The organism is Cellulosimicrobium sp. EB106-03-01-XG111, from assembly GCF_058792115.1.
In genome coordinates this window covers 1-57,671 of record NZ_JBYTEQ010000020.1, presented here as the reverse complement: position 1 = coordinate 57,671, position 57,671 = coordinate 1, and the positions used below count along the sequence as shown (strand labels likewise).

Sequence of the window (57,671 nt, the reverse complement as noted above, 5' to 3'; positions counted from 1 at the left end):
CGTTGACCCTCGCCGCGCTCGCGACCGCCGCCGTGCCCGGCCTGGACGCCCGCAGCGCACGGCCCGTCGAGGACCCGGGCGACTACGACACCGCCGTCGTCACCGACGCCGACGGCACCCGCTGGACCGTGCGCGCACCCCGCAGCCTCCAGGCCGGCGCCGCGCTCGAGGCCGAGGCGGAGCTGCTGGGCTCGCTGCAGCACTACGCCGAGTCGGGGGTGCTGTCGTTCGCCGTGCCGCGCGTGAGCGGCACCGCGCTCCTCCCGGAGGGCGGGCGCGCCGTCGTGCACCCGGCGCTCGAGGGCGAGCCGCTCGACGTCGACGGCCTGCGGCCCGGACCGGGCCTCGCGGCCGACCTGGGCCGCGTGCTCGCGTCGGTCCACGAGCTGCCGCGCACGATCGTCGACGACGCCGGCCTGCCGGGCTACGAGGTCGAGGAGTACCGCGCGCGCCGCATGGCGGAGCTCGACGAGGCCGCGGCCACGGGCAAGGTGCCGCCGACGCTCCTGCGCCGCTGGGAGACCGCGCTCGAGGACGTCTCGCTGTGGCGGTTCCAGCCGGTCGTCGTGCACGGCGACCTCGGCCCGGAGCAGGTGCTCGTCGCCCGCGGGCGCGTCGTCGCCGTGACCGACTGGGCGGGCGCGCGCGTCGCGGACCCCGCGGACGACCTCGCGTGGCTGCTGGTCTCGGCGCCGCCCGAGGTCGTCGACTCGATCATGGAGGCGTACCAGCTGCGCCGCACCGAGCTCACGGACAAGCACCTGCTGGACCGCGCGCTCCTCGTCGGCGAGCTCGCGCTCGCGCGCTGGCTGCTGCACGGCGTGCGCAACGGCCTCGACGACGTGGTCGCCGACGCGCTCGACATGCTCGCCGACCTCGACGAGGCGACGCAGGACGCCGACGACTGACGTCCCGCCGGCTCAGTCGGCGACCAGCAGCGCCTCGATCTCGGCCTCGCCCAGCAGGCGGCGCGGACGCACGGTCTCGTCGGGCGCGACGTAGTAGAACGCGGCGTTCACCTTCTCGAGCGGCACCCCCGTCCAGCGCGACCACGCGAGCCGGTAGACGGCGAGCTGCACCTCGCGCACGCTGCGCGCCTCCGGGTCCGACGGCGCGCGCCCCGTCTTCCAGTCGACGACCACGACGGCGTCGCGCGCCCCGCCCGCGTGCTCGGGGAGCTCGGGGAACACGGCGTCGATGCGCGACCGCAGGACCGTCGACCCGACGGGCGTCTCGACGTCGACCTCGACCGCGACGGGCGTGCGCGTCGCCCACTCCGAGGCCAGGAACGTCCGCTGGAGCGTCTCGAGGTCGGCGTCGGGGTCGAGGTCGTCGTCGTCCGCCCCGGGGAGGTCCTCGACGTCGAGCAAGGACGACGTCGTGAAGTAGCGCTCGGCCCACAGGTGGAACCGGGTGCCCCGGCGCGCGTGGACCGTGGGCTCCACCGGGACCGGGCGGCGCAGGTGCAGCGCGTACTCGTCGCGGTCCGCCGCGAGCCGCACGAGGCTCGACGCCGAGACGTGCGCCGGCAGCTCGACCTCCCGGCCCGAGCGCTCCGCGCGCTCCGCGAGCAGCACGCGCGCGAGCGCGACGAGGTCACGCCCCTCGGCGTCGACCAGGACGCCCGAGGGCGCCGTGAGCCCGGCGGGGCCGCCCGTGTCGTCGGCGATCCCCCGACCTCGCGCGGCGTCGGGCACCTCTGCCCCGACCGACGCGGCGCGTTCCGCCGCGGCCCGCTCGACCGCCGCACGCTCGACCGCCGCGCGTCCGACGGCCGCCGCGGTGTCCCGCAGGACGGACCGCGCCGACCCGCCGGGAGCGTCGTCGGGTGCGGGCCACGTCCCGGTCACCTCGACGTCCTCGAGCGGGTTGGAGTCGTCGGGACCGGGCGGGGCCGACCACCCGTCGGCCGTCACGACCCCCGCCTCCACGAGCTCGACGAGGAACGGCGACAGCGCGCGCGGGCGCGACCCCGTCTGCCACCAGGACGCCGTGAGGTACAGCTCGCGGCGCGCCCGCGTGAAGGCCACGTAGGCGAGCCGACGCTCCTCGGCGAGCTGGTGCTCGCCGCTCGCCGCGCGGAACTCGTCGCGCCGCGCCACGAGCTCCTTCGTGTCCGCCGCGAGGTCGAAGCGGAACTCGGGCAGGTCGGCGGCGTCACCGCGCAGCGGGTACGGGAGCTGGCTCACGTCGGTGAGCCAGCCGCTGTCCGCGCGCACGCCCGACGACGACTGGGCCGTCGTGGGGAACACGCCGTCCACGAGACCGGGCACGACGACGACGTCCCACTCGAGGCCCTTCGCGGCGTGCGCGGTGATGACCTGCACCGCGTCCGGGTCAGGTTCCCGCACGGGCAGGTCGAGGCCGTTCTCCCGCGTCGAGGCGACCCCGAGCCACGCGAGGAACGCCCCGAGCGTCACGACGTCCGCCGTCTGCGTGAACGTCGCCGCGACGTCGCGGAACGCGTCGAGGTGCTCGCGGGCCCGGTCGCTCACGGCCTCCGGGTCGACGAGCCGCCGCGACGCGAGCAGCGCCTCGTTCGTCACGGCCTCGACGTCGAGGCCGAGGGCCCGCTCCGCCTCGACGACGAGCTCCGGGAGCGACAGGTACGTGAGACCGCGCAGCGCGCGCAGGGTCCGCGAGAGCGCCGAGAGCCGTGCGTGACCCTGGGCGGAGAGCGTGCGCCCGTCCGCGGCGGGCTCGCCCGGGTCCGGCAGGTCGTCGAGCGCGTCGACGATCGAGCGGTGGTCGGCGACGTCCCCCTCGACCACCACGAGCCCGGAGTCGGCGTCCTCCGCGGCGGGCGCGCGGCGGCGCGAGCCGAGCGCGCCCTCGAGCCGGGCGAGGTCGGCCGCACGGCTCCCGAGGGCGTGCAGGTCGGCGGCGCCGAGGTTGAGCCGCGGGCCGGTGAGGAGACGCACGAGCGCGTCGCCGCGCGAGGGGTCGTGCACGGCCTCGAGCAGAGCGACGACGTCGACGACCTCGGGCGTCGTGAGCAGCCCGCCGAGGCCGACGACCTCCACGGGCAGCCCGCGCCGCCGCAGCGCGACCTCGACCGCCGCGAACTGGCTACGCTTGCGGCACAGCACGGCCGCGGTGACGCGTCCCCCGGGCGCGCTCGCCGGGCGCCAGCGCGCGGCGACGCGCTCGGCGACGGCCGCGGCCTCCTCCTCGGCGGTCGCCGCCACGTGCGCAGCCACCGCGCCCGGGCCCGCGTCAGGGCGCAGCGCGAGCGGCGGCACCTCGACCCGGTCGCCCCGCCCACCCGCGACGGCACCGCGCAGCGGGCCGGCGGTGACGTTCGCCGCCGCGAGGACGGCGGCGTCGTTGCGCCACGACGTCGAGAGGAAGCGCACGGCCGAGCGGTCGCCCCCCGCGCGCGGGAAGCGGTCGGGGAACCGCGCGAGGCCGCCCGCGCTCGCGCCGCGCCACCCGTAGATCGACTGGTGCGGGTCGCCCACGGCCGTCACGGGGTGCCCGCCGCCGAACAGCCCCGCGAGGAGCTCGACCTGCGCGTGCGACGTGTCCTGATACTCGTCGAGGAGCACGACGCGGAACCGGGCCCGCTCGGTCTCCCCCACGACCGGCACCTCGCGCGCGAGCCGCGCCGCGAGCGCCACCTGGTCGCCGAAGTCGAGGGAGTCGGTCGCGCGCTTGCGGCGGCGGTACTCCGCGACGACGTCGAGCAGCCGGACCCGTTCCGCGACGTCGCCGACGAGCTTCTCGACCTCCTTCGTCCGGGCCTTCTGCCGCGGCCCGAGCGGGAGCGCGTCGAGCTGCTCGACGATCTCGGCCAGGCGGTCCCGCGCCTCGGCGGGGTCGAGGAGGTGCTCGCCGAGCGCACCGGAGAGCCCGAGCACCGCCGCGACGACCGTGCTCAGGGCGCGGTCGGTGCCCAGGTCGTCGTCCCAGGACTCCACGACCTCCGACGCGAGCTGCCACTGCTGCGCCTCGCCGAGCAGGCGGGCCCCCGGCTCGACGCCGACGCGCAGCCCGTGGTCGCCGACGAGCGACGCGGCGTACGCGTTGTACGTCGCGACGGTCGGCCGGTCGAGCAGCGAGAGCGCCGAGGCCGCGCCGCCCCGGGCGCGCGCGAGCTGGGCGAGCCGCACCTGGACGCGCTCCGCGAGCTCACCCGCGGCCTTGCGCGTGAACGTGAGGCCCAGCACCGCGTCCGGGGGGACGAGCTCGTTCGCGATGAGCCAGACGACGCGCGCCGCCATCGTCTCCGTCTTGCCCGAGCCGGCCCCGGCGACGACGAGCGTCGGCTCGAGCGGCGCCTCGATCACCTCGACCTGCTCCGGGGTCGGGCGGGGACGTCCGAGGAGGTCGGCGATCCGGGTCGCGGAGAGCGTCGGCCGTGGCGGCTCCGCCGCCCGGTGCTCGTCGCCCCGCGCGTCCCCGCTCTCGACCGGGAGCCCGTCGGCCGCGACCAGACGCACCGTCGGCGCGCTCGCGCCCGCCTCCGGGAGCTCGAACAGCTCGCTGCTCACGCCACCACCCTCCTGCCCTCGGGCTGCACCGGGCACGCCCGGCGCACAGGGCACATCTCGCACAGCCCGTTCTGGCGGGCGGTGAACGTCGCCGCCGACATGGTGCCGGCGGCCTCCTCGACGAGGTCGCGCGCCCAGCTCGACCCGTCGGGCTCCGGCTCGAGCGCGGGCTGCGCCACGACGGCCGGGCCCACGTGGGTGCTCCCGACGTACACGAGCTGCGCGCCCGCGCTGCGCGTGCCCTCCGGCACGTCGAGCGCGCCCGCCTCGACCGCGAGCTGGTAGGCCCCGAGCTGGGGGTGCTCCGTGCCCTCCGCCTTCGTCGCGGTGCGCCGACCGGTCTTGAGGTCGACGACGCGGACCTTGCCGTCCCCCGCCGCCTCGACGCGGTCGATCGTGCCGCGCAGCCGGGCGCGGCCGACGGTGACGTCGAACGACGGCTCGACGAGGAGCGGCTCGCCCGCCTGCGCGACGTAGGCCGCGAGCTTCTCGACCATGCGCTCGGCGCGGCGACGGAGCTGGCGCGCGGGCCAGCCGTCGGGCAGCGCGAGCTCCGCCCACCGGCGGTCGAGCTCCGCGCGCAGCTCGGCGAGCGACCCGGACGGGTGGCTCTCGGCGATGGAGTGGACGAGCGTGCCGAGGCTCTGGTGCGTCGCGTCGGGCGCCGTCCCGCCGGCCGCCTCGAGCGACCAGCGCAGCGGGCACGTCGAGACCGTCTCGACCTTCGACGGCGACACGGTGACCGTCTCCTCCGCGCCGCGCAGCGGTGCCGTGCTCGACACCCCCGCGACGCCGTACCACGTCTCCGGGCGGGCCTCCGCGACGCCGAGCGCCCCGAGGTCCGCCAGGAGCGTCGCCGCCGCGACCGCGCGCTCGTCCGGCCCGGGGTCCCCGGCCCCGCCTGCCTCGCGCGCCGCCGTCTCGACGAGGACGCCACGGGCCGCGGCGACCAGCCCGCGCAGGTCGAGCGGGGCACCGACGCGCACGTGCCGCCGCTCGGCGGGCTCGACCGGCCCGTCCTGCGGACCACCCCGCCCGCCGGGGCCGCCGGGACCGTCGGCGCCGTCCGGACCGTCCGTGCCCCCGGGACCCTCGGGTGCCGGCGGCGGCACGACGAGGTCGCAGAACACCGACGGCGCCTCCTCGGCGTCCTGCACGGCCGTCACGACGAGGCGACGCGTCGCGCGCGACGTCGCGACGACGAACGCCCGCAGCTCGTCCGCGAGCACCTGGGCGCGCGCCTGCGAGCCGACCCCGTGCGCGTCCTGCGCGCGGCCCGCGAGGAGCTCGACGAGCGCCTGCGAGCCGAGCAGCGAGTCGCGCAGGCGGAGGTCGGGCCACACGCCGTCCTGGACGCCCGCCACCACGACGACGTCCCACTCGCGCCCGGCAGCACCGGCGGGGGTGAGCGCCGCCACGGCGTCGGCCCCGCTCGCGCTCGCCGCGAGCGAGTCGGCGGGCAGGTCCTGCGAGGCGAGGTACTCGACGAACGCCCCGGCGGGCGCGCCCGGCATGCGGTCGACGAACGTCTCCGCGGCGCGGAACAGCGCGAGCACCGCGTCGAGGTCACGGTCCGCGCGCGCTCCGGCGGGACCGCCGTCGAGCGCCGCCGACCGCCACCGCTCCGCGAGACCGGTCGCGGCCCACACCGCCCACAGCACCGTCTGCGCGGTCGCGCCGGGCTCGGCGGCCGCCGCGCGTCCCGCGGCGAGAGCGCGCGCGACCGCGACCGGCCCGCGGCGCACCGTGGGCGGCAGCGTCGCGGCGCGCGCCGGGTCGAGGAGCAGCTCGACGAGCAGCGCGTCGGACGAGCGCCCGCCCCCGCCCTCGAGCTCCTCGGCCCGCAGCGCCCGGCGCAGGCGACGCAGCGCGACGACGTCGAGCGCCCCGACGGGCGACGTGAGCAGCGCCGCCGCCGTGAACGGGTCGAGGGCCTCGGGGTCCTCCGCGTCGGCGACGCACACCCGGACGGCCGCGAGGAGCGGCGCGACCGCCGGCTCGTCGCGCAGCGGGACGTCGGAGCCGAGCAGCGTCACGGGGACCGAGGCGGCGACGAGCTCGCGGCGCAGCGCCGCGAGCCGCGTCCCCGTGCGCGCGACGACGGCCATCCGGTGCCAGGGGGTGCCGTGCAGCAGGTGCTCCGCGCGCAGCTCCCGGGCGACGAACGCTGCCTCCTGCGCGACGGCCGAGAGCACCGCCACCTGCACGGGCGGGGCACCGGGACCGTCGTCGGCCTCCTCACCCGCCTGCTCGCCGACGTCCCGCGGTGCGGCACCACGGTGCACGGCCCCGGCGACGGTGCCGACCTGCGCGGTCACGCGCCGCGTCACCTCGCGCAGCGCAGCGCTCTGGCGCCACGCCGTGCCCAGGACGGCGACGCGCGCGCCCAGCTCGCCCCGGCGCGCGCCGTCCCGCCGGGCCGGGGCGGACGCGCGGCCCACGAGCCCCGGGCTCGCGCCGCGGAACGTCTGCACCGCCGCGTCGGGGTCCCCGAGCAGCACGAGGCGCGCGCCGTCGTCGTGCAGCACGTGCAGGAGGCGCGCGGTGGCGACCGTCGCCTCCTGGTAGTCGTCGACGACGACGAGGTCCCAGCGCGGCCGGGCGGCGTCGGGCACCTCGTCGTCCCACGCGAGCAGCGCCTCCGCCGCCTCGTCGACCACGATCGCCGGGTCGAACCGCGACCCGGAGTCGGGTGTCCCGGCGCGCAGCGCGGTGACGTCGAGGTACTCCGCGTAGAGCTGGGCACCGAGCGACCACTCCGGGCGCTCGTAGCGCTCGCCGAGCGCGGCGAGGTCGGCCGGGGTCAGGCCGCGCTCCGCCGCGCGCATGAGGAGGTCGCGGAGCTCCTGGCGCAGCCCGCGGAGGCCGAGCGCCTCCTCCGGCAGGCCCGCGGGCAGCGCGAGCGGGGTGCCGAGGTGCGCGAGCCCCCCGTCGAGGTGGCCCTCCAGGAGCTCGGCGAGCACGAGGTCCTGCTCCGGCCCGGAGATCAGCGTCGGGACGGGCTCGCCGAGCGCGGCCGCGCGCTCCCGCAGGACGGCGAAGGCCGCGGACGCGGCGGTGCGCACGAGGGGCGCGCCGACGGTGCGGCGCGCGCGGTCCGACAGGCGGTCGCGGAGCGCGGCCGCGGCACGGCGCGACGCGGCGAGGAGGAGCACGCGCTCGGGCGCGACGCCGTCGCGCAGGGCCGCGAGCACGACCTCCTGCGCGACGAGGGTCTTGCCCGTGCCCGGCGCGCCCACCACGAGGGTCGCCCCGGGCCCGGCCGCGGCGGTGATCGCCGCGCGCTGGGAGTCGTCGAGCACCGCGTCGGCCTCGAGCTCGCGAGGCCGCGCGACGAGGCGGGGGGCGGTCGTCGTCCGGGGCACGGACCCGATCCCATCACGCGCCACCCACACCGCCGGGCGGGCGCGCGACGCGCGGGACTACGGGACGGGCCAGCCGTTGGTCAGGCAGCCCTGGGCCGAGATGGACTGCTGGACCATCACCGGGGCCACGGCGCCCGGCGCGGGGCAGTCCTCGTGGCCGTGGCCGAGCACGTGCCCGACCTCGTGGTTGACGAGGTACTGCCGGTACGTGGCGAGGTCGTCGCCGAAGTCCGGCGCCCCGAGGACCCAGCGCTCGAAGTTCAGCACGGCAGCACCCGTGACCGAGTTCCCGCACGAGTAGCGGCCCTCGGTCGCGAGCGGGGCGCACAGGCGGTCGGTCGTGGCGGGGCTCGCGAGCACGACCCGGATGGACGCGTCGTCGGCGGCCGTCCGGGAGAACGTCACGCCGTCGGGGACCGACCAGCCGCGCGGGTCGTTGAGCGTGGCGAGCACCGCGGCGGCGAACACCTCGCCGTCGACGGGGAGCCCGGCCTCGACCTCCACCCGGACGGAGCGGACCGTGCCGCTCCCGGGCGCCGGGCTCTCCCCCGGCACGACGACGAGCGAGCCGCCGAGGTCCGGCGCGACGACGACCGTCCCGACCAGGCCGGAGCCGGGCTCCGCGACCGGAGCCTCGGGCGCCTCGACCGGTGCCGGTTCCACGACGGGCTCCGGCGGCGTCGTCGGGGCGGGCGCGGGCTCGGGCGCGGTGATCGCGTCCGGGCGCGGCGCGATCGGGCCGAGGAGGCCCGGGCCCTGCGCGACGGCGCCCGCGCGCTCCACGGACGACCGGCTCACCGCCGCCGTCTCGTCGCGCTCGGGGACCGGTGGATCCACCCGTGCGTCGGCGGCGGGAGCGGCCTCGGTGCTCGCCGCCCCGCCCAGGTCCCAGACCTCCGCCGTCGCCGCACCGCCGCCCAGGCCGACGACGAGGCACGCGGCCACCGCGGCGCCGTGCCGCAGACCCGTCGTGCGACGCCCCGCACGGGCGCTCGAGAGGCGGTTCGGGGGGGTATGTCTGTCGGGCACCCGCCCATCGTCCCACTCCTCGTGACGCACGGTCGACACGAAGCGCGGTTTCCGTATCCTCCCCCCATGGGAGCCACCGAGGGACGCACGCGCGGCGCGGCCGCGGCTCCCCCCGGGGTGCGCACCCGGATGCCGCGCGACGAGCGTCGCGCCCAGCTCCTCACGATCGCCGAGGAGCTCTTCGCCTCCCACGGCTACCACCACATCTCGATGGACGACATCGCCGACCGCGCCGGGGTCGGCAAGCCCGTGCTGTACCGGCACTTCCCGTCGAAGCTCGACCTCTACCTCGCGATCGTCGACGACCAGGGCGACCGCCTCGTGGGCGCCGTGCACGCGACCCTGGACCCCTTCCGCGAACCGGCGCCCGGGACGCCCGCGGGCGACCCCGACGCCCTGGCGGTCGACGGCCTCGCCGTGATCGAGGGCATCGTGCGGGCCTACGTCGCGTACGCGCGCGCGGCGGGCCGCTCGGCCGCGCTGCTCTTCGAGTCCGACGTCATGCGGGACCCGGTCGTCCGGGCGCGCGTGCTCGCGCCCGACACGACGATCGCCGGCGCGTTCGCCGACGTCCTCGTGCGCATCACGGACCTCGACGCCGACGAGGCGCTCGTCGTCGCCCGCACGTGCACCGCCGTCGGGCGGGCCGCCGCGACGGAGGTCGTGCGGCCGGACGGCGGCGCGACGGCCGACGACGTCACCCGGCTCGTGCCGCGCCTCGTGTGGCGCGGGGTGCGCGGCATGCTGCGGCGGCCGCCGTCGGGCTCCCTCAGCGCGCCCGACGGGTCGGCGACGGGAATCTGACTACTATCGATCGCGTTGTCGCCGGTGGGACGCCCACCGGCGGCCCGAGGCCCGTCGTCGCTGCGCCTGGCGCAGCCGCTGTGAGGAGAGCTGAGTGGAAGTCACGATCGGTGTGCAGAACCTGGCCCGTGAGATCGTCGTCGACACGGACCTGACCGCCGAGGCCGTGGCCACCGCGGTCGCCGACGCGCTCGGCGGCGCCCCCGCCCTCGAGCTCACCGACTCGCGCGGTCGCCGCGTGATCGTCCCGACGGCGTCGCTCGGCTACGTCGAGATCGGCACCGAGGAGCAGCGCCGGGTCGGTTTCGGCTCCCTCTGAGCCTGAAGGTCTGAACGTCGGGACCCGAGCCTCGGGACCCGACCGTCACGTGCCGCCGTCGCGCCCCCGGGCGCGGCGGCGGCTTCGTCATGCCGCGAGGCCCAGGCGGTCCATCCGCCGGGAGTGCTCCGCCGTGAGGCGCGCGAACACCCAGGACTGCGTCGCGGGCGCGGGCCCGCTGCCGCCGCCCGCGGCGACCGGCTCGGCCCCCGCCGCCACGAGCCGGGCGAGCGCGGGACGCCGCGACAGCACGTCGCCGACGACGCCGAGCGCCTCGCCGACGAGACGCCGCCCCCACAGCGCGAGACGCGACGCGAGCACCGGGTCCTCGGCGGCGACCTCGGCGATGACCGGGGCGTAGCGCTGCGAGGGGGTGTCGTGCGTGAGCGCCTCCACGACGACGTCGCGCGAGCGCTCGTCGAGACCCTGGGCCGCGAGGAGGCAGAAGTCGTCCGCGACGCCCTGGCCCACGTAGCCCTTGAGGATGCCCTCCCACCACGTGCTGGGCTTGGTGCGCGCGTCGAAGTCGTCGAACAGGCCGTCGAACGGGGTCATGCAGTCCGCCGGGTCACCGCCCAGCTCCTCGACGCGCACGAGCACGCGCTCCTGCCGGTCGAGCATCGCGGCCGCGAGGCGGGACAGGGCCTGGCGCTGGCGCAGCGTGGGGGCGTGCGCGGCGTCGCCCGCGAGGCGCCCGAAGCTCGCGAGCTCGGTGTACGCGACGAGGCCGAGCAGCTCCACCGCGTCGGTGTGGTCCGCCGGGGGCAGGGTCGTGGGGCTCGCGTGCTCGGCGTCGCTCATCGGGCCAGGATAGTTCTCCGATATCATGGCCGACGTACATCGGTTGCCCGGTCGTCCAGACCTCACGCTCGTCACGCGTACGACGACGGCACGGCACGGTCCGCAGCGCGGGCCTGGCCACGACATCCCACGATCGGCTGCCGGCCACGAGGTGCGCACGACCGCGACCGGGAACCTCCCCGGCTCCGGGCCCCGACGGGCCCGCCGACGGTCGCGCGTGCCCGAACGAGACAGAGGCACCAGTGACCACCACAGACGCCACCACCACCGACGCGACGCCGGACGTGAGCGCGGACGCGACGTCCGTCGCCGCCAGCGTCCACGCGGACAACACGACCTTCGCGGACTTCGGCGTCCGCCAGGAGATCGTCGACGCGCTCTCCGACGCGGGCATCGTCCAGCCCTTCCCCATCCAGGCGATGACGCTCCCGGTCGCCATGTCCGGCCACGACATCATCGGCCAGGCCAAGACCGGTACCGGCAAGACCCTCGGCTTCGGCGTGCCGCTGCTGCACCGCGTCGTCGCCCCGGGCGAGCCCGGCTTCGACGAGCTGCCCTCCCCCGGCAAGCCGCAGGCGCTCGTCGTCGTCCCGACGCGCGAGCTCGCCGTCCAGGTCGCGAACGACCTCACCACGGCCTCGAAGCGCCGCTCGGTGCGCATCGTCCAGCTCTACGGCGGTCGCGCCTACGAGCCGCAGGTCGAGGCGCTGACGCGCGGCGTCGAGGTCGTCGTCGGCACGCCCGGCCGCATGATCGACCTGATGAACCAGGGCCACCTCAACCTCACGCGCGCCGCGACCGTGGTCCTCGACGAGGCGGACGAGATGCTCGACCTCGGGTTCCTCCCGGACGTCGAGAAGATCCTGGCGCGCACGCCCGCGCAGCGCCACACGATGCTCTTCTCGGCGACCATGCCGGGCGCCGTCGTCTCGATGGCGCGCCGCTACATGAAGCAGCCGACGCACATCCGCGCGAACGACCCCGACGACGGCGGCCAGACGGTCAAGAACATCGAGCAGGTCGTCTACCGCGCGCACGCGCTGGACAAGGTCGAGATGCTCGCGCGCATCCTCCAGGCCGAGGGCCGCGGGCGCACCATCGTGTTCGCCCGGACCAAGCGGACCGCCGCGAAGGTCGCGGACGAGCTCGTCGACCGCGGGTTCGCCGCCGGCTCGATCCACGGCGACCTCGGGCAGGGCGCGCGCGAGCAGGCGCTGCGCGCGTTCCGCAACGGCAAGATCGACGTGCTCGTCGCGACCGACGTCGCGGCGCGAGGCATCGACGTCGAGGACGTCACGCACGTCGTGAACTACCAGTGCCCCGAGGACGAGAAGACGTACCTGCACCGCACCGGCCGCACCGGCCGCGCGGGCAACAAGGGCACCGCCGTGACGTTCGTCGACTGGGACGACATCCCCCGCTGGTCGCTCATCGACAAGGCCCTCGACCTCGGCATCCCCGAGCCGGTCGAGACGTACTCGAGCTCGCCGCACCTGTACACCGACCTGCACATCCCCGAGGGCACGAAGGGCCGCCTCCCCCAGGAGCGGCGCACGCTCGCCGGGCTCGAGGCGGAGGAGATCGAGGACCTCGGCGAGACCGGCAAGCGTCACACGCCCGCGGGCGGGTCGCGCGGGCGCCAGGGCGGCCGGTCCGACGGCGGCCGCGGCCGCTCCGAGGGCGAGCGGGGCCGGTCCGAGGGCGACCGGGGCCGGTCCGGCGTCCAGGGCCGCTCCGGCGGGCGTCGCGGCGAGACCGAGCGCACGGGCGCGCGTGCCGAGGGCGAGCGCACCGAGGCGACCGAGGGCGCTCCGGCGGCCGAGGGCGGCGAGCGCCGTCGTCGGTCCCGCAGCCGCCGCCGCACGCGCGGCGGCCGCCCCGTCGAGCAGCAGGGCGGCGCCGCCGAGGCGACCGCCCAGCCCGCGGAGTAGTCGCTCCCGGCAGCTCCCGGGCCCGACGACGAACCCCGGGTCGCGCCCCACGGTCACCAGGCCGTGGGGACGCGGCCCGGGGTTCGTCGCGTCGGGATCAGTGCACGTGCGCGTCGCGCCCGGCGAACCACACCGCGACGCCCTGGACGGCCGCCGCGGCGACGAGGAGCAGGAGCGGGAGCGTCCACGCGCCGGTGACGTCGTGCGCGAGCCCGAGGCCGAGCGGGCCGGTCGCGGCGAGCAGGTAGCCGGCGCTCTGCGCCATGCCGGAGAGCTCGGACGTGTGCGCGGCGTCGCGCGCCCGCAGCGCCATGAGGGTGAGCGCGAGGCTGATCCCGCCACCCTGCCCGAGGCCGACGAGCACGACCCAGAGCGCCGCGCCGCCGGGGGCGGCGGCGAGCCCGAGCAGCCCCGAGCCCACGAGGACCACGAGCACGAGGCCGATGCCGCGCTGGCGCGGCATGCGCCCGGCGAGGACCGGGGTGACGAACGAGCCGACGATCCCCGCGAGGTTGCACAGCGCCAGGAGCCAGCCGCCCACCTCCGGCGTCCGGCCGAGCGCGACCATGATCTCGGGCAGCCAGGCGTTGACCGCGTAGAACGACAGCGACTGCATGCCCATGACGACGGTGACCGCCCAGGCGAGCGGGCTGCGCCACACCGCCGACCGCGCGGCGGCCGGCCCCGCCCCCGGCCCGAACGCCACCGTGCCGGCGGGGTCGGGCCGCAGCGCGCGCGGCACCCACACGAGCGCCCCGAGCACGGCGAGGACTCCCCAGGTCGCGAGCGCGCCGCGCCAGTCGAGACCGGCCGCCGACGCGACCGGCAGGGTCAGGCCCGCCGCGAGCGCCGCCCCGCCGGAGAGCGCCATCGAGTAGAGGCCGGTCATGAGGCCGATGCGGTCGGCGAAGTCGCGCTTGATGAGCGCGGGCAGCAGCACGTTCCCGAGCCCGATCGCGCACCCGGCGACCACCGTCCCGGCGAACAGCCCCGCGGTCGACGGCACGAGGCGCAGCGCGAAGCCGACGCACAGCAGGACGAGGCTCACGAAGAGCGCGCGCTCGAGCCCCCAGCGCCGCGCGAGCACGGGCGCGAGCGGCGCGAGGAGCCCGAAGCACAGGACGGGGAGCGTCGTGAGCACGCCCGCCGCCGTCGCGCTGAGGCCCAGGTCCGTGCGGATCTCGCCGAGCACGGGCGAGATCGCGACGACGGCGGGGCGGAGGTTGAGCGCCGCGAGGACGATCGCGACGACGGCGGCCAGCCCCAGCGGCCTGCGCAGCCCGCTCACGCCTCGACCTCGCCGGCGTCGGCGCGACCGGGACGGTCCGCGGCGGCCTCGACGAGCTGCGCCCGCACGGCGTCGATCGTCGCGACGACGGCGGCCTCGGCCGCGTCGGCGTCGGCCGCCCGGATCGCCGCGACGACCTCCTCGTGACCGGGGACGTCGCGGTGGTGCCGACGCTGCCCGCCGGACGGGAGCGTGCGGACGAGCGCGTGGTCGAGGCCGTCGTAGAGGTCGGCGAGCAGGGGGTTGCCCCCGGCGCGCACGACCTCGCCGTGGAAGGCGACGTCGGCGGCCTGGAAGGCGTGCTCGTCCCCGTCGCGTGCCGCGACCTGGGCGGCGAGCGCCGCGTCGAGGCGGCGGAGGGCGCCGGCGTCGGCCCGCCCGGCGGCGGCGCGCGCTGCACCGCGCTCGAGGATCTCGCGCACCTCGAGCACGTGGAGCGCGTCCGTGGTCCGGGCCCGCCGGGTCAGGGCGGCGTCGAGCCCGTCGGCCGCGCGCACGTAGGTGCCGTCGCCGCGGCGCGGCTCGAGGATCCCGGCGTGCTCGAGCGCGCGCACGGCCTCGCGCACCGTGTTGCGCCCGACGCCGAGCTCGGCGACGAGCTCGGGCTCGGGCGGGATGCGGGTGCCGACGGGCCACTCCCCGCGCTCGACGCGTTCCATGAGCCGTTCGACGACGAGCTCCGACACCTTGCGGGGAGGCATGATCGGCTGGTTCACCGAATGAACCTAACATCCCCTGTTTGGCCCGGCGGCGCAGCGGGCGTACGGGGTCCCGCGTACGGGGGTTGACCAGCGCGCGGCACCGCGAGGACCTTGCGACAGGACCGCTCCTTCGACGACGAAAGCGAGACCACCATGGACCCCACCGCGTCACGACCCCGACGACGGCTGCGCAGCCTCCTCGCCCTGGTCGCCTCCGCCACGCTCGTCGGGACGCTCCTCACCGGCACCACGACCGCCGCGGCCGCGGACACCGAGCTCGCCGTCAACGGCGGTTTCGAGTCCGGGCTGTCCGGGTGGACCTGCTCCGGCTCCACGGGGCAGCCGGCCACGAGCCCGGTCCGCACCGGCAGCGGGGCGCTCCGGGCCACGCCCGCCGGGACGGACAACGCGCGCTGCTCGCAGACCGTCGCCGTCCGGCCCTCGTCGACCTACACGCTCAGCGCGTGGGTCCAGGGCTCCTACGCGTACCTCGGGGCGAGCGGCGCGACGGCGCAGGACGTCACCACCTGGACGCCCTCGGCCCCGACCTGGCAACGGATCAGCGTGACCTTCACGACGACCGCGACGGCGACGTCCGCGACGGTCTTCGTGCACGGCTGGTACGGCCAGCCCGCCTACCTCGTGGACGACGTCAGCCTCGTGGGTCCGGGCGGCGGCACGGCGCAGCCGCCCGCGACCCCCACCGGTCTGACCGCCGGGACGCCCACCGCCACCAGCGTGCCCCTCACCTGGGGTGCCGTGGCCGGCGCCACGGGTTACGCCGTCTACCGCGACGGCACCCGCGTCGCCACGACCACGGCCCCGTCCACCACCGTCTCCGGGCTCACCGCCGCCACCGCCTACTCCTTCCAGGTCACCGCGACCAACGCCGCGGGCGAGTCACCCCGCTCCGCCGCCGTCGCCGTCACCACGGCGACCGGCGGCACCGGTGGCGGGCCCGGCGCCGGGCTGCCTGCGCACGCGCTCGTCGGCTACCTGCACACGTCGTTCGCCAACGGGTCGGGCTACGTCCGCATGGCGGACGTCCCGGACTCGTGGGACGTCATCAACCTCGCGTTCGGCGAGCCGACGAGCGTCACGTCCGGCGACATCCGGTTCAGCCTCTGCCCGCGGACCGAGTGCCCGAACGTGGAGTCGGTCGCGGAGTTCAAGGCCGCCGTCGCCGCCAAGCGCGCGGCCGGGAAGAAGGTGCTCCTCTCGATCGGCGGGCAGAACGGCCAGGTCCAGCTCACGACGACCGCCGCGCGCGACGCGTTCGTCGCCTCCGTGAGCTCGATCATCGACACCTACGGGCTGGACGGGGTCGACATCGACTTCGAGGGGCACTCGCTGTACCTGAACGCGGGAGACACGGACTTCCGCTCCCCGACCACCCCCGTGATCGTCAACCTCATCTCCGCGCTCAAGACGCTCACGGCACGCTACGGCGACGACTTCGTGCTGACGATGGCGCCGGAGACCTTCTTCGTCCAGAACGGCTACCAGTTCTACGGCTCCGGCCCGTGGGGCGGCCAGGACCCGCGCTGCGGCGCCTACCTGCCGGTGATCCACGCGCTGCGCGACGACCTGACGCTGCTCCACGTCCAGCACTACAACTCGGGGCCGATCATGGGGCTCGACGACCAGTACCACTCGATGGGCGGGGCGGACTTCCACGTCGCGCTGACGGACATGCTGCTCACCGGCTTCCCGGTCGCGCGCGACACGACGAAGATGTTCCCCCCGCTCCGCCCCGACCAGGTCGCGATCGGCCTGCCGGCCAGCACGCAGGCGGGCAACGGCCACACCCCGCCCGCGCAGGTCACCCAGGCCCTGGACTGCCTCACGAAGGGCACGGGCTGCGGGTCGTACCGGACCCACGGGCGCTGGCCGGGGCTGCGCGGCCTCATGACGTGGTCGATCAACTGGGACCGCTTCAACGGCGGAGAGTTCTCCCGGACCTTCGACGCGTACTGGCCCTGACCCGACCACGGGCGCGCGACCGCGAACGGCGAACGGCGTCCGGGGCCACCGCCCCGGACGCCGGTCGTCCGCGACGACGGGACGCGGGTCAGGCGGTCTGGACGAACTCGATGACGGCGTCGGCGACGAGCTGGACGGCGATGGCCGCGAGGAGCAGACCGGCGATCCGCGTCACGAGGATCGTGCCCGAGTCGCCGAGGACGCGGTTGATGACGTTCGCGAAGCGCATCGAGAGCCACAGGCACACGTGCACCGCGACGACGCCCGCCGCGATGGCGACCCACTCGGCGATGCCCCCGCCGCGTTCCCCCGCGCGCTGCACGAAGACCATCGTCGCGACGATCGCGCCCGGGCCGGCGAGCAGCGGCGTCCCGAGCGGCACGAGCGCGACGTTGACGCCCTTGTTGCCCGACGGTTGCGGCTCCTCCATCTTCCCGGTGAGCAGCTCCATCGCCACGAGGAGCAGCAGCAGGCCGCCCGCCGTCTGGAGCGCGGGCAGCGAGATGTGCATGTAATTGAGGATCTGCTGGCCGAACACCGCGAACGCGACGATCACGCCGAACGCCACGAGGATCGCGGTGCGCGCCGCCTGGTTGCGCTGCTTGGCGCCCATCGCGCTCGTCAGGCCCAGGAACACCGGCACCGTGCCGGGCGGGTCCATGATGACGAACAGGGTGACGAAGACCTCCGTGAAGAGCCGGACGTCGAAGAACTCGCTCATCGTCCGATCATCGGATCACGTCCAACTGTCCCAGCTCCTCGATCTGCTCCAGCACGGTCGGTGCTGTCGTGTTCTCCCCGAGCCGGTTCGGTTTGCCGGCCCCGTGGTAGTCGCTCGACCCGGTGACGAACAGGCCCAGGGTCCGGGCCAGGTCCTCGAGCCGTGCACGCTGACGCTCGTCGTGGTCGCGGTGGAACACCTCGAGCCCGGCGAGCCCCGCCTCGGCCATCTCCTCGATCACGGCGTCGGCCACGACGCGGCCACGACCGTCCGCGCCCGGGTGGGCGAAGACGGGCACGCCGCCCGCGGCGCGGATCCCGCGCACGGCCACGACGGCGTCGGGCGCGTAGTGGGGCACGTAGTACGGGGTGTCCGTGGCGAGGATGGTCGCGAACGCGGCGGAGCGGTCGGGCGCGAGCCCGGCCGCGACGAGCGCGTCGGCGATGTGCGGTCGCCCGATCGTCGTCCCCGCGACGGTCTGGGCGAGCACATCCTCCCATGTGATCGGGTAGTCCTCGGCGATGAGGTCGACCATCCGCCGGGCCCGGCTCGTGCGCGCGTCGCGCGTGCGGTCGAGCTCGGCCAGGAGGGCGGCGTGCGCCGGGTCGTGCAGGTAGGACAGCACGTGCACGCTGATGCCGCCGGAGCGGGCCGAGATCTCCGCGCCGCGCACGAGCGCGACCCCGTGCGCGAGCGCCGCGTCCGTCGCCTGCGCCCAGCCCGCCGTCGTGTCGTGGTCGGTGAGCGCGACGACGTCGAGACCGGCCGCGGCGGCGGCCTCGACGACCCCTCCCGGTGTGTCCGTGCCGTCGGACACGGTCGAGTGGGTGTGGAGGTCGATGCGCACGGGTCCAGGATAGTGACGACGCCCGGGCAGGACGGCACCGGACCCCCACACGATGTCCACACGAGGCCCGGCGCCTCACCACGGCCGTCCCAGGCTCGGGTGCCATGGTCAGGAGCGATGACCCTCACGACGCCCCCCACGGCAGCCCCCGCGACGACCTCCCCCACGACCCCCTCGACGCCGACGTCCCCCGACCCCGCGCAGGCTCCGCCCGCGGTGGTCTTCGTCCACGGCATGCGCACCTCGGGCGCGATCTGGGACCACCAGGTCGAGCACGTGCGCGCACTCGGCCACGACGCCGTCGCGGTCGACCTGCCCGCGCACGGCGCCCGCGCGCACGAGCGCTTCACGCTCGACCGCTCCTTCGAGGTGCTCGACGAGGCGGCCGCGTCGTTCGGCCCCGACCGCCGCGTCGCGCTCGTCGGCCTCTCGCTCGGCGGCTACACGTCGCTCGCCTGGGCGGCCCGCCGCCCCGCCAAACTCGCGGGCGTCGTCGCCGCGGCCTGCACGTCCGACCCCAAGGGCAAGCCGGTCGCGCTGTACCGCGACGTCGCGCGCCTCGTCGTCGCCGGGGGCGGCGCCGTCGGCCGCGGCGCGCGCTGGGCCGCGCGCACGACCGCGACCGCGTGGGGCACGATCGCCCGCGGCGGGCGCGGCCTGCCGGGCGGTGCCGCGTCGTCGTACACGCTGGCCGGGCCGGCCGACGCCGGGCCCCCGACGCCGGTCGCGCCCGGCTGGCACGTCGTCACCGACGCGCTCTCCCAGCTCGCGGGCCGCTCGTGGCTCGCCCACGTGCGCGACGTCGACGTCCCGGTGTGGCTCGTCAACGGCGCGCGCGACCACATGCGCCTCGACGAGCAGCGCTACCTCGCGGCGGCCGCGGACGCGGCGCTCGTCGTCGTGCCGCGCGCCGGCCACGACGTCAACAGCGAGGCCCCCGAGGCCTTCAACCGCGTGCTCGGCCGCGCGCTCGCGGACTTCGGCCGTGTGCGCGGTGCGAGACTGGGGGCATGACCGACGCCACCCCCGTCACGCCCGCGCCCCCGTCCGAGACGCCCGACCAGGCCACCGAGCACGCCGGTCCCGGCGAGGCCCAGGACCTGGCCGCGCGCGGGAGCAACCGCTCCCAGCGCCCGGACTCCGACGCGTTCAAGGCCTTCATCACGAGCGGCTGGGCGCCGCGCGCCGCGCTCGACGTCGAGCCGCTGCCGGCCGCCCCGTTCACCGTCGCGCGCCGCGCCGCGCTGTCGGCCCGGTTCCCGGGCGCGCGCCTCGTCGTGCCCGCCGGCCCGCTGAAGACGCGGTCGAACGACACGGACTACCGCTTCCGCCCGCACTCGGCGTTCGCGCACCTCACCGGCTACGGCACGGACCAGGAGCCCGACGCGGTGCTCGTGCTGCACCCCGTGGAGCCGGGCACCGGGGACGCCGGGTCCGACCACCACGCGGTGCTCTACGTCCGCCCGCTCGCGGCGCGCGACACCGAGGAGTTCTACGCGGACGCGCGGTACGGCGAGTTCTGGGTCGGCGCGCGTCCGTCGCTCGACGACGTCACGACCGCGACCGGCGTGGAGGCGCGGCACGTCGACGAGCTGCGCGACGCGCTCGCGAAGGACGTCGGCGCCGGCGGGGTGACGCTCCTCGTCGTCGCGGGCGCGGACGAGGCCGTGGAGGCGCTCGTCGAGGCGATCCGCGCGGAGGCGGGCGTCGACGAGGCCGCCGGGTCCGCCGAGGACCAGCAGCTCAGCGAGGCCGAGTGGCTCGCGCGCGCCGAGGCCGCGTACCGCCGCACGGACGCCGCGCTCGTCGAGGCGGTCTCCGAGCTGCGCCTGGTCAAGGACGCGCACGAGGTCGAGCAGATGCGCGAGGCCGTCGCGGCGACGATCGCGGGCTTCGAGGAGGTCGTGCGGAGCCTGCCGCGCGCCGTCGGGCACCGTCGCGGCGAGCGCGTCATCGAGACGACGTTCGACGCCCACGCGCGCCTCGAGGGCAACACGGTCGGCTACGAGACGATCGCCGCGGCCGGCGAGCACGCGACGACGCTGCACTGGATCCGCAACGACGGCGTCGTGCGGACCGGCGAGCTCGTGCTGCTCGACGCGGGCGTCGAGGTCGACTCGCTCTACACGGCCGACGTGACGCGCACGCTGCCCGTCGACGGCGAGTTCACCGACGTCCAGCGCCGCGTGTACCAGGCCGTGCTCGACGCCGCGGACGCCGCGTTCGCCGTCGCGGTGCCGGGCGCGCGCTTCCGCGACGTGCACGCCGCCGCGATGGAGGTCATCGCCGCGCGCCTCGAGGAGTGGGGCCTGCTCCCGGTGAGCGCCGCCGAGTCGCTCTCGCCCGAGGGGCAGCAGCACCGCCGCTGGATGGTGCACGGCACGAGCCACCACCTCGGCCTCGACGTGCACGACTGCGCGCAGGCGCGGCGCGAGCTCTACCTCGACGGGGTGCTCGAGCCGGGCATGGTCTTCACGATCGAGCCGGGCCTGTACTTCAAGGCGGACGACCTGGCCGTCCCGGCGGAGTACCGCGGCATCGGCGTCCGCATCGAGGACGACGCCCTCGTCACGGCCGACGGCAACGAGAACCTGTCGGCCGCGCTGCCCCGTCGCCCGGAGGACGTCGAGGCCTGGATGGCGCGGCTGCGCGGCTGAGTCGCGCCCGGCTCACCGGCGGAGGAACTGGGCTATGGTGGCCCGTTCATCCACCGGTGAGGGGAGGTGAACTCACGTGGCGAAGAGCATCAAGAAGGAAGCGTCGATGTCCATCAAGGAGAAGCGCGCCCAGAAGCGCGAGAGGGCTGCCGAGACCGCAGTGAAGTCGCGGAAGCGCTAGCGGCGCTTCCGCCGAGGGCCGGCCGACGGACGACGACGTCCAACGGTCGGCCTTCGTCGTCCCCCAGGTCCGGGGACGCCTGAGCCCGACCGGAGCGCGGTCGGGCTCGGGCGCCCGGTCAGGCAGTGCGCTCGGTCAGGCAGGGCGCTCGGGCTGGTCCGGGTGCGGGCCGGGGGCGGTCGCCGGCCCGGGGTCTGCGCCGGGTGCCGGCGCGTCGGTCGGCTGGTCCGACGTCGGGCGCATGGCGCCGTAGCGCGGCTCGCCCGTCGGCGTCGTCCAGCGCGGGTCGGGCGTGCGGGCCGGAGGCGCGGCCGGAGGCGGCGGGGCAGGGACGCCCGCCGAGGGTTCCGGGGCCGGGGCGGCGGGGGGCGTGGTGCCGGGGGTGCCCCAGCCGGGGTTGGCCGGCGCGGCGGGTCCGCGGACGCCGCCCGCGCCCTCGGGCATGCGGCCCAGGAGCTGGCGCGCCTCACCCGCGCGCTCGGGCGCGCAGAGGATGCCGTAGGACGAGGCGACGATCTGGCTCTGCGACGTGAAGTCGCGCTTGCCCTGCGTCAGCGCGTACGACAGCACCGAGAAGAGCAGGCCGAACCCGGCGCCGATCCCGACGGCGGTGAGCACGAACCCGCCCTGGCCGGAGAACATGAAGAGCAGCAGGCCGACGAAGAGGCCGAACCACGCGCCGGACGCGGCACCCGCGATCGCGACACGACCGTAGGTGAGGCGGCCCGTCACGCGCTCGACCATCTTGAGGTCGGTGCCGACGATCGTCACGAGCTCGACCGCGAACTTGTTGTCCGAGAGGAAGTCGACCGCCTTCTGCGCCTCGAGGTAGGTCGCGTACGACGCCACCTCCTCGCCGCGCGGCGGGGTGGGGACACGGGGGACGGCACCCGGGCGTGACATGCTCATTCGCCCAGTCTGTCCTACCCGGGCGGAGCGCGCGAGGGCCGCTCCCCGGCCCGACCGGCCGACGACGGCGGGGAGGCGGCCGGGAGACGGCTCGGGACGCCCGCCATCTGCCGGGACGGAGCGCGGCGACCGGGGCGCGTGCGTAGGCTGGCGGCGTGAGTGCAGCCACCACCGTCTTCGTCGCGCGCCTGGCCGGGACCAGCGTGTTCGACCCCATCGGCGACCAGGTCGGGCGGGTGCGGGACGTCGTCGTGCTCATCAGGCCGAAGGGGGCGCCGCGCGCGGTGGGCCTCGTGGTCGAGGTGCCCGGCCGGCGCCGCGTCTTCCTGCCCCTGACGCGCGTGACGAGCATCGACGCGGGCCAGGTCATCTCCACCGGGCTCGTCAACATGCGGCGGTTCGAGCAGCGCGCCATGGAGACCCTGGCCGTGAGCGAGCTCCTGGAGCGCACGGTGCAGTTCGTCGACGGGTCGGGCTCGGCGACGGTCGAGGACCTCGCGATCGAGCGCCAGCGCACCGGCGACTGGCTCGTCACCAAGCTGTACGTGCGCCGGCAGGCGCAGCACAAGGGCACGCTCGGGCTGCGCCGGCGGGGCGACGCGCTCGTCGTCGACGTCGACGCCGTGACCGGGCTCGCCGGGAGCACGGAGGCGCAGGGCGCCGCGATGCTCCTCGCCGCCTACGACGACCTCAAGCCCGCCGACCTCGCCGACGTCATCCACGACCTCGGCGACACGCGCCGGCTCGAGGTCGCGGGCGCGCTCGACAACGAGCGGCTCGCCGACGTCCTGGAGGAGCTGCCCGAGGACGACCAGGTCGCGATCCTCTCCGGGCTCGACACCGACCGCGCCGCCGACGTCCTGGAGGCGATGCAGCCCGACGACGCGGCCGACCTCCTGCACGAGCTCCCCGAGGCCCAGGCCGCCCAGCTCCTCGAGCTCATGGAGCCCGACGAGGCGCGCGACGTGCGCCGCCTCCTCTCCTACGCGGAGGACACCGCGGGCGGGCTCATGACGTCCGACCCGGTCGTGCTCGGCCCGGAGACCACCATCGCGACCGCGCTCGCGCAGATCCGCCGCAAGGACCTCGCGCCCGCGCTCGCGTCGATGGTGTTCGTCGCGCGCCCACCGCTCGAGACGCCCACGGGCCGGTTCCTCGGCGTCGCGCACTTCCAGCGCCTGCTGCGCGAACCCCCGCACGCGGCCGTCGGCTCGGTGCTCGACTCCGACGTCGAGGGCGTCACGCCCGACGCGCCGCTCGGGCGCGTGACCCGCATCCTCGCGACCTACGACCTGCTGTGCGTGCCCGTGCTCGACGCGGAGAAACGCCTGCTCGGCGCGATCAGCGTGGACGACGTGCTCGACCACATGCTGCCCGACGACTGGCGCGAGACCGACGACGAGGACACCGAGGCCGCGCGCCGTGCCGTCGCGAGCGGGCGCGCGCGCACCGCCGTGCCCGGCCGGCCGGGCACCGCGGGGGTGGCCCGTGGCTGACCGCCTCGACACGCCGAAGACCGCGCGCCGCAGCTTCTTCCCGCGCGTCAAGGTCGACCAGGACGCCGTCGGCCGCTCGACCGAGGGCATCGCACGCTTCCTCGGCACGCCGCGGTTCCTCGTCTACCTCACCGTGTTCTGCGCGCTGTGGATCGCGTGGAACTCGTGGGGCCCGGAGGGGTTGCGGTTCGACTCCGCCGAGTTCGGGTTCACCGCGCTCACGCTCATGCTCTCGCTCCAGGCGTCGTACGCCGCGCCGCTCATCCTGCTCGCCCAGAACCGGCAGGACGACCGCGACCGCGTCACCGCGGAGCAGGACCGCCAGCGCGCGGAGCGCAACCTCGCGGACACCGAGTACCTCGCACGCGAGATGGCCGCGCTGCGCATCGCGCTGAGCGAGGTCGCCACGCGCGACTTCGTGCGGTCCGAGATCCGCAACCTGCTCGAGGAGCTGGAGGAGAAGGCGGCCCGTCAGCCCGACGACGAGGTCGCCGACCGCTGACCCCGAGGCGCTACTGCGTGCCCTCCGCCGCGACCCGGCGCAGCCGCTCGGCGAGGGCGGGGTCGCCCGCGACGGCGAGCCCGTCCGCCGGGCCACGGCCCCAGAGCCACAGGTCGAGCGCCCAGGCCGGGCCGGAGACCTGCGTCGTCGTCGAGCCGGGCAGGTCGACGAGCTGAGCGACGTCCAGGTCGTACGCCGTCCCCGACTCCGGACCGGTCCCCGTGAAGCGCCCGAACGCGAGCTCCCAGCTCCGCGGGCGCTCCCCCGGGCCGTCGACGACGACCGACACCGTCGCGCCGTCGGGCGTGAAGACGCCCCAGCCGGGCACCCCGTCGACCATGACGGACAGCACCTCGTCGACCCCGTCCGCCGCGACGTCCGGGTCGGCGGGCGTGACGTCGCGCCCGGCCGTGAGCTCGGCGTCGGCGCGGTGGACGAGCGCCTCGTGGGCCTGGCGCCGCAGGACCCAGCCGACGTGGCGGCCCTCCTCGTGCCACGACCAGCAGGGCTCGTCGGGGTCACGACCGGTGAGCGCCGCGACGAGCCGGCTCGTCGAGCGCTGGAGCAGCGCGGGCAGCTCGGCGTCGGAGGACGGCCGGGCCAGCGGCTCGACCTCGTCGCCGTCGGTCCCCTCCCCGGGGGCCGGGCCGACGACGCGCGCCCAGAAGTCCTGCACCTCGGCGAGGTGGTAGAGCAGGTCGGCGCCCGTCCACTCGGGGCACGCGGGGACGCGCGCGTCGGGCGGGGCGCTGCGCACGGCGTCGCCGAACAGCTCGCTGTCCCGCGCGAGGGAGGCCAGGGCGTCCATCCGTGCACGGTAGCCCCGATCCGCGGCGCTCGTCGTGCGACGGGGCTCACGTCCGGCCCGGGACCTACGGCCCGGCCGACCGGGTGTCGGCCCCGCCTACGATGGGGGCATGCCCGACCCCGCCGCAGACCTGCTCGAGCACGCCGTCCGGCAGGCCCTCACCACGGTCCTGGACCCGGAGATCCGCCGCCCCGTCACGGACCTCGGCATGATCCGCTCGGTCGACGTCGAGCCCGGTGCGCCGGGCGCCGTCGTGACGGTCGGCGTCGACCTCACGGTCGCCACGTGCCCGATGCGCGACACGCTCGTGCGCGACGTCGACATCGCGGTGCGCGCCGTCGACGGCGTGGCGGACGTCCGGGTCGACCTCGGCGTCATGAGCGCGGAGCAGCGGGCCGAGCTGCGCACGATGCTGCGCGGCGGCGTGGGCGAGCCCGAGATCCCCTTCGCCAAGCCGGGGTCGCTGACGAAGGTGTACGCGATCGCGTCGGGCAAGGGCGGGGTGGGCAAGTCGTCGGTCACGGCGAACCTCGCGGTCGCGCTCGCCGCGCAGGGCCTCGAGGTCGGCGTCGTCGACGCGGACATCTACGGGTTCTCGATCCCGCGCATGCTCGGCGTCGACCGGCAGCCCACGCGCGTCGACAACATGCTCCTGCCGCCGATCGCGCACGGCGTGAAGGTCGTCTCGATCGGCATGTTCGTGCCCCCGGGCCAGCCCGTCGTGTGGCGGGGACCGATGCTGCACCGCGCCCTCCAGCAGTTCCTCGCGGACGTGTTCTGGGGCGACCTCGACGTGCTGCTCCTCGACCTGCCGCCCGGCACGGGCGACATCGCCATCTCGGTCGCGCAGCTCCTGCCCGGCAGCGAGATCGTCGTCGTCACGACGCCGCAGGTCGCCGCCGCGGAGGTCGCGGAGCGGGCCGGGTCGGTCGCGACGCAGACCCAGCAGGGCGTCGTCGGCGTGGTCGAGAACATGTCGTGGCTCGAGCAGCCCGACGGGTCGCGCCTCGAGGTGTTCGGGGCGGGTGGCGGCGAGCGCGTCGCGGCGAACCTGTCGCGCGCGACGGGGACCACGGTCCCCCTCCTCGGCCAGGTGCCCCTCGACGTGTCGCTGCGCGAGGCGGGCGACGGCGGCACCCCGGTCGTGCTCTCCGACCCCGGCTCCCCCGCCGCGGCCGCGCTGCGCGACGTCGCGACCGGCCTCGCGCGCCGGCCGCGCGGGCTCGCGGGGCGGTCGCTCGGGGTCACGGTCGTCTGACGCGACGGCCTCCGGACGTCGGCCGGTCTTTCACCGTCCTTTCCCTATCTTTTCCGCGCGCCACGGTATAGTCTCGCCCGCATCTCGTCCGGGGGGACGGCCGTCGGGCCGGTGAGGGGGATCGTGTCGTGGCATCGCCGCCGCTCCGCCCTGCCCTCGTCTCGCTCGCGATCCCCCTGACCTGCGACGCCGCCCCCGCCACCCGCGCAGAGCGCTGCTGTCCGGCGGGTGCGCACGCCCGTCCCACGTGGTCACGTCGACGTGACCGGCCGGTGACCCACCGGTGACGAAGCCGCGACAGAACTCCTCCCCAGGGATGACGACGCCGTCCGTGTCCCCGCCCTAGCCTCGGGCCGGGCCGTCGTCGGCCCCGCCAGCAGCGTCCGCTCGTCGTCCCGCCACCGTCGTCCCGCCACCGTCGTCCCAGGAGCCCGCACGTGGGTATCACCCGCCGGATCATCTTCCCCGCCCTCCGCATCGTGATCTGGGCGGCGATCGCCGCCCTGCTCGCCGTGATCGCCTTCCGCTCGGCGCCCGAGCCACCGGTCGACCCGGCGTTCCCCACGGCGCAGATCGTCGAGCCGCGCGTCGCGGTGACCACCGGGGACGTCACGAACACCGTGGTGCTGACCGGCCAGGTCGTCGCCGACCCGGCAGCACCCCAGAAGGTCACGCAGCGCGGCGTCGTGACCGCGGTCCACGCCAAGCCCGGCGACGTCGTCGAGGCGGGCGCGCCCCTCCTCGAGGTCACCCTCGAAGAGCCTCGCGAGCCCCTGACCGAGACCGACCCCGAGACGGGCGAGGTCACGGTCACCGAGCGTCGGCCGAAGGTCACGCGAGAGACCGTCAAGGCCACCATCGGCGGGACGGTCGCCACGTTCACGGCGCTCAAGGACCAGGAGGTCGCCGTCGGCGAGGACTTCGCGACCGTCTCGCCCGGCACGCTCTCGGTCACGGGCAGCATGGTCGCCGAGCAGCAGTTCCGGCTCCTCCAGATCCCCGGCGAGGCGACCGTCACGGTCACCGGCGGCCCCGCGCCGTTCGTGTGCACGAACCTCCGCATGGGCGCCGCCGCCGCCCCCGCGGGCACGCCCGAGGAGGGCGCACCCGACCCGGCCGCCGGCGCGTCGTCCGCGAGCGTGACGTGCGCCGTCCCGGGCGACGTCACCGTCTTCGCCGGGCTCGCCGCCGAGCTGGAGATCACGGCGGGCTCCGTCGAGGGTGCCCTCGTGGTCCCCGTGACGGCGGTCCTCGGCCGCGTCGAGCAGGGCAAGGTGTGGGTCGTCGGCGCGGAGGGCGAGCCCGAGGAGCGCGCCGTGACGCTCGGTCTCACCGACGGGTCCGTCGTCCAGGTGACCGAGGGCCTCGCCGAGGGCGACGAGGTCCTCGAGTTCGTGCCGGGCCAGGACGTCATGCCGGTCATGGACGACATGATGGTCACGGACGACAGCGAGGCCTCGTACTGATGAGCCTCCTGGAGCTCAGCGGGGTCACCCGCTCGGTGCTGCTCCCCGACGACCGCGAGCTCGAGATCCTGCGCGGCATCGACCTCACGGTCGGCGCGGGCGAGCACGTCTCGATCGTCGGGCGCTCGGGGACGGGCAAGTCGACCCTGCTCAACATCCTCGGTCTCCTCGACAGCCCGACGAGCGGGGACTACCTGCTCGACGGCGTCCCGATCGGCCGGCTCTCCGGCCGCGCCCGGGCGCGACGCCGCGGCACGGACTTCGGGTTCGTGTTCCAGCAGTTCAACCTGCTGCAGGGTCGTACCGCGCTCGAGAACGTCGTCGCCCCGCTGCTGTACGCGCGCGGGCGCCAGTTCTGGCAGCGGCGCACGCTGGCCGCCCAGATGCTCGAGCGGGTGGGCCTCGGCGACCGCCTCGACACCCGCCCCGAGAAGCTCTCGGGCGGCGAGCAGCAGCGCGTCGCGATCGCCCGGGCCCTCGTGCGCGTCCCGCGTGTCATCCTCGCGGACGAGCCCACGGGGGCGCTCGACGTCGACACGGGCAGCGAGGTCATGGACCTGCTCGACACCATCGCCCGCGAGAACGGGTCCGCGCTCATCGCGATCACGCACGACCTCGCCGTCGCCTCCCGCGCGGGCCGACAGTTCCGGCTCGCCGACGGCGTGCTCACCCCGATCGCCATCAGCGCGCGCAGCGCCGGGTCGCTCGGGGCGCTCGGCGCGCCGTCGAGCACCGACGACGGGGCCGGGAGCGACCCCGGGACGAGCCACGACCACCAGGCCGAGCACGTGGCCCGGCCGCTCGTCGGTGCAGCTCCCGCGCTCTCCGCCCGCACGACCGCCGCCACCGCGGCCGGTACCACGGACACCGCGCGCGACGCGGGAGCCACGGCATGACCGGCGTCGTCGGCGCCCTCCTCGAGGCGTGGGACGAGCTGCGGGTCCACAAGGTGCGGGTGCTGCTCGCGCTCGTCGGCGTCGCCGTCGCGGTCTGCGCGATCACCACGATCTCGGCCGCCGGGGAGATGCTGCGCCAGGTCTCGGCCGAGCAGAACGAACGCTGGGGCGGTCGCCCCGCGACGCTCCAGGTCTCGGCATGGCCCACGGGCGACGGCGGGAGCGTCATGCCCACGTCGGAGGAGTACGAGCAGGTGTTCGACGAGATCGTCGACCGCTACGGCATCGGCTACTCCTCGATGCTGCGCGACGCGCCCGCACCGGTGCGGTTCCCCGGCGGCACGCGCGAGATCACCACCACGGGGGTGGAGCCCGACTGGGCCACGATGCACCGCTTCCAGGTGACGTCGGGTCGCTGGTTCACGGAGGCGGACGCGGACCGTCTCGCGCCCGCGCTCGTCGTCAACCAGGCGTTCCTCGACGCGCTCGGCGGAACGACCGTGGCCGAGCACCCGACGGTCACGATCGGCGGGGACAACCCGGTCGTCGCGACCGTGGTCGGGGCCTTCCCGGACGACTGGCCGGACATGGACCCGGTCGCGTACGCGCTGGTCGACGCCCAGTCGACGTGGGTCACGCCCGAGTCGATGGAGATGATGGGGCCGCCCCGGCTCGAGCTGTGGGTGCCCGACGACCTGTCGGACGCGCTCGTCGAGACGGTGCGCCGCGACGTGGCGGGCGCGCTCGAGGGCGTCCAGGCCGACGTCTACCGGTCCGACTCGCCGTCGGCGTCGGTCGTCGACGGCGCGATCCGGTGGGTCGTGCTCGGCGTGAGCGCGATCGCGCTGCTGCTCGGCGGGCTCGGCCTCGTGAACATCGCGCTCGTCACGGTGCGGTACCGGATCCGCGAGATCGGGATCCGCCGCAGCTTCGGCGCGAGCTCGGGGCGAGTCTTCTTCTCCGTGATGATGGAGAGCGTCGTCGCGACGACCGTCGCGGGCGTGCTGGGCGTGACGGTCGCGATCGTCGTGCTGCACAACGTCCCGCTCGACGTGCTCATGGGCTCGGCCGTCCAGGACGCACCCGGCTTCCCGTTCTCCGCCGCGGTGACCGGGATGCTCGCGGCCGTCGGGATCGGGGCGCTGGCGGGGCTCCTTCCCGCGCTCGTCGCCGTGCGCGTCAAGGTGATCGACGCGATCCGGTACTGACCCGCTCGGCCCGGCCTCGTCGCCGGGCCGAGCGATGTTGGTTCCTGTTCGGTCATGTTGGATTTCTCGGCGATGTGGACAATACTGTCGGCATGCTCGCCTCACAGCGCCAGGAGCGCATCCTCGCGGAGATCCGCGACCACGGCGCGGTCCGGATCGGCGACCTGACGCGGGAGCTCGGCGTCTCGGACATGACGATCCGGCGCGACCTCGTGGAGCTCGCCGACCAGGGCCTCGTCCGGAAGGTCCACGGGGGTGCCGTCGCCCCGCACACGACCGCGCACGAGCCCGGCTTCGCCGCGAAGAGCTCGCGGGAGGCCGCGGAGAAGGAGGCGATCGCCACCGCGGCGGCGCGCCTCATCACGCCGAACGCCTCCGTCGCGCTGAGCGCCGGCACGACGACCCACCTGCTCGCCGCCCGCATCGCCGCGGACCCCGCGCTGCGGCCGCTGACGGTCGTGACGAACTCCCTCCCGGTCGCCGAGATCCTGCACCGCGCCAACGACCCACGGCTCGAGACGATCCTCACCGGCGGCAGCCGCACGCCGTCCGACGCGCTCGTCGGCCCGCTCGCCGAGGCCGCGCTGTCCGGGCTGCGCGTCGACCTCGCGTTCGTCGGCGCGCACGGCGTCGACCCGGAGATCGGGCTCACGACGCCGAACCTCGACGAGGCCGCGACGAACCGCGCGCTCATCGAGTCCGCCGGGCGCACCGTCGTCCTCGCCGACCACACGAAGTGGCACACCACGGGCCTGCGCGTCTTCGCGACGTTCGCCGACGTGGACGTGCTCGTCACCGACGTCGGGCTCGCCGAGGACGAGCGCGCGCGCGTCCAGGACCTCGTCGAGCAGCTCGTCGTCGCCTGACCGGCGACCGCAGCCCCGGCTCCCCGCACTCCCCCACCGCACCGCGATCGGAACACCGCACGCATGAACCCGCACCTGCGCCGCACCTCGACCCGGCTCGCCGACGGCCGCGAGCTCGTCTACTTCGACGACTCCCCCGCGTACGTCTCGGGCGAGCGCACGCGACGGCTCGACGACCCGCGACCGCTGCCGGACCGCTTCGCCCCGGTGCCGGGTCCGGACGGCGTCCCGCACCCGTACGTCGGTCCGGAGATGCGCCGGGACCCGCTCACCGGCGACTGGGTCCCGCTCGCGGTGCACCGCATGAACCGGACCTTCCTGCCCGCCGCGGACTCGTGCCCGCTGTGCCCCGCGCGGCCCGGCAGCGCGTACTCGGACGGCGAGGTCCCCGACACGGACTACGACGTCGTGGTCTTCGAGAACCGCTTCCCGTCGCTCCAGCGCGTTCCTGGCGTGCCGGACGCGGTGGTGACGGACGCGCCGCTCCAGCAACACGCCCCGGCGGCGGGCCGGTGCGAGGTCGTGTGCTTCTCGAGCGACCACCGCGCGTCGTTCGGCGCGCTCCCGCCGCAGCGGGTCCGCACGATCATCGACGCGTGGGCGGACCGCACCGCCGCGCTGGGCGCCGAGCCGGGGGTGGAGCAGGTCTTCTGCTTCGAGAACCGCGGCCCGGAGATCGGCGTCACCCTGCACCACCCGCACGGCCAGATCTACGGCTACCCGTACGTGACGCCGCGCACGCGCGCGCTGCTCGACCAGGCCCGCGAGCACCACCGCCGCACCGGCCGCAGCCTGCTGCGCGACGTGCTCGAGTCCGAGCTCGCGGACGGCCGCCGCGTCGTCCTCGAGACCGAGCACTGGGTCGCGTACGTGCCCTACGCGGCGCGGTGGCCCGTCGAGGTCCACCTCGCGCCGCGACGCGACGTCCCCGACCTGCCGGCGCTCACGGACGCCGAGCGCGACGACCTCGCCGCCGCGTACCTCGAGCTGCTGCGCCGCCTGGACCGGTTCTTCGAGAAGGCCGACGGCGACCCCATCCCCCTGCCGTACATCGCCGCGTGGCACCAGGCCCCGGCCCGCGAGGGCCGCTCGGTCGCCGACGGTGGCACCGACGACGTCACGCTCGCGCGGCTGCACCTCCAGGTGTTCTCCGTGCTGCGCGCGCCCGGCAAGCTCAAGTACCTCGCGGGCTCGGAGTCGGGCATGGGCGCGTGGATCAGCGACACCACGCCCGAGCGCATCGCCGCACGGCTCCAGGAGCTCGCCCCGGCGAGCGCCGCCCGGGGCTGGGTGCCCGCGCTGTCGGACGACGACGGCGCCGCCCGCGCCCGCGCCCTCCTCGCCGAGGCGTTCGGCGCGGACGAGACCGGCGAGGGGGTCCACGTGTGGGCCGCGCCCGGGCGCGTCAACATCGTCGGGGAGCACACCGACTACAACGCGGGCCTGTGCCTGCCGGTCGCGCTGCCCCACCGCACCTGGGTGGCGCTGCGCCCGCGCACCGACTCGCTCGTCCGCCTCGCGTCCGCGCAGGCGCCCGGCGAGACGTGGACGGCACGCCTCGAGGACGTCCGCCCGGGCGAGGTCGCGGGCTGGGGGTCGTACGTCGCGGGCGTGGCCTGGGCGCTGCGCGAGCACCTCGTCGCCCAGGGCGCGGACCCCGCCGCCGTCCCCGGGTTCGACGCGGCCGTCGACTCGAGCGTCCCGTTCGGCGCCGGGCTCTCGTCGTCCGCAGCCCTCGAGTGCGCGGTCGCCGTCGCGCTCGACGACGTCGCCGGGCTCGGCCTCGCGGCGACCGACGCGGGCCGCGCCACCCTGGCCGCGGTGAGCATCCGCGCGGAGAACGAGATCGCGGGCGCGCCCACCGGCGGCATGGACCAGTCCGCGGCGCTGCGCGCGCAGGCCGGTCACGCGCTCCTCCTCGACTGCCGTCCCGGGCTCGACCCGGTCGAGTCCGCCACGCAGGTGCCGTTCGACCTCGACACCGCGGGCCTCGCGCTGCTCGTCGTGGACACTCGGGCGGAGCACCGGCTCGTCGACGGCCAGTACGCGCAGCGCCGGGCCACGTGCGAGGGCGCCGCCCGCACGCTCGGGATCGCCTCGCTGCGCGAGCTCGCCGACGCGGTGGACGCGAGCGACGACCCGGCGGCCGCGCTCGCCCGGGCGCTCGACGCGCTGCCCGACGACGTCGCGCGCCGCCGGGTGCGCCACGTCGTCACCGAGATCGGCCGGGTGCGCGAGCTCGTGGCGCTGCTGCGCGAGGGGCGGCCGGACGCCGTCGGCCCGCTGCTGAACGCGTCGCACGCGTCGTTGCGCGACGACTACGAGGTGTCGAGCGTCGAGCTCGACGTCGCGGTCGACGCGGCGCGCGTCGCGGGCGCCCTGGGCGCGCGGATGACGGGCGGCGGGTTCGGCGGCTCCGCGATCGCGCTCGTGCGTGCGGACCAGGTCGAGACCGTGGCGGACGCCGTGCGCGCCGCGTTCGAGCGCGAAGGGCTCGGCGCCCCGGGCTTCCTGCTCGCGACGCCGTCCGCGCCCGCCGGGCGGGTCGCCTGACCGGGTCGGCTCAGACGTCGTAGGTGACGACGAGGGGCGCGTGGTCGCTCCAGCGCTCCTCGTGCGACGGCGCGCGGTCGACCTCGACCTTGACCGCGCGCTCGGCGAGCGACGGCGTCGCGAGCTGGTAGTCGATGCGCCAGCCCGAGTCGTTGTCGAACGCGCGCCCGCGCCACGACCACCAGGTGAACGGGCCCGGGCCCTCGCCGCCGTGGACGCGACCCAGGTCGACGAGCCCGACCTGGTCCAGCCACACGTCGACGTACGCGCGCTCCTCCGGGAGGAACCCCGCGCTCTTGAGGTTGCCCTTCCAGTTCTTGATGTCGACGTTGCGGTGCGCGATGTTGAGGTCGCCCGCCAGGACGACCTTCTCGCCCGTGGCCGCGAGCTCGCGCAGCCGCGCCGTCACCTTCTCCAGGTAGGCGTACTTCGCGACCATCGTCTCCGGCTGGCTCACGGTGCCCGAGTGGATGTAGGCCGAGACCACGGTGAGACGACCGCCGTCGGGCAGCTCCAGGTCGGCCTCGACCCAGCGTCCGGTGTCGACGGGCGGCTCGGGCTCGCCCGCCCCGAGGCCGACGCGGACCGCGGACACGGGCAGGCGTGACGCGACCGCGACCCCGGCGCGGCCCTTGATGTCGCACGCCTGGTGGGCGACGTGCCAGCCCTCCAGCAGGTCGTTGACGACCGAGTCGGGGGCACGCACCTCCTGGAGCAGCAGGACGTCGGGTGTCCGGGACGCGATCCAGGCGTCCATCCCCCGGCGGTAGGCGGCGCGGATTCCGTTGACGTTGGCGGTGGCGAGGGTCAGCACGCGGGCCATCCCATCACACGCCACCGACAGCGAGGCGCTCCGGTGTCACGCCGGCGGCGTGGTCTCGCTCACGGGCGCCGCGACGACGCGGGCGGGGCGGAACGCGCTCGCGAGGATCGCCGAGACGGCCGCGAGCACCGCCAGCACGACGAACCCGACCCGGAGGTGGTGGGCGGTCGCGAAGACGCCGGTGAGCACGCCGCCGAGCACGGCGCCCGCATAGGTGAAGACGTTGAGCCGCGCGACCGCGCGGTCGGTGACCGTCGCCACGACCCCGGAGGACGCCTCCCCCGTCGCCCCGGCGCGGCCCGCCGCGACGGCCTCCCGCGCCCGGTCGCCGACCGCCGAGAACGCGAGCGGCGCGACGACGCCGAGCCCGAGGCCGGTCACCGCGAGGCCGAGCACGGCGACGGGCCAGGCCGGGGCGGCCGCCACCGCGACGAACCCGAGGGCGCCGAGCGTGCCGCCCAGCCGCACGACCCGGACCCGGCCGAGGCGCTCGACCAGGCCGTCCCCGACGAGCCGCGACACGATGAGCGCCGCCTGGTACGCCGCGTACCCCAGCGGGGCGGCGGCCGCGCTCGCCGCGAGGACGTCGCGCAGGAACGTCGCGCTCCAGCTCGACACGGCGGAGTCCGCGACGGGGAACGCGAGCATCCCCGCGCCGAGCAGCGCGATCGTGCCCGCCGCGACCCACGTCACCGTCCCGGGCGTGGCCACGGCGCCCGTGCCGGCCGGGCCGTCCCGCACGACGCCGTCCCGGACCACCGCATCGCTGACCACGGCATCCCGCACCACCGCATCCCGCACCACGGCATCCCGCACCACAGCGTCCGGGGCGACGGCACCCGGGACGGCACGGCCGCCGTCGGGCAGGTGCAGCGCGAGCCAGACCGCGCCCGCGGCGACGAGCAGCGCCGCGAGCGGGAGCGCGAGCGGCTGGCCGAGACCGGCCAGCGCGCCGCCCGAGACCGCGAGCGCGCCGAGCACTCCCCCGGCCGCGTTCGCGGCGTAGAACGACGCGAGCAGGCTGCGGCCGTGCGTGCGCTCGACGTCGATCCCGAGCATGTTCATCGCGGCGTCGACGGCGCCGAGCGCGAGCCCGTAGAGGCCGATCGCCCCGAAGAAGACGGGCCACGACGGCGCGAGGCCGATCCCCGCGACCGCCGCTGCGGCGAGCAGCAGGCCACCGACCACCACGGTCCGTGCTCCGCGCAGCGCCGCCACGACGCCCGACAGCGCGCTGCCCAGACCGGCGAGGACGCACACGCCCAGCACGACGAGCGTCACGACGTCGTCGCCCATGCCGAGCCGGTCCTTGTAGCCGGGGATGCTCGTGAGCACCACCGCGAACCCGAAGCCCTGCACGGCGTACGCCGCCGTCGTCGCGATGCGCTCCGTCACTCGCGCAGGGTAGCGCCTCGCCAGGGCCGGACCGCCGCCGACGCGGTGGAGCGCACGCCGCTCGCGCCGTACCGTCGGCTGTATGAGGGCGATGATCGTCAAGGAGTTCCGGGAGCTCGCGCGCGACCGGCGCACCCTGGGCCTGCTCATCGCGCTGCCCCTGCTCCTGCTCGTGATCTTCGGCTACGCCGCGAACTTCTACGTCTCGACCGTCGAGACCGCCGTGGTCGGCCCGCAGGCCGAGCAGGTGGCCGCCGCGCTCCCGGACTTCTTCGAGGTCACGACCACGTCGCCGGACGACGACGAGGCGGACGCTCGGGACCTGCTCCGGGACAACGCCGTGGACGTCGCGATCGTCACCGGCGCCGGCACGCCCGAGGCGCTGGTGGACGGCTCCAACCTCTTCGCCGCGCAGTCCGCGCTCGCGGAGCTCGCGCGCGTGGGCGCCGGCTCCGGGACGCCCGTCACGACCGAGGTCCTCTACAACGCCGACCTGGAGACGTCGTGGGTCATGGTGCCCGCGATCATCGGACTGATCCTCACCTTCATCGGCACGATCATCACGAGCATCGGCCTGGTGCGCGAGCGCGAGGCGGGCACGCTGGAGCAGCTCGCCGTGATGCCCCTGCGGCCGAGCACGGTCATCCTCGGCAAGATCGCCCCGTACTTCCTGCTCGCCGCGGCGGACATGATCGTCGTGACCGTGCTCGGGGTGCTGCTGTTCGACGTCCCGTTCAACGGCAGCGTCCTGACCTTCGCGCTGGGCGCCGCGATCTTCCTGTTCGTCGTCCTCGGTGTCGGCGTCTTCATCTCGACGATCTCGCAGACGGCGGGCCAGGCGATCCAGAGCGCGTTCTTCGTCCTGATGCCGCAGATCCTGCTGTCGGGGATGATCTTCCCGCTCGACGCCATGGCCGCCGGCGTCCGCTGGATCGGGTACCTGCTGCCCCTCACCTACTTCACGATCATCTCGCAGGGCGTCATGCTGCGCGGTGCGACGTTCGGCTCGCTGTGGTGGGCGTTCGCCGTGCTCGCCGTCATGACGGTGGTCGTCTTCACGGCCGCGACGCTGCGGTTCCGGAGGGACCTCGCGCCCGAGCGGCGCGCGAGGGCGGCCCCCGGCGACGCGCCCGCGCCCACGCCCACGCCCACGCCCGAGGACCGTGCGGCATGAGCGACGGGGTCACGTCGGTCAGCGTGTCCTTCGGCGCGCGGCGCGCGCTCCAGGACGTCACGGTGGAGGTGCCCGCGGGTCAGGTCGTCGCGGTCGTCGGCGGCGACGGAGCCGGCAAGACGACGCTGCTCCGGACGCTCGTGGGCGAGATCGTCCCCGGCTCCGGGCGCGTCTCCGCTCCCGGGAAGAGCGAGATCGGCTTCCTCCCAGCCTCCTCGGGCAGCTGGGCGGCGCTCACCGTGGCGCAGAACATCGACTTCGTGGCCGGGGTCTACGGGCTCACGGGGGCAGCGCTCGAGGCCCGGCGCGCAGCGCTCCTGGCGGGCGCCGGTCTGACCGAGGCGTCCGACCGGCTCGCGTCGCAGCTCTCCGGTGGGATGCGCCGCAAGCTCGGGTTCTGCATGGCCGTCGTGCACGAGCCACGGCTCGTCGTGCTCGACGAGCCCAGCACGGGCGTGGACCCCGTCAGCCGCATCGACCTGTGGCGGCTCGTCTCGCAGGCCGCGGCGTCGGGTGCCGCGGTCGTCCTGTCGACCACGTACCTCGACGAGGCCGAGCGCGCGGGCCACCTCGTCGTCCTCGACGAGGGCCGGGTGCTCGTCCAGGGCTCGTACGACGACGTCCGCGCCGGGTTCCGCGGGACCGTCACCCGGGGCGACGTCGCCCGGCGCCCGCCCTGGTCGTGGCGCCGCGGGCGCGAGCGGCACGAGTACTGGCCGGACGCCGACGCCCCGCCGGGCCTGCCGGTCGTGGAGCCCGACCTGGAGGACGTCGTCATCGCGCTCTCCCTCGCGCGGCGCGCGTCGCGGGAGCTCCCCGCATGAGCGACCCCGTCCTCGTCGCGCGGCACGTGACGTGCCGCTTCGGGTCGTTCACCGCCGTCGACGACGTCTCGATGCGCGTCGGGCCGGGTGAGGTCGTCGGCCTGCTCGGGGCGAACGGCGCCGGGAAGACCACGCTCATGCGGATGCTGCTCGGGCTCCAGCCGGTCACCGAGGGTGTCGTGCAGATGCTCGGCGGGGCGCCGAACCGCAGCCGTCGGCGCCGCGTCGGCTACCTGCCGCAGAACCTCGGCCTGTACGCGGACCTGACGCTGCGCGAGAACCTCGCGTTCGTCGGCGCCGCGTACGGCACCGGCGCCCCGCGCCTGCCGGACGACCTCGCGGACGACGCCGACGTCCTCGTCAGGGCTCTGCCCCTCGGCACGCAGCGCCGGGCCGCCTTCGTGGCAGCCCTGTCGCACCGGCCCGAGGCCGTCCTGCTCGACGAGCCCACCTCCGGCGTCGACGCGCTCGCCCGCGCACGGCTGTGGGACACGATCCGCGAGCAGTCCGACCAGGGCGTGGGCGTGCTCGTCACGACGCACTACCTGCAGGAGGCGCAGCAGTGCGACCGTCTGCTGCTCCTGTCGCAGGGTCGGCTCGTCGCGCAGGGCAGCGAGCGGGACGTCGTGGGCGACACCCGCGCCCTGGCCGTGCGCACCCGCGACTGGGCGTCCACGTTCTCCGAGCTCGACCGCGCGGGGCTCCCGGTGACCCTGGACGGCCGGTCCGTCCGCGTCGCAGGCGCGAGCGTGGAGGCGGTCCGTGCCGCGCTCGCCGGCACCTCGCCCGACGCCCGGATCGAGCCCGTGCCGGCGACGATCGAGGAGCGCATGCTCGTCCTGGCGCGCGGGGCCTCCTGAGGCACCCGGGCCGTCGTCTTCCGGGCACGGGGTGGCGGTGCCGACGGTCGGCCCGGCGCACGGGCGCCGGGCCGACCTCGCTCGGTGCCGTCAGGCGGAGGCGCGCTCCGCGGCGTCGACGACGTTCGCGAGGAGCATCGCGCGCGTCATCGGGCCGACCCCGCCGGGGTTCGGCGAGATCCAGCCCGCGACCTCGGCGACGTCGGGCGCGGCATCTCCGACGACGCGGCTCTTGCCGGTCTCCGGGTCGACCTCGCGCGAGACGCCGACGTCGATCACGACGGCGCCCGGCTTCACCATGTCGCGCGTGACGATCCCGCGGACCCCCGCGGCCGCGACGACGACGTCGGCGCGGCGCACGAGCGCGGGGAGGTCCGTCGTGCCGGTGTGCGTCAGCGTCACGGTCGCGTTGACCGCGCGCCGCGTGAGCAGCAGGCCGATCGAGCGGCCGACGGTGACGCCGCGGCCCACGACCACGACCTCCTTGCCCGCGAGGGAGATCCCGTGCCGCTCGACGAGCTCGATGATCCCGCGCGGCGTGCACGGGAGCGGCGACGTGACCTCCTCGTTGACGCGCAGCACGAGCCGGCCGAGGTTGGTCGGGTGCAGCCCGTCCGCGTCCTTGGCCGGGTCGATGAGCTCGAGCACCCGGTTGGTGTCGATGCCCCGCGGCAGCGGGAGCTGCACGATGTACCCCGTGCAGGCCGGGTCGTCGTTGAGGCGCCGGACGGCGGCCTCGATCTCCTCCTGCGTCGCGTCGCCCGGGAGGTCCTCCCGGATCGACGCGAGCCCGACCTCCGCGCAGTCGCGGTGCTTGCCCGCGACGTACCACTGCGAGCCCGGGTCGTCGCCGACGAGGAGCGTGCCCAGACCCGGCACGACACCCTTCTCCGCGAGGACCGCGAGGCGGTCCTTCAGCTCGGCCTTGATCGTGGCGGCGGTGGCCTTGCCGTCGAGGATCCGGGCCGTCACTGCTGGAGGCCCGGGTACAGCGGGAAGTCGGCCGTGAGCTTCTGCACGCGGGCCCGCAGCGCCTCGGCGTCGGCCGCGGCGCCCTCGCGCAGCGCGGTCGCGATGATCTCGGCGACCTCCGTGAACTCGGCGTCGCCGAAGCCGCGGGTCGCGAGCGCCGGCGTGCCGATGCGCAGGCCGGACGTGACGCGCGGCGGGCGCGGGTCGAACGGCACGGCGTTGCGGTTCACGGTGATGCCGACCTCGTGCAGGAGGTCCTCGGCCTGCTGGCCGTCGAGCGCCGAGTGGCGCAGGTCGACGAGGACGAGGTGGACGTCGGTGCCGCCCGTGAGGACGGAGACGCCGGCCTCGGCGACGTCGGCCTGGGTCAGCCGGTCCGCGATGATGCTCGCGCCGCGCAGCGTGCGCTCCTGGCGGTCACGGAAGCCGTCCGTCGCAGCGACCTTGAACGACACGGCCTTGGCCGCGACGACGTGCATGAGCGGGCCGCCCTGCTGGCCCGGGAACACGGCGGAGTCGATCTTCTTGGCGTACTCCTCCTTGCTGAGGATGAAGCCGGAGCGGGGGCCGCCGATCGTCTTGTGGACCGTGGAGGACACGACGTCCGCGTACGGCACCGGGGACGGGTGCAGGCCTGCGGCCACGAGGCCCGCGAAGTGCGCCATGTCCACCCACAGCTTCGCGCCGGCCTCGTCCGCGATCTCGCGGAACGCCGCGAAGTCGAGGTGGCGCGGGTACGCGGACCAGCCGGCGATGATGACGTCGGGGCGGGTCTCGAGGGCCTGCTTGCGGACCTCGTCCATCTCCACGCGGTACGACTGCGGGTCCACGCCGTACGCGGAGACGTCGTAGAGCTTGCCCGAGAAGTTGATCTTCATGCCGTGCGTGAGGTGGCCGCCGTGCGCGAGCTCGAGGCCGAGGATCCGGTCGCCCTTGTTGATGAGCGCGTGCAGGACGGCGGCGTTCGCCTGGGCGCCCGAGTGCGGCTGCACGTTGACGTGCTCCGCGCCGAACAGCGACTTGGCGCGGGCGATCGCGAGGTTCTCCGCGATGTCGACCTGCTCGCAGCCGCCGTAGTACCGGCGGCCCGGGTAGCCCTCGGCGTACTTGTTGGTGAGCACGGAGCCCTGCGCCTGCAGGACGGCGCGCGGGACGAAGTTCTCGGACGCGATCATCTCGAGGGTGTCGCGCTGGCGCGCGAGCTCCCCGTCGAGGACGGCCGCGATCTCGGGGTCGAGCTCGGCGAGCGGGGTGTCGAGGACGTTGTCGGCTGGCTGGGCGCTCATGGCGTCTCCTCCGCGGGTGTCTGGCAGTTCGTCGTCGGTGGTCACGTTCCCGGCTCGCCGGGTACGCCCCACCAGGGGGTGACCCGGGGCCCAGGCGAACGACCCGTCGTCTGCACAGCGTGCCGCTCCCCGGTGGTGATCCACCCTGCCCGGGCGGAGTTCCACCGGGCGGCGCCAGTCGCGACGCGTCGATCCTAGCGCACGGCCCGCGGGCGGTGCCGGGCTACTCCTGCCCGACGGCGCCCGACTCGTTGCGCGCCTCGGCCTCGCCGAGGATGCGGCGCAGGTAGGTGTACGTGAGGTCGCCCGCCGCCTTGTCGTACTGCTCCTCGTAGCCGTGCTTGGTGTACATGGCGAGGTTCTGCTTCGAGTCCTTGCCCGTGAACACCCAGATCTCCGTCGTCTGCTCCGGCAGGTACGGCAGCACCTCGAAGAGCATCTGGGTCCCGATGCCGCGGCCCTGCATGTCCGGCGCGACGGCGAGCCGGCCGAGCGTCGCCTTGCTGTCCTCGATCTCCACCCGCACGGACCCGACGAGCCGGGGGCCGAGCCACGCACCGATCGTCACGACGTCCTCGCGCGCGAGGTCCTCGCGCAGCTCGTGGAGCGTCTGCGTCAGCGGCGGGATGTTCGGGTCCTGGTAGAGCTGCGCCTCGGTGACGAACGCCGCCCGGCGCAGGGTCAGGAGCTCACCGGCCTCGGCGTCGGTGACGAGGCGGGTCGTGATCTGCGCGTCGTTCATGGGGACATCGTGTCAGACATCGCGCACCGGGACCGGGCACGTCCACCGGTCGTGTCCGCGGGCAGGACGCGGCCCCTGCCGGGCGCGGGGCGCGGCTACCCTCTGAGGGGTGTCCACGACAGATCCCCGCGGCGCCGACGTCACCGACGTCCCGGCGACCCGCACCGCGCAGCCCCCCACCGGCGAACCCACGCACTGGGTCCTCACGCTCTCGTGCCCGGACGGGCCGGGGATCGTGCACGCCGTGGCCGGGGCCCTCGCGCGGCTGGGGGGCAACATCACCGAGTCGCAGCAGTTCGGCGACCCGCTCTCCGGGCTGTTCTTCATGCGCGTCCAGGTCGAGGCCGCCGCCGAGCGCGCCGAGCTCGAGCGGGCCGTCGAGGAGGTCGCGGCGCGGTTCGCCATGACGTGGCGGCTCGACGTCGTCGGGCGGCGCGTGCGCACCCTGCTCATGGTCTCGAAGGCACCGCACTGCCTCGTCGACCTCCTGTACCGCGAGCGCTCGCAGGGCATGCCCATCGAGGTCGTCGGCGTCGTCGGCAACCACCGCGACCTCGAGGACATCGCGTCGTTCTACGGGAAGCCCTTCCACCACGTGCCCGTCACGCGGGACACGAAGGCCGCCGCCGAGGCGCGCCTGCGCGAGCTCGTCGGGGAGCTCGACGTCGAGCTCGTCGTGCTCGCCCGGTACATGCAGATCCTCTCGGACGAGCTGTGCCGCGAGATGCCCGGGCGCATCATCAACATCCACCACTCGTTCCTGCCGAGCTTCAAGGGCGCGCGCCCGTACGCCCAGGCGCACGACCGCGGCGTCAAGCTCATCGGCGCGACCTCCCACTACGTGACGGGCGACCTCGACGAGGGCCCGATCATCGAGCAGGACGTCGAGCGCGTCGACCACTCGCGCCGCGTCGAGGACCTCGTCGCGATCGGCGAGGACGTCGAGCGCCAGACGCTCGCGCGCGCCGTCCGCTGGCACGCGGAGCACCGCGTGCTCCTCGACGGGCACCGCACCGTCGTCTTCCGCTGAGCAGCCGCCGCGCGCGCCCGGCACCCCCGTCGCGCGCCCGCCGCTCTCTCCCGCACGACGGCGGCCCCCGCCACGTCTCGGACGTGACGGGGGCCGTCGTGCGGCGGCGTGCCGGTTCGCCGCCGCCTCCCGGTCGCTCAGCGCGAACGGGTCACTGGGTGAGCTCCTCCAGGGTGGGGTCGCCCGCGTAGACCTCGGCGGCGTTCTCCTGCGTGACGATGACGGGCTCGAGCAGGAAGGCCGGGACGACCTTCACGCCGTTGTCGTACGACTCGGTGTCGTTGATCTCCGGCTCGTCGCCCGCCTGGAGCGCCGTGACCGCGTTGATCGACTCCTCGACGAGCTTGCGCGTGTCCTTGTAGATCGTCGAGTACTGCTCGCCCGCGACGATCGACTTCACGGACTCGACCTCGGAGTCCTGGCCGGTGATGACCGGGGTCTCCTTGCCGGCCTGCTTCGCCGACGTGAGGGCGGCGCGCGCCAGGGTGTCGTTCGGCGACAGGACGCCGTCGATCTCCTTGTCGGAGTAGCTGCCCGAGAGCACCGTGTCCATGCGCTTCTGGGCGTTCTCGGCCTTCCAGCCCTGCGTCGCGACCTGCTCGAACGACGTCTGACCGGACGGGATGACGAGCGTGCCGTCGTCGATCTTCGGCTGGAGGACGCTCATCGCGCCCTCGAAGAACGGCGTCGAGTTCGCGTCGTCGGGCGAGCCGGCGATGAGCTCGACGTTGTACGGCGCCTCGCCCTTGCGCTCCTCGAGGCCCTGGAGCAGGGCCTGGCCCTGGAGCTCGCCGACCTTGAAGTTGTCGAACGCGATGTACTCGTCCACGGCGTCCGTGTTCTTCACGAGACGGTCGTAGGCGATGACGGTCGCGCCGTTGTCCTTGGCGTTCTTGAGCTGGGTGCCGAGCTGCGACCCGTCGATCGCACCGACGATGATCACCTTCGCGCCCTGCTCGACCATCGCGTCGATCTGGCTCTGCTGCTCGGAGACGCCGCCGTTGGCGAACTGGACGATCGGCTTGAAGCCGGCCTCCTCGAGACCGTCGTTGAACAGGCTCTCGGCGAGGACCCAGTTCTCCGACGTCTTCTGCGGGAGCGCGACACCGATCGTCGCGCCCTCCTCGAAGCCGGCCGCCGCGGACTCGCCGCCGCCGGACGTCTCGCCGCCACCGCTGTCGCCCCCGCGCTCGGAGGAGCAGCCGCTGAGCACGAGCGCGCTCGCGGCGGTGAGCGCCAGGAGCGTCGTGGTGAGCTTCTTCATGGGTACCACTTTCTGTCGGGCATCCGTCGTCGGATGCGGTCCGGGGGTCGTGCGGGAAGGTTCGGGAGGGCTCAGCCCTTGGCGGCCGTGGCGCCGGCCTCGACCGGGACCTCGGGCTGCGGGTCGTCGGCGCCGGTGACGGCACCGGTGCCCTTGTCGCGTCGCGAGGGGAAGATCAGCCCGAGGATCGACGGGCGGCCCTGCACCTTGTTGTAGACGTCGAACGCGACGGCGATGAGGAGCACGAGGCCCTTGATGATCTGGGTGCGGTCCGAGCCGATGCCCATGAGCTGCAGGCCGTTGTTGAGCACGGCCATGACGAGCCCGCCGATGACGGAGCCGACGACCGTGCCGACACCGCCCGAGACGGCGGCGCCGCCGATGAAGACGGCCGCGATCGCGTCGAGCTCCCACATGTTGCCGTCGAAGGGGCCGGACGCGGTCGAGCGGCCGATGAAGATCATGCCCGCGAGCGCCGCGAGGACCGACATGTTCATCATGACGAAGAAGTTCGTGCGCTTGATGTCGACGCCGGACAGCGCCGCGGCGGCCCGGTTGCCGCCGACCGCGTACACGTGGCGTCCGCCGACGGTCCGCTGCGCGACGAACTGGTAGACGATGACGAGCAGGATGAGGATGACCGCGGGCACGGGGATCGAGGTCCCGACGCGGCCCGAGCCGTAGAGGTACGTGAGGTAGGCGATGACGGCGCTGAAGAGGACGACGCGCGTCACGGCGACCGACGTCGGGACCGGGTCGGCGCCGAGCTTGCGGGCGCTGGCCCGGCGGCGGAGCTCCGACCACACGACCGCCGCGATCGCGAGGACGCCGAGCAGGAGCGTCGAGTTGTTGAGGCCGGTGCCCGGACCGAACTCGGGGAGATAGCCGCCGCCGATCCACTGGATCTCGGTCGGGACGGGGACGGTGTTGGACTTGCCGATGTACTGGTTGAGGCCGCGGAAGATCATCATCCCGGCGAGGGTCGTGATGAAGCCCGGGATGCCGACGTACGCGACCCAGAAGCCCTGCCACGCGCCGATGACCGCGCCGACGCACAGCCCCAGGAGGATGCCGAGCCACCACGGGATCCCCCAGTCCCGGATCGCGAGGGCGACGATGATGCCGGTCACCGCCGCGACCGACCCGACGGACAGGTCGATGTGGCCCGCGATGATCACGAGCACCATGCCGATCGCGAGGATGAGGATGTAGGAGTTGCCGTTGAGCAGGTTCTGCGCGTTGCTCGGGGTGAGGACGCGTCCCCCGGTCGCGATCTGGAAGAAGATGATCAGGGCGAGGAGCGCGAAGAGCATGCCGAACTGGCGCGCTCCGCCGCTCAGCAGCTGCTTGATGGACGACATCGTCGGTGGTTCCTTCTCGGTCGAGACGGGGTGGCTGGGGGTGGGGCGGCCGGGTCAGGCCGCGTCGGCGGGCGCGTCGCTCTGCGTCCCGGTCATGAGCCGCATGAGCCCCTCCTGGGTCGCGTCGGCCCGGGAGACCTCACCGGTGATGCGCCCCTCGAAGACGGTGTAGATGCGGTCGCACAGGCCGAGGAGCTCGGGCAGCTCCGACGAGATGACGACGACCCCGCGGCCCGCGTCCGCGAGCTTCTGGACGAGCCCGTAGATCTCGTACTTGGCGCCGACGTCGATCCCGCGCGTCGGCTCGTCGAGGATGAGGAGCTCCGGCTCGGTGTACATCCACTTGGCGAGCAGCACCTTCTGCTGGTTGCCGCCGGAGAGCTTCGCGACGCCCTCGTGCACGCTCGGCGCCTTGATGGAGAACGCCTTGCGGTAGCCCTCGGCCGCGACGAACGCCGCGTCACGGTCGATGACGCCGGCCTTCGCGATGCGCGGCAGGTTCGCCGACTGGATCGTGCCCAGGATCGTGTCGAGCAGGTTGAGGCCGAGGGACTTGCGGTCCTCGGGGACGTACGCGATGCGGTTCTCGATCGCCGAGAGCACCGTGGGCATGGAGACCTCGCGCCCGTCGATGCGGACGACGCCGGAGAGGTAGCGCCCGTAGGTGCGCCCGAAGATCGAGCGCGCGAGCTCGGTGCGCCCCGCGCCCATGATCCCGGCGAAGCCGACGATCTCGCCGCGCCGCACGTGGAACGTGGACCCCTTGCACACGAGGCGGCCGGGCACCTCGGGGTGCTCGACGGTCCACCCCTCGACCTCGAAGAAGGTCTCGCCGATCGACGGGGTGTGGTCGGGGAAGCGCGACTCGAGCGAGCGGCCGACCATGCCGCGGATGATGCGGTCCTCGTCGACGGCGTCGTCCTTCACGTCGAGCGTCTCGATCGAGCGGCCGTCGCGGATGATCGTGATCGAGTCCGCGATGGCCTCGATCTCGTTGAGCTTGTGGGAGATGATGATGCTCGTCATGCCGCGGGAGCGCAGGCCGCGCAGCAGGTCGAGCAGGTGCTCCGAGTCCTCCTCGTTGAGCGCGGACGTCGGCTCGTCGAGGATCAGCAGCCGCACGTCCTTCGCCAGCGCGCGGGCGATCTCCACGAGCTGCTGCTTGCCGACACCGATGTTCTTGATCTGGGCGTCGGGCGACTCCTGGAGCCCGACGCGGGCCATGAGCTCCTCCGCCCGGCGCCGCGCCACGCCCCAGTCGATCCCGAACGACCCCTTGACCTCGTTGCCGAGGAAGATGTTCTCGGTGATCGAGAGCTCCGGGATGAGCGCGAGCTCCTGGTGGATGATGACGATGCCCGCCTGCTCGCTCGAGCGGATGTCCTTGAACCGGATCTCGGCACCCTCGTAGTAGATGTCGCCCGTGTACGTGCCGTGCGGGTACACGCCCGAGAGCACCTTCATGAGCGTCGACTTGCCGGCGCCGTTCTCCCCGCAGATCGCGTGGATCTCCCCCGCGCGGACGCGCAGGTTGACGTCGTCGAGGGCGCGCACGCCCGGGAACTCCTTGGTGATGCCCCGCATCTCGAGGATCACGCGCTCGTCCGTCATCGGACCTCCTCCTGCCGAGGACAGCGCGCGGGGCACCTGTGCCCCGCGGACCCGGACACCCTCAGCGCCGTCCGAGCGGGCCCGACGCTATGCCCGTCGCGATCTTGGCGTCAACTCCTGAACGCAAGGCCAGGGCGAACTGTGATCGAATAGCGACCTTGGTCCTATGACAGCGCAGACATATGCCCCGGATGTGAGCGCGAACACGTGCCGTCGGGACCAAGCGATCAGGACGTGAATGCTTGAGAGCGCTTTCAGGCGCGGGAACACTCAGCGCTGCCGACAGGCGGGGTGCACCGAGGCGGCCGCGGCGGTGCCTGCGGTGCGGTCCGGGCCTAGCGCGGTGAGAGCGGGCGCTTGAAGCCCTCGTGCGACTGCTCGTAGCCGAGCGACCGGTAGAACCGGTGGGCGTCCGTGCGTCGCTTGTCGGACGTGAGCTGGGCGAGCGCGCAGCCTCGCGCGGCACCCCAGGCGTGCGCCCACGCCATCATGGCGCGGCCGACGCCCTGGCCCCGCAGCCGCCGGTCGACCCGGACGGCCTCGACCAGGAGCCGCGACGCGCCGCCGCGCGAGATCCCCGGGACGACCGTCAGCTGCATGGTGCCCACGACCTCGCCGTCGCGCTCCACGACCACCAGGGCGTTGTTCGGGTCCGCGTCGATCGCGGCGAACGCCGCCTCGTGCTCGGGGCCGACCTCGCCGGTGCGGGCGCGCGCGATCGCGTCGTCGGCGATGAGCTCGACCACCCGGGGCAGGTCGGCGGCGACGGCCGGACGGAAGACGAGACCCGCCGTCGGGCGGACGGCGGGCGAGGGCGAGGTGGTCACGGCTCGCGACGCTAGCACCGGCCCTCCGGGAGAACGACACCGACCGAGGTGCGCCGAGGGAGAGCCCAGGTGAGCCGAGGGAGAACCGGGGTAGGCCGAGGTAGAGCCCTGGTGATGACCAGGGCTCTACCTCGGCGGGTCGTCCTACCTCGGCGGTCGGCTCAGGAGCAGGTGGCCCCCTCGTGCTCGACGGTGAAGGTCGAGGTGACCTCCTCGCCGTCGACCACCGCGGTGGCGGTCACCGTGGCCTCGCCGGCCGCGACCGCCTTCTGGCGCGTCGCGAACGACTGGTAGGCGTTCTTGCCGGGCGCGACGTCCGCGACCGCCTTCTCGCCGAACGGCGTGGCGAGCCGGACGTCCACCGGCACGGCGCCGTCGTTCGTCGCCCGGACCGCGACGTACGCCTTGCCCGCGAGGCAGCGCGTCTGCACCTCGACCGAGACGGGCAGCTCCGCCCCGGCCTGCGGCTGTACGAGGACGGCGACGGATCGCCCGGGGACGGTCACCGTGCCGGTGGCCGCGTCCCACGCGGTGCCCCGCACGACGTCGTCGCTCCCCTCCTGCTGCACGGGCGAGAGCACGTACTCGCGGCCCGCGAGCGCGGACAGCGGGACGGTGACCTCGTCCGGGGAGGCGTTGAAGACGGCGAGCAGCCCGTCGAGCGCCGGGTCCACGTCGGTGCCGACGGTGTCGTCCACCGCCATCGCGACGACGCCCGGGACCTGGTCCGTCCCGGCGCCCGGGAAGGTGACCTTCTCCCGGATCAGCTCCGGGTCACCGAGCCGGAAGAGCTCGGTCGAGTGCCGCAGCCGCAGGAGGTCCTGGGCCTGCGCCGACGCGGTGGCGATGTCGTCGGGCGACGGCTTGAGCGCCGGGTCCGCGAGGAGCGGGGCCATGAGCGGCCACTTGTCCTCGTTGTCGGCCGCCATCGGCAGGCCCTTGCCGAACCCGTTGTCCTGACCGGTCCAGTCGATCGCGTTGAACCAGTCGCCCGAGTCGTAGCTGTTGCGGTCGAGCGACTTCGACCGCAGCAGGTCCGTGCCCGCGTGCCAGAACGACGGCGTCTGGGAGAGCGCCGCGGTCGCGAGCGAGACCGTGTTCATGCGCACGCGCTCGTCCATCGGCGTGTCGGCCGGGAGCTTGAGCGTGAGCAGGTCGAACAGCGTCTCGTTGTCGTGCGCGTCGACGTAGGTCACGACCTCCTCGGGCGAGTCGGCGTAGCCGGCCGGCGCCCCGCGGTAGTCGATCTCGTCGCCGCGCTTCTCCTCGCCCGTCGACGTGACGAGAGAGTAGTCGCGCAGGTTGCCCGCGAGGCCGAGGCGCACGAGGTCGGTCTGGTGACCGAGGTCGGCGAGCTCGTCCGCGGACCCGTCGTTCACCGTCCCCGGCTCCCCCGCCCGGGCGGGCTGCCCGTTCGGGTCGGTCGCCAGGCCCGTGCCGAAGCCCTGCGTGAACGTCGTGGCGCCGTCGACGGGCGAGCCGCCGTGCACCGCGTCGCGCAGCCGGTCGGAGAAGGTCCCGATGCCCGTGCCGCCGAGCTGGCCCTGCGTGGCCTGCTCGAACAGCGCGTTGCCCGCGACCTCGCCGAAGTCCCAGCCCTCGCCGTACAGGTAGACGGACTTCCCGTCGACGCCGTCCTCGGCGAGCGTGAGCTCGTCGAGCGCGGCCCGGACGTCGAGCATGTTCTGCTTCGAGTGGTGGCCCATGAGGTCGAAGCGGAACCCGTCGACGCGGTAGTCCTTCGCCCACGTGACGACCGAGTCGACCATGAGCTTTCCTGCCATCGCGTGCTCGGTCGCGACGTTCTGGCAGCACGTGCTCGTCTCGACGGAGCCGGTGGTCGGGTTCTGCCGGTGGTAGTAGCCCGGCACGACCTTGTCGAGGACGGACTTCGCGTCCTGCCCGCTCGCGGCGGTGTGGTTGAACACCTGGTCGAGCACGACCTGCAGCCCGGCGCCGTGCAGCGACCCGACCATGGTGCGGAACTCGGCCACGCGCGCGCCGCCGTCCGCGTCGACCGCGTACGACCCCTCGGGCGTGCTGAAGTGCCACGGGTCGTAGCCCCAGTTGAAGCCGTCCTGCGCCTGCACGGCCGCGACCGCGGCCTGCTGCTCGGGCGAGTCGGGCGCGAACCCGGTGAGGTCGCCGGTCGTGGCCTGGGCCGCGCGGTCCTCGGGGATCGACGCGATGTCGAACGTCGGGAGCAGGTGCACCGTGGTGACGCCCGCGTCCGCGAGCTCGCGCAGGTGCGTCATGCCGGCCGAGTCCTTCTCCGCGAACGCGAGGTACGTGCCGCGCCGCTCCGCCGGGACGGTCTCGTCGGAGATCGAGAAGTCCCGGACGTGGAGCTCGTAGATCGTCTGGTCCACCGACCGCTCGACGACCGGGGCAGGCGTGCCCTCCCAGGCGCTCGGGCGGAACGCGGGGTCGTCGAGGTCGACGGCCACCGAGTGCGTGGAGTCGAGCGTCAAGCCCACCGAGTACGGGTCGGTGACGACGTTCGTCTCGACCTCCCCCGTGCTCGGGACGTAGACCTGCACCTCGTAGAGGTAGCGCGCGCCCTTCCAGCCGACGGCCGCGCCGCCGAGCTTCTTGTCGGCCGCCTTCCCGTCGAGCGTCCACGTGCCGTCGGACTGACGCGCGGCCTCGAACCGGCGCGGGTCGTCGTCGAGCGACGCCCCCGCGGGCCAGGCGAGCACCGAGACGGCCTTCGCCGTCGGCGCCCACAGCGCGAACGACGCCCACTTGCCGTTGGCGTGCCACGAGACGCCGAGCTCGCGCCCGGCGGCGTCCTCGGCGAACAGGTCGTCGACGACGCCCGGCACCTGGACGCCGGTCGCGGCCGTGAGCGCGCCGCCGTCGGCCCGGGTGACGAGGAGCTGGCCCGTGAGCGCCGCCTCGACCTCCGCGCGGTCGAGCGGCTCGCCGTCGTCGAGCACGCGCAGCGCGGTGTGCCCGGCGAGCGCCGGGAACTCGGCCGCGACGTCGTCGGGCAGGCCCGACGGGTCGACCTGGAGCGTGTACGACGCCGTGCCCTCCGGGGCCTGGACCTCGCCGTCGGCGCCGCCCGGGGTGACCGCGAGCCCGCCCTCGGGGGCGGCCCACAGGGTCCACTCGTCGCCCGTGCCGAGGTCCCCCGGCCAGGCGACGACGCCCTCGCGCACCCAGTGCGCGGCCTGCTGGCCGGTGCCGGGGAGCGGCGGGTTCGCGACGTCGATCGTCAGGACGTGGGACGCGAGGTCGTAGGAGAAGGTGACCAGCTCGCCGTCACCGACGGAGAACTGGTAGTTCGCCCCGTCGCGCGCGCCGCCGACGCCGTAGTTCTCGGCCCAGCTCAGGCCGTGCGCGACCTTGCCCTCGTACGCGCCGGCCGCGAGGCGGTCGGTCGACCAGGTGTAGACGCCGTCGCCGTCCGGGTCCTTGAGCCAGGACGCGAGGCAGTCGGGCGCCCAGGAGCCGGGGCAGCCGACCTGGTCCTGGAACGAGCCCGCGAGCGTGACGATCGGCCCCTGCGCGGTGCTCGAGAAGTCCTTACTCACCGGGTCCCAGTAGAACGTCACCGGGCCGCCGGACGTCGTGTACGTCGCGTTGCTGCCGTCCTGTACGCCGCCGACCCCGTAGTTGACCGTCCACGACCCGTTGATCGCGACCTTGTACTCGTACGTCCCGGCGGGGACGTCGAACGTGCCCGCGTAGACGCCGTCGGCGCGCTGCGTGAGCTTCGCCGCCTCGCAGCCGGGCGCCCAGTCGCCCGCGCAGCCCATGGCCGCGTTGTGGCTGCCGGGCACGGTCACGAGGTCGATCTCGGGCTCCGGCTCGGTGCTCGCGTCGCCGCTCACGTCGACCCCGACGCTCGCGAAGGTGGACGCGGCGGCGCGGTCGCCGTCGGCGTCGGTCGTCACGGCGCGGTACTCGACGAGCGTGCCGTCCGCGAGGCCCGCGACGTCGTGGAAGACGCGCGGCGCGGTGTCCTCGGCGGTGCCGAGGGGGTGCCACTCGGCGCTCCCGACCTCGCGCCACGCGAACGACGTCTCGGCCCACGCGTCCGCGTCGACCGCGGCCGTCACGGGCGCGACGCCGGTGACCGCTGCGCCGGCGCGCGGCACGGTGAGGGCGATCTCGCCCGACGACTCCGCGCCGACCTCGCGGTCGGCCCGCAGCACGACGGTGCCCGTGGCCGGGACGGTCAGCGTGACGACGCCGTCGGCGTCGGCCGTGACGGGCGCGGCCGACTCGCCGTAGAGCACCTCGTACGAGGCGCCGGGCGTGAGGGTCGTGAAGGTCGCCGTCCGCTCCTGCGCCGCGTTGTTCAGCGCGACGAGGTGCTCGACCTTCTCCGTGCGGTCCACGCGGCTGAAGGCGTACACACCCGCGCCGTTCTCGACGTAGCGCTCGACCTGGGCGCCGTCGGCCAGCGCCGGGTGCGCCTCGCGCAGCGCGGCGAGCCCGGCGATGTGCGCGTAGAGCGGCGCGTCGGTGCCGAAGCGGTCGACGCTGCCCGCCTGCTCGCCGGTGACGAGAGGCTGGTCGGCGTACTCGTCGACCTGGGTCGCGAACAGGGTCTGGCGGGCGTCCTTGTCGCCGCCCGTCCCCGCGAAGCCCTGCTCGTCGCCGTAGTACACGACCGGCTGCCCGCGGGTCAGGTACATGAGGTCGTGCGCGAGCTCGTCGCGCGCGAGCGGGTCGTCGGTGCTCGCGAGCATGTACCCGACGCGGCCCATGTCGTGGTTGCCGAGGAACGTCGGCAGCGCCTGCGCGTTCGTCGTGGGCGTCGTGTACATGTCGTCGCTCGCGAAGAGCGACGCGAGACCCTTGGCGCTGTTGCCGCTCGCGAAGCTCGTCGCGGCGGACTGGAACGCGAAGTCGAGCGTCGAGCTCATGTCGGTCTTGCGGACGTAGGGCGAGAGCTTCGCCGCGTCGGCGTCGTACACCTCGCCGAACATGAAGAAGTCGTCCTTGCCCTGCGCGTGCGCGTAGTCCAGGACCTCCGTGGTCCACGTCTCCCAGAACTCGAAGTTCACGTGCTTGACGGTGTCGATGCGGAAGCCGTCGATCCCGAGGTCGATCCAGTCCTGGTAGACGTCGACGAACCCGTCGACCACCGTCGGGTGCTCCGTCATGAGGTCGTCGAGGCCGTCGAAGTCCCCGTAGGTCACGGACTCCCCGGTCCACGTCGAGTTGCCGCGGTTGTGGTAGAGCGTCGGGTCGTTGAGCCAGGCGGGAACCTTGAGGTTCTCCTTGCCCGCGGGGACGACCGGCGTGTAGGGGAACGACGTCGCGGCGTCGAGCGCCGGGAAGTCGCCGGTGCCCGCGTGGTCCGCCGGGTCGAACACGGCGCCCTCGGCGTCGCGGTACGGCGACGTGGCCTGGTCGACGTACGAGTACTGCTTCTCCTCGTAGTCGATCACGTCGGCCGTGTGGTTCGTGATGATGTCGAAGTAGACCTTGATGCCGCGGTCGTGCGCCTCGTCGATGAGCGCCTCGAGCTCGGCGTTGGTGCCGAGGTGCGGGTCGATCTGCGTGAAGTCGGTGATCCAGTAGCCGTGGTAGCCCGCCGACGCGTCGGCGCCCGTGCCCTGGACCGGCTGGTTCTTGAACGACGGCGTGAGCCAGATCGCCGTCGTGCCGAGGCCCTCGACGTAGTCGAGGTTCTGCCGCAGGCCCGCGATGTCGCCGCCCTGGTAGAAGCCCTTGTTCGTCGGGTCGAACCCGGAGACGAGCGGGTCGTCGCCGAGCCCCGCCGTGTCGTTCGACGGGTCGCCGTTCGCGAACCGGTCGGTCATGACGAAGTAGAAGCGCTCGTCCGACCCGGGCTGGCGCACGGGAGGCACCACGAGGTCGGCGTCCTGCGCCTCGTCGTAGCCGCCCGCGAGCCCGAGCGGCGTGAGCGCGATGCGGTGGGTCGACTCGTCGAACGTGACGCGCACGGTCGCGTCGCCGCCGAGCACGAGGGGCGCGTTGTCCTGGCTGCCCTCGCGCCCGTACGCCTCGTCCCAGGCGTCGTCGTACGCGACCTTGTACTCGTAGGCGCCCGCGGGCACCTCGAAGTCGGCGGACCAGACGCCGGCGGTGTCGGTGGGCGCGAGCTCGGTCGCCGCGCACGCGGGGTCCCAGTCGGCGGGGCAGCCGAGCTCGGACTGGAGGTCGCCCACGAGGGCGAGGGTGCGCTCGTCGGCCCCCGCGGCGGGGGCGGCGAACGCGGCGAGCGTGACGCCCGCCAGGCCCGAGGTGGCGAGCGCGACGGCGGTGACCGACGCCGTCGTGCGAGCCCCGCGCGCGCGGCGGGGCGTGGTGGCGGATGGGTGGGGCGACGGTGTACGCGGGACGCGGCGACGTCGCGGCGTGGAGGTCATGAGGACTCCCTCGTCCGGTGGTTGGTGCGGGACCGCAGGCGTGAGCAGGCAGGTGCCGGCAGAGACGCGGACGACGGGGACCAGCAGCGGGCGACGTCGACCGCGGCTTCCTCAGCGTACGGCTGAGCCGAACTGTACTGGTTGCAGAAAGTTGCAGCAAGGTTCGGCAAGCGACCCGCCGACACTGCTCCTCACCGGCCCGGGATGCGACGAACCCGGGGCCGTCCCGGTCAGGAAGACCTGACGAGGACGGCCCCGGGTCCGGGAGGGCGCGGCGCTCAGCCCGCCAGGTGACCCCAGCGCGAGGCGAGCTCGGCCCACGGCCCGACGGCGGCGACCCGGCCCTCGTCGAGCACGACGACGCGGTCCGCCCGCGCGAGCGCGGCCCGCTTGGAGGTCGAGCCGACGACCGTGGTCCCCCGCTCGCGCAGCGACTCCCACAGCTCGATCTCCGTCGCCGCGTCGAGCGCGCTGGAGACGTCGTCGGCCAGCAGGAGCTCGGCGTCGGTCGCGAGCGCCCGCGCCAGGGCGAGCCGCTGGACCTGGCCGCCCGAGAGCCGCACGCCGCGGTGCCCGACGAGCGCCTCGTGCCCGCCGGCCTCGACGACGTCCCGCTCGAGGCGCGCGGCCGCGACGGGCCCGTGGACGTCGCGCTCGTGGCCGAGCCGCACGTTGTCGGCGAACGTCCCGGAGAGCACGCGCGGCACCTGCGCGACGTGCGCGACCTGGCCCGGCCGCAGGAACGTCTGGGCGTCGACGACGTCCGTGCCGTTCCAGCGGATGCGGCCCGTGTGCTCCATGAGGCCCGCGAGCGCCGAGAGCAGGCTCGACTTGCCCGCGCCGACCTGCCCGAGCAGCAGGACGAGCTCGCCGCGCGCGACGGACAGGTCGACGCCCTGGACGCCGATCGTGCCGTCGTCGTGCAGCGCGGTCACGCCGTCCAGGTCGATCCGCTCGAGCGGCCGCCGGGGCCCCGGGTCGGGCGTGGGGGCGGCGCCCGTGAGCAGGTCGACGCCGGGGGGCAGGTCCATGAGGTCCGTCCCGGCGGCGAACCGGCTCGTCGCGCGCTGCCACGAGCGGGTGCCGGGCGCCTCGGTCACGACGGCGCCCGCGACGACGCCGAACCAGCCGAAGCCGGTCACGGCGTTCGCGACGAGGAGCGCCGTCGCGAGGTCCCACGTCCCGGTGAGCAGCCCGGCCCAGGCCGCGACGACGCCGAGCTGGATCATGACGAGCGGGACGCCGTCGAGCGCGGCCTGCACGCGGTGCTCGAACACGGCGGCGCGCACGCGCCCGTCGTCCACCTCGCGCAGGTGCGCGTGCACCTGGGGCGTGCGGGCGGCGAGCTTCACCGTCCGCGCGGAGTCGAGCGCCGAGACGAGCGCGCGTCCGAACCGGGCGCGCGCGGCCGACGACCGCGTCGCCGACCGGCCCGCGATCGGCCGCCCGAGGGCCGACGCCGCCGCGGACACGACCATGACCGCGAGGAGCACGGCGCCCGCGAGCCACGACCGGCTGAGCAGCGCGGTGACGCCCGCGATGACGAGGCCGTTGACGAAGTCGACCCAGCGGTCGGCGTACCGGACGAACCGGTCGGCGTCCATGGCACGGGCGACGACCTCGCCGGGCGGCGTGGCCGTGAGCCGGTGCTGGCGGGTCTGGCCGGCCATGACCGCCATGCGCACGCGCAGCAGCACCTCGACCCACCAGCGCGGGTAGACGTACAGCGCCCACGCGAGGCACAGCGGCGCGACCACGAGGAGCACGGCGAGCGGCACGAGCTGCCGCGCCGGGAAGCCGGAGTCGAGGTCCTGGACCGCCTGGCCCCACAGGAAGCCGGTGACGGCGCCCTGGGCCGACACGAGGCTCGTGACGAGGAACAGGACCGCGCCCACCACGCCCCACGCCGGACGGACGAACAGGGCGTGCGCGACGCCGCGTGCGAGGCTCGGCCCGTCGCCCGGGTCGTCGAGGACGGGCGGCTCGCCGCGCCGTCGGCGGCCACCGACCGCGTCCGAGGCCGGGGCGGCCGCGGACGCCCTGGTCCCGTCCTCGTCGTGCCCCTCCGTCGCGCGGACCGACGGGCCGGGCATGAGGGCGGGCGCCGTGGCGCCGGGAGCGAGGTCGTCGACGTCGTCGGCGCGCGGGCCGCCGTCCTGCGCGACGCTCGCCGCGAGCAGGTCGCGGTAGGGACCGGGGGCGTGGGCGAGCGCGGCGCGCTCGCCCTGCTGCACGACGCGGCCGTGGTCGAGGACCGCCAGCAGCCCGGCGCGCTCGATCGTGGTGAGCCGGTGCGCGACGAGCACGCCCGTGCGCCCCGCGAGCAGGCGCTCCGACGCGGCGACGACGCGCGCCTCGGTGAGCGGGTCCATGCGCGCCGTCGCCTCGTCGAGCACGACGACCTGGACGTCGCGCACCAGCAGGCGGGCGAACGCGACGAGCTGCTCCTCCCCCGCCGAGAGCGACGTCCCGCCGGGCCCGAGCAGCGTGTCCAGGCCGTCGGGCAGGCCCGCGACCCAGTCGTCGAGCCGCAGCTCGCGCACGGCCGCCTCGACGTCGGACCGGGGGACGTCCGCGAACAGCGCGACGTTCTCCGCGAGCGTGCCCGCGAGGATCTCGGTGCGCTGCGTGACGACGCCGACCGCCGCGCGCAGCGCCTGGAGGTCGAGGTCGCGCACGTCGACGCCGCCGACGAGGACCGCGCCGCGCGGCGGCTCGACCGCGCGCGACAGCAGCGACGCCAGGGTCGACTTGCCCGAGCCGGTGCGCCCGACGAGCGCGACCGTCTCCCCCGCGGGCACGTGCAGGTCCACCCCGTCGAGCGCGAACGTGCCCTCGGCGTAGGAGAAGTGCAGGTCGCGCACCTCGATCCCGACCGGCCCGGCGGGCAGCGTGCGCCCGCCCGTCGGCTCGGGCTCGACGGCGAGCATCTGCCGGATGCGCGTGAGCGCGCCCAGGCCCTCCTGGATGTCCGGGAGGTGGTGGACCAGGTTGTCCACCTGCCCGACGAAGAGCGCGGTGACGAGGAACAGGGTGACGAGCCGGTCGACGCCCAGGTCGCCGTCCGCGGCGAGCGCGGCGCCCGCCACGGCCACGCCCGCGAGCAGCGAGGCGAGCACGAGACCGGCGCGGCGGAGCATGCGCGCCTCGACGACGAGCACGGCCTCGAACTTCCGGTGCACCCGGGCGGAGCGCTCGGCGAGGCGGCGGATCGCGAACGACTGCCCGAGGCTCGTGCGCAGGTCGTCCCGCGCCGCGACGGACTCCTCGAACGCCGCGGCGTGGTCGGTCCACGCCATCTCCTCGATGACCTTGCGACGCGCGATCTCGCCCAGCATCGGGCGCACGATGAACCACGCGACGGCCCCCAGGACCGGGAACAGGATCCACGCCGGCCACCAGGTCAGGCCCGCGACGACCCACATCGGCAGCACGCCGACGACGGTGCGTCCCGCGCCCCACAGCTGGCGGCGCACGAGCGTGCCGACGGCGTGCGTGTCGTCGTCGACGCGGTCGAGCACCTCGCCGACCGCCTGCTCCGTGAGCGTGGCGAGCGGCTGGTGCAGCGCCGCGGTGAGGAGGTCGCCGCGCAGGCGGCCCTCGGCGCGGTCGACCACGCCCGCCCACACGACCTGGCCGACGGTGTCGAGCAGCGCCGCGCCGACGACGCACGCGGCGAGGAGCTGGAGCGTCGCCGTCGTCGGGTCCTCGGCGAGCCACCCGGCGATGACCGTGCCCAGCGCGGCGCCGACCGCGCCCACGGCGAGCGCGAGCAGCGCGACGACGGCCTGCGGCCCGCGCAGCCGGCGCCAGTCCAGGCGGCGGGCCGGGTCGGGCGGGCGCGGGGCGCTGGCCGACGGCGCGGCGTGCGGGTCGGACGGGGGGTTCGTGGGCTGCTCGGTCGGCAGGGAGGCGTCGATCATGGCCCCACGACCCTACGGCGACCTACCCCCGCCGACGCAGGGATTTTCGCTCCCCGCAGCCCCTGACGGGCCCGGTCGGGCGCGGGGACGACCCGGGTCGGCTCGGGGGACGCAGCGCGGCCCGGGTCCCTGGGGGACCCGGGC

At 75.0% G+C, this 57,671-nt stretch carries 40 protein-coding genes, 1 pseudogene and 1 riboswitch (1 of these 42 running past the window's edge); of the genes and pseudogenes, 20 read left to right on the top strand and 21 right to left on the bottom strand.

What is annotated here, in order from left to right; genetic code table 11:
* Positions 1-908, top strand: partial view of a phosphotransferase gene (locus tag AC3WT4_RS15625; RefSeq protein WP_108047431.1) — the 3' portion only. The gene continues 13 nt to the left of window position 1, outside the view; 908 of the gene's 921 nt are visible here — the last part of the coding sequence; the start codon falls outside the window, past its left edge; it ends in the stop codon at positions 906-908.
* A gap of 12 nt (positions 909-920) precedes the next feature.
* Here the strand turns inward: AC3WT4_RS15625 and AC3WT4_RS15620 are convergent, their stop codons facing one another.
* Genes AC3WT4_RS15620 through AC3WT4_RS15610 form a run of 3 tightly spaced genes read right to left on the bottom strand, consistent with a single transcriptional unit; the run spans position 921 to position 8,887 of the window.
* Entirely contained in the window at positions 921-4,493 is a 3,573-nt protein-coding gene (locus AC3WT4_RS15620; protein WP_492315867.1) for an ATP-dependent helicase, read from the bottom strand.
* Positions 4,490-7,858, bottom strand: a complete 3,369-nt coding sequence (locus AC3WT4_RS15615) for an ATP-dependent helicase (RefSeq protein ID WP_492315866.1) — start codon at positions 7,856-7,858, stop codon at positions 4,490-4,492. Before AC3WT4_RS15615 ends, AC3WT4_RS15620 begins: the two co-directional genes overlap by 4 nt.
* 57 nt (positions 7,859-7,915) lie before the next feature.
* Entirely contained in the window at positions 7,916-8,887 is a 972-nt protein-coding gene (locus AC3WT4_RS15610) for a DUF3152 domain-containing protein (RefSeq protein ID WP_492315865.1), read from the bottom strand.
* Between the two features lie 66 nt (positions 8,888-8,953).
* On the opposite strand from AC3WT4_RS15610, the gene AC3WT4_RS15605 reads away from it, so the two are divergent.
* Both AC3WT4_RS15605 and AC3WT4_RS15600 read left to right on the top strand, forming a co-directional pair.
* The gene (locus AC3WT4_RS15605; RefSeq protein WP_492315864.1) at positions 8,954-9,691 is read left to right on the top strand and encodes a TetR/AcrR family transcriptional regulator; all 738 of its coding nucleotides are present in this window, start codon (positions 8,954-8,956) and stop codon (positions 9,689-9,691) included.
* A 94-nt stretch (positions 9,692-9,785) separates the two neighbouring features.
* On the top strand, positions 9,786-10,010 hold the full coding sequence (locus tag AC3WT4_RS15600) for a DUF3107 domain-containing protein (RefSeq protein WP_034654117.1): 225 nt from the start codon (positions 9,786-9,788) through the stop codon (positions 10,008-10,010).
* An 87-nt stretch (positions 10,011-10,097) separates the two neighbouring features.
* On the opposite strand, the gene AC3WT4_RS15595 is transcribed toward AC3WT4_RS15600, so the two are convergent.
* Positions 10,098-10,811: a ferritin-like fold-containing protein gene (locus AC3WT4_RS15595; RefSeq protein ID WP_051028611.1), complete on the bottom strand. Its 714-nt coding sequence runs from the start codon at positions 10,809-10,811 to the stop codon at positions 10,098-10,100.
* Positions 10,812-11,053: 242 nt separating this feature from the next.
* Between AC3WT4_RS15595 and AC3WT4_RS15590 the strand changes: the two genes are divergently transcribed.
* Complete coding sequence (locus tag AC3WT4_RS15590) at positions 11,054-12,742, top strand: DEAD/DEAH box helicase (protein ID WP_492315863.1); 1,689 nt, start codon at positions 11,054-11,056, stop codon at positions 12,740-12,742.
* A 97-nt stretch (positions 12,743-12,839) separates the two neighbouring features.
* Here AC3WT4_RS15590 and AC3WT4_RS15585 read toward each other — a convergent pair whose 3' ends face one another.
* Both AC3WT4_RS15585 and AC3WT4_RS15580 read right to left on the bottom strand, forming a co-directional pair.
* A complete protein-coding gene (locus AC3WT4_RS15585; protein ID WP_257419074.1) occupies positions 12,840-14,030 on the bottom strand; it encodes a CynX/NimT family MFS transporter in 1,191 nt (396 codons plus the stop codon).
* On the bottom strand, positions 14,027-14,746 hold the full coding sequence (locus AC3WT4_RS15580) for a FadR/GntR family transcriptional regulator (RefSeq protein ID WP_257419075.1): 720 nt from the start codon (positions 14,744-14,746) through the stop codon (positions 14,027-14,029). The genes AC3WT4_RS15585 and AC3WT4_RS15580 overlap by 4 nt, the downstream gene beginning before the upstream one ends.
* Positions 14,747-14,884: 138 nt before the next feature.
* Between AC3WT4_RS15580 and AC3WT4_RS15575 the strand changes: the two genes are divergently transcribed.
* On the top strand, positions 14,885-16,714 hold the full coding sequence (locus tag AC3WT4_RS15575; protein ID WP_492315862.1) for a chitinase: 1,830 nt from the start codon (positions 14,885-14,887) through the stop codon (positions 16,712-16,714).
* Positions 16,715-16,802: 88 nt separating this feature from the next.
* On the opposite strand, the gene AC3WT4_RS15570 is transcribed toward AC3WT4_RS15575, so the two are convergent.
* Both AC3WT4_RS15570 and AC3WT4_RS15565 read right to left on the bottom strand, forming a co-directional pair.
* The gene (locus AC3WT4_RS15570) at positions 16,803-17,435 is read right to left on the bottom strand and encodes a MarC family protein (RefSeq protein WP_492315861.1); all 633 of its coding nucleotides are present in this window, start codon (positions 17,433-17,435) and stop codon (positions 16,803-16,805) included.
* Positions 17,436-17,442: 7 nt separating this feature from the next.
* Complete coding sequence (locus tag AC3WT4_RS15565) at positions 17,443-18,282, bottom strand: PHP domain-containing protein (protein ID WP_108051308.1); 840 nt, start codon at positions 18,280-18,282, stop codon at positions 17,443-17,445.
* 117 nt (positions 18,283-18,399) lie between these two features.
* Here AC3WT4_RS15565 and AC3WT4_RS15560 point away from each other — a divergent pair, with 117 nt between their 5' ends.
* Positions 18,400-19,296, top strand: a complete 897-nt coding sequence (locus AC3WT4_RS15560; protein ID WP_492315860.1) for an alpha/beta fold hydrolase — start codon at positions 18,400-18,402, stop codon at positions 19,294-19,296.
* A complete protein-coding gene (locus tag AC3WT4_RS15555) occupies positions 19,293-20,939 on the top strand; it encodes an aminopeptidase P family protein (RefSeq protein ID WP_492315859.1) in 1,647 nt (548 codons plus the stop codon). The genes AC3WT4_RS15560 and AC3WT4_RS15555 overlap by 4 nt, the downstream gene beginning before the upstream one ends.
* 316 nt (positions 20,940-21,255) lie before the next feature.
* Here the strand turns inward: AC3WT4_RS15555 and AC3WT4_RS15550 are convergent, their stop codons facing one another.
* Positions 21,256-22,029: a YflT domain-containing protein gene (locus AC3WT4_RS15550; protein WP_492315858.1), complete on the bottom strand. Its 774-nt coding sequence runs from the start codon at positions 22,027-22,029 to the stop codon at positions 21,256-21,258.
* 155 nt (positions 22,030-22,184) lie between these two features.
* Here AC3WT4_RS15550 and AC3WT4_RS15545 point away from each other — a divergent pair, with 155 nt between their 5' ends.
* Together AC3WT4_RS15545 and AC3WT4_RS15540 are read left to right on the top strand one after the other, a co-directional pair.
* On the top strand, positions 22,185-23,525 hold the full coding sequence (locus AC3WT4_RS15545) for a magnesium transporter MgtE N-terminal domain-containing protein (protein WP_108048568.1): 1,341 nt from the start codon (positions 22,185-22,187) through the stop codon (positions 23,523-23,525).
* Entirely contained in the window at positions 23,518-24,027 is a 510-nt protein-coding gene (locus AC3WT4_RS15540) for a DUF1003 domain-containing protein (protein ID WP_074809396.1), read from the top strand. The genes AC3WT4_RS15545 and AC3WT4_RS15540 overlap by 8 nt, the downstream gene beginning before the upstream one ends.
* A gap of 10 nt (positions 24,028-24,037) precedes the next feature.
* On the opposite strand, the gene AC3WT4_RS15535 is transcribed toward AC3WT4_RS15540, so the two are convergent.
* Positions 24,038-24,835: a maleylpyruvate isomerase family mycothiol-dependent enzyme gene (locus AC3WT4_RS15535; protein ID WP_400110339.1), complete on the bottom strand. Its 798-nt coding sequence runs from the start codon at positions 24,833-24,835 to the stop codon at positions 24,038-24,040.
* Between the two features lie 109 nt (positions 24,836-24,944).
* Between AC3WT4_RS15535 and AC3WT4_RS15530 the strand changes: the two genes are divergently transcribed.
* From AC3WT4_RS15530 to galK, 7 genes and pseudogenes are all read left to right on the top strand, one after another.
* Positions 24,945-26,093: an Mrp/NBP35 family ATP-binding protein gene (locus AC3WT4_RS15530; protein ID WP_492315857.1), complete on the top strand. Its 1,149-nt coding sequence runs from the start codon at positions 24,945-24,947 to the stop codon at positions 26,091-26,093.
* Positions 26,094-26,530: 437 nt separating this feature from the next.
* Positions 26,531-27,559 (top strand): efflux RND transporter periplasmic adaptor subunit, encoded by a 1,029-nt coding sequence (locus tag AC3WT4_RS15525; protein WP_074809052.1) that lies wholly within the window; start codon positions 26,531-26,533, stop codon positions 27,557-27,559.
* Entirely contained in the window at positions 27,559-28,455 is an 897-nt protein-coding gene (locus AC3WT4_RS15520; RefSeq protein WP_492315856.1) for an ABC transporter ATP-binding protein, read from the top strand. Before AC3WT4_RS15525 ends, AC3WT4_RS15520 begins: the two co-directional genes overlap by 1 nt.
* Positions 28,452-29,663: an ABC transporter permease gene (locus AC3WT4_RS15515; protein WP_074809051.1), complete on the top strand. Its 1,212-nt coding sequence runs from the start codon at positions 28,452-28,454 to the stop codon at positions 29,661-29,663. The genes AC3WT4_RS15520 and AC3WT4_RS15515 overlap by 4 nt, the downstream gene beginning before the upstream one ends.
* A gap of 92 nt (positions 29,664-29,755) precedes the next feature.
* Complete coding sequence (locus AC3WT4_RS15510) at positions 29,756-30,529, top strand: DeoR/GlpR family DNA-binding transcription regulator (protein ID WP_074809050.1); 774 nt, start codon at positions 29,756-29,758, stop codon at positions 30,527-30,529.
* 63 nt (positions 30,530-30,592) lie between these two features.
* Positions 30,593-31,795 (top strand): annotated as a pseudogene (gene galT / locus AC3WT4_RS15505) (galactose-1-phosphate uridylyltransferase); the annotation flags it as partial.
* A 24-nt stretch (positions 31,796-31,819) separates the two neighbouring features.
* Positions 31,820-33,082 carry a galactokinase gene (gene galK, locus AC3WT4_RS15500; protein WP_492315891.1) on the top strand — a complete coding sequence of 421 codons (1,263 nt, stop codon included), beginning with the start codon at positions 31,820-31,822 and terminating at the stop codon, positions 33,080-33,082.
* A gap of 10 nt (positions 33,083-33,092) precedes the next feature.
* On the opposite strand, the gene AC3WT4_RS15495 is transcribed toward galK, so the two are convergent.
* Positions 33,093-33,896 (bottom strand): exodeoxyribonuclease III, encoded by an 804-nt coding sequence (locus AC3WT4_RS15495; RefSeq protein ID WP_083385320.1) that lies wholly within the window; start codon positions 33,894-33,896, stop codon positions 33,093-33,095.
* Positions 33,897-33,941: 45 nt separating this feature from the next.
* A complete protein-coding gene (locus tag AC3WT4_RS15490; RefSeq protein ID WP_492315855.1) occupies positions 33,942-35,300 on the bottom strand; it encodes an MFS transporter in 1,359 nt (452 codons plus the stop codon).
* 82 nt (positions 35,301-35,382) lie between these two features.
* On the opposite strand from AC3WT4_RS15490, the gene AC3WT4_RS15485 reads away from it, so the two are divergent.
* Genes AC3WT4_RS15485 through AC3WT4_RS15475 form a run of 3 tightly spaced genes read left to right on the top strand, consistent with a single transcriptional unit; the run spans position 35,383 to position 38,158 of the window.
* Entirely contained in the window at positions 35,383-36,474 is a 1,092-nt protein-coding gene (locus AC3WT4_RS15485) for an ABC transporter permease (protein ID WP_492315854.1), read from the top strand.
* Entirely contained in the window at positions 36,471-37,298 is an 828-nt protein-coding gene (locus AC3WT4_RS15480) for an ABC transporter ATP-binding protein (protein ID WP_074809041.1), read from the top strand. Before AC3WT4_RS15485 ends, AC3WT4_RS15480 begins: the two co-directional genes overlap by 4 nt.
* Positions 37,295-38,158 (top strand): ABC transporter ATP-binding protein, encoded by an 864-nt coding sequence (locus AC3WT4_RS15475; protein WP_492315853.1) that lies wholly within the window; start codon positions 37,295-37,297, stop codon positions 38,156-38,158. The genes AC3WT4_RS15480 and AC3WT4_RS15475 overlap by 4 nt, the downstream gene beginning before the upstream one ends.
* A 90-nt stretch (positions 38,159-38,248) precedes the next feature.
* On the opposite strand, the gene AC3WT4_RS15470 is transcribed toward AC3WT4_RS15475, so the two are convergent.
* The 3 genes from AC3WT4_RS15470 to AC3WT4_RS15460 form a co-directional block, all read right to left on the bottom strand.
* Positions 38,249-39,130: a bifunctional methylenetetrahydrofolate dehydrogenase/methenyltetrahydrofolate cyclohydrolase gene (locus AC3WT4_RS15470; protein WP_257418729.1), complete on the bottom strand. Its 882-nt coding sequence runs from the start codon at positions 39,128-39,130 to the stop codon at positions 38,249-38,251.
* Complete coding sequence (glyA, locus tag AC3WT4_RS15465; RefSeq protein WP_074809035.1) at positions 39,127-40,416, bottom strand: serine hydroxymethyltransferase; 1,290 nt, start codon at positions 40,414-40,416, stop codon at positions 39,127-39,129. The genes AC3WT4_RS15470 and glyA overlap by 4 nt, the downstream gene beginning before the upstream one ends.
* 81 nt (positions 40,417-40,497) lie before the next feature.
* Positions 40,498-40,608, bottom strand: a riboswitch (ZMP/ZTP riboswitch).
* A 31-nt stretch (positions 40,609-40,639) separates the two neighbouring features.
* Entirely contained in the window at positions 40,640-41,158 is a 519-nt protein-coding gene (locus AC3WT4_RS15460) for a GNAT family N-acetyltransferase (protein WP_043652776.1), read from the bottom strand.
* Positions 41,159-41,267: 109 nt separating this feature from the next.
* Here AC3WT4_RS15460 and purU point away from each other — a divergent pair, with 109 nt between their 5' ends.
* On the top strand, positions 41,268-42,188 hold the full coding sequence (gene purU / locus AC3WT4_RS15455) for a formyltetrahydrofolate deformylase (protein ID WP_074809032.1): 921 nt from the start codon (positions 41,268-41,270) through the stop codon (positions 42,186-42,188).
* 151 nt (positions 42,189-42,339) lie between these two features.
* Here the strand turns inward: purU and AC3WT4_RS15450 are convergent, their stop codons facing one another.
* From AC3WT4_RS15450 to AC3WT4_RS15425, 6 genes are all read right to left on the bottom strand, one after another.
* Positions 42,340-43,452: a substrate-binding domain-containing protein gene (locus tag AC3WT4_RS15450; RefSeq protein WP_074809029.1), complete on the bottom strand. Its 1,113-nt coding sequence runs from the start codon at positions 43,450-43,452 to the stop codon at positions 42,340-42,342.
* A 71-nt stretch (positions 43,453-43,523) separates the two neighbouring features.
* Positions 43,524-44,813: a multiple monosaccharide ABC transporter permease gene (gene mmsB, locus AC3WT4_RS15445; protein ID WP_492315852.1), complete on the bottom strand. Its 1,290-nt coding sequence runs from the start codon at positions 44,811-44,813 to the stop codon at positions 43,524-43,526.
* A gap of 54 nt (positions 44,814-44,867) precedes the next feature.
* Positions 44,868-46,424, bottom strand: coding sequence for a multiple monosaccharide ABC transporter ATP-binding protein (gene mmsA / locus AC3WT4_RS15440; protein ID WP_492315851.1), 1,557 nt, complete (start codon positions 46,422-46,424; stop codon positions 44,868-44,870).
* Between the two features lie 335 nt (positions 46,425-46,759).
* Positions 46,760-47,251: a GNAT family N-acetyltransferase gene (locus tag AC3WT4_RS15435; RefSeq protein WP_074809023.1), complete on the bottom strand. Its 492-nt coding sequence runs from the start codon at positions 47,249-47,251 to the stop codon at positions 46,760-46,762.
* 161 nt (positions 47,252-47,412) lie between these two features.
* Positions 47,413-53,604, bottom strand: a complete 6,192-nt coding sequence (gene pulA, locus AC3WT4_RS15430) for a pullulanase-type alpha-1,6-glucosidase (RefSeq protein ID WP_492315850.1) — start codon at positions 53,602-53,604, stop codon at positions 47,413-47,415.
* Positions 53,605-53,882: 278 nt separating this feature from the next.
* Positions 53,883-57,527, bottom strand: a complete 3,645-nt coding sequence (locus AC3WT4_RS15425) for an ATP-binding cassette domain-containing protein (RefSeq protein WP_492315849.1) — start codon at positions 57,525-57,527, stop codon at positions 53,883-53,885.
* Positions 57,528-57,671: the final 144 nt, after the last annotated feature.

Coding starts and splice junctions, on each gene's coding strand:
- AC3WT4_RS15605 (WP_492315864.1), top strand. CDS start 8,954: ATGGGAGCCACCGAGGGACGCACGCGCGGCGCGGCCGCGGCTCCCCCC.
- AC3WT4_RS15595 (WP_051028611.1), bottom strand. CDS start 10,811: ATGAGCGACGCCGAGCACGCGAGCCCCACGACCCTGCCCCCGGCGGAC.
- AC3WT4_RS15575 (WP_492315862.1), top strand. CDS start 14,885: ATGGACCCCACCGCGTCACGACCCCGACGACGGCTGCGCAGCCTCCTC.
- AC3WT4_RS15570 (WP_492315861.1), bottom strand. CDS start 17,435: ATGAGCGAGTTCTTCGACGTCCGGCTCTTCACGGAGGTCTTCGTCACC.
- AC3WT4_RS15560 (WP_492315860.1), top strand. CDS start 18,400: ATGACCCTCACGACGCCCCCCACGGCAGCCCCCGCGACGACCTCCCCC.
- AC3WT4_RS15555 (WP_492315859.1), top strand. CDS start 19,293: ATGACCGACGCCACCCCCGTCACGCCCGCGCCCCCGTCCGAGACGCCC.
- AC3WT4_RS15550 (WP_492315858.1), bottom strand. CDS start 22,029: ATGAGCATGTCACGCCCGGGTGCCGTCCCCCGTGTCCCCACCCCGCCG.
- AC3WT4_RS15535 (WP_400110339.1), bottom strand. CDS start 24,835: ATGGACGCCCTGGCCTCCCTCGCGCGGGACAGCGAGCTGTTCGGCGAC.
- AC3WT4_RS15530 (WP_492315857.1), top strand. CDS start 24,945: ATGCCCGACCCCGCCGCAGACCTGCTCGAGCACGCCGTCCGGCAGGCC.
- AC3WT4_RS15520 (WP_492315856.1), top strand. CDS start 27,559: ATGAGCCTCCTGGAGCTCAGCGGGGTCACCCGCTCGGTGCTGCTCCCC.
- AC3WT4_RS15515 (WP_074809051.1), top strand. CDS start 28,452: ATGACCGGCGTCGTCGGCGCCCTCCTCGAGGCGTGGGACGAGCTGCGG.
- AC3WT4_RS15510 (WP_074809050.1), top strand. CDS start 29,756: ATGCTCGCCTCACAGCGCCAGGAGCGCATCCTCGCGGAGATCCGCGAC.
- AC3WT4_RS15485 (WP_492315854.1), top strand. CDS start 35,383: ATGAGGGCGATGATCGTCAAGGAGTTCCGGGAGCTCGCGCGCGACCGG.
- AC3WT4_RS15480 (WP_074809041.1), top strand. CDS start 36,471: ATGAGCGACGGGGTCACGTCGGTCAGCGTGTCCTTCGGCGCGCGGCGC.
- AC3WT4_RS15475 (WP_492315853.1), top strand. CDS start 37,295: ATGAGCGACCCCGTCCTCGTCGCGCGGCACGTGACGTGCCGCTTCGGG.
- glyA (WP_074809035.1), bottom strand. CDS start 40,416: ATGAGCGCCCAGCCAGCCGACAACGTCCTCGACACCCCGCTCGCCGAG.
- AC3WT4_RS15460 (WP_043652776.1), bottom strand. CDS start 41,158: ATGAACGACGCGCAGATCACGACCCGCCTCGTCACCGACGCCGAGGCC.
- AC3WT4_RS15450 (WP_074809029.1), bottom strand. CDS start 43,452: ATGAAGAAGCTCACCACGACGCTCCTGGCGCTCACCGCCGCGAGCGCG.
- mmsB (WP_492315852.1), bottom strand. CDS start 44,813: ATGTCGTCCATCAAGCAGCTGCTGAGCGGCGGAGCGCGCCAGTTCGGC.
- mmsA (WP_492315851.1), bottom strand. CDS start 46,424: ATGACGGACGAGCGCGTGATCCTCGAGATGCGGGGCATCACCAAGGAG.
- pulA (WP_492315850.1), bottom strand. CDS start 53,604: ATGACCTCCACGCCGCGACGTCGCCGCGTCCCGCGTACACCGTCGCCC.
- AC3WT4_RS15425 (WP_492315849.1), bottom strand. CDS start 57,527: ATGATCGACGCCTCCCTGCCGACCGAGCAGCCCACGAACCCCCCGTCC.